The sequence below is a fragment of the Kroppenstedtia sanguinis genome, from assembly GCF_050433445.1.
GTDB lineage: Bacteria > Bacillota > Bacilli > Thermoactinomycetales > DSM-45169 > Kroppenstedtia > Kroppenstedtia sanguinis.
Genome location: NZ_JBNPXF010000004.1, coordinates 115,343 through 165,794, shown reverse-complemented (window position 1 = coordinate 165,794; position 50,452 = coordinate 115,343). Strand labels below are relative to the sequence as shown.

At 50.6% G+C, this 50,452-nt stretch carries 46 protein-coding genes and 1 riboswitch (1 of these 47 only partly in view); of the genes, 15 read left to right on the top strand and 31 right to left on the bottom strand.

Features of this window, described 5'->3' with window-relative positions; all coding sequences use genetic code 11:
• Positions 1 to 341: 341 nt before the first annotated feature.
• From gcvPB to gcvT, 3 genes are read right to left on the bottom strand one after another with little or no spacing between them, the layout of a single operon-like run.
• Positions 342 to 1,802 carry an aminomethyl-transferring glycine dehydrogenase subunit GcvPB gene (gene gcvPB, locus JOD24_RS04200; RefSeq protein ID WP_429246397.1) on the bottom strand — a complete coding sequence of 487 codons (1,461 nt, stop codon included), beginning with the start codon at positions 1,800 to 1,802 and terminating at the stop codon, positions 342 to 344.
• Positions 1,799 to 3,145: an aminomethyl-transferring glycine dehydrogenase subunit GcvPA gene (gcvPA, locus tag JOD24_RS04195; protein ID WP_429246396.1), complete on the bottom strand. Its 1,347-nt coding sequence runs from the start codon at positions 3,143 to 3,145 to the stop codon at positions 1,799 to 1,801. The genes gcvPB and gcvPA overlap by 4 nt, the downstream gene beginning before the upstream one ends.
• Positions 3,146 to 3,199: 54 nt before the next feature.
• A complete protein-coding gene (gene gcvT, locus JOD24_RS04190) occupies positions 3,200 to 4,297 on the bottom strand; it encodes a glycine cleavage system aminomethyltransferase GcvT (protein ID WP_452233321.1) in 1,098 nt (365 codons plus the stop codon).
• A 164-nt stretch (positions 4,298 to 4,461) separates the two neighbouring features.
• Positions 4,462 to 4,555, bottom strand: a riboswitch (glycine riboswitch).
• A 148-nt stretch (positions 4,556 to 4,703) separates the two neighbouring features.
• Here gcvT and JOD24_RS04185 point away from each other — a divergent pair.
• Positions 4,704 to 6,428 carry a DEAD/DEAH box helicase gene (locus JOD24_RS04185; RefSeq protein WP_429246395.1) on the top strand — a complete coding sequence of 575 codons (1,725 nt, stop codon included), beginning with the start codon at positions 4,704 to 4,706 and terminating at the stop codon, positions 6,426 to 6,428.
• Positions 6,409 to 7,242 carry a YqhG family protein gene (locus tag JOD24_RS04180; RefSeq protein WP_380163715.1) on the top strand — a complete coding sequence of 278 codons (834 nt, stop codon included), beginning with the start codon at positions 6,409 to 6,411 and terminating at the stop codon, positions 7,240 to 7,242. The genes JOD24_RS04185 and JOD24_RS04180 overlap by 20 nt, the downstream gene beginning before the upstream one ends.
• A 24-nt stretch (positions 7,243 to 7,266) precedes the next feature.
• Here JOD24_RS04180 and JOD24_RS04175 read toward each other — a convergent pair whose 3' ends face one another.
• Entirely contained in the window at positions 7,267 to 7,827 is a 561-nt protein-coding gene (locus JOD24_RS04175) for a GNAT family N-acetyltransferase (RefSeq protein ID WP_380163783.1), read from the bottom strand.
• A gap of 259 nt (positions 7,828 to 8,086) precedes the next feature.
• Between JOD24_RS04175 and JOD24_RS04170 the strand changes: the two genes are divergently transcribed.
• Positions 8,087 to 8,398, top strand: coding sequence for a hypothetical protein (locus JOD24_RS04170; protein ID WP_380163713.1), 312 nt, complete (start codon positions 8,087 to 8,089; stop codon positions 8,396 to 8,398).
• Between the two features lie 215 nt (positions 8,399 to 8,613).
• Here JOD24_RS04170 and JOD24_RS04165 read toward each other — a convergent pair whose 3' ends face one another.
• The 4 genes from JOD24_RS04165 to JOD24_RS04150 all read right to left on the bottom strand — a co-directional run bounded on the left by JOD24_RS04165 (position 8,614) and on the right by JOD24_RS04150 (position 13,234).
• A complete protein-coding gene (locus JOD24_RS04165; protein ID WP_380163711.1) occupies positions 8,614 to 9,051 on the bottom strand; it encodes a hypothetical protein in 438 nt (145 codons plus the stop codon).
• Between the two features lie 48 nt (positions 9,052 to 9,099).
• A complete protein-coding gene (locus JOD24_RS04160) occupies positions 9,100 to 10,404 on the bottom strand; it encodes an anti-phage deoxyguanosine triphosphatase (protein WP_429246394.1) in 1,305 nt (434 codons plus the stop codon).
• Between the two features lie 192 nt (positions 10,405 to 10,596).
• A complete protein-coding gene (locus tag JOD24_RS04155; RefSeq protein WP_429246393.1) occupies positions 10,597 to 12,099 on the bottom strand; it encodes a family 10 glycosylhydrolase in 1,503 nt (500 codons plus the stop codon).
• A gap of 175 nt (positions 12,100 to 12,274) precedes the next feature.
• The gene (locus JOD24_RS04150) at positions 12,275 to 13,234 is read right to left on the bottom strand and encodes a hypothetical protein (protein ID WP_429246392.1); all 960 of its coding nucleotides are present in this window, start codon (positions 13,232 to 13,234) and stop codon (positions 12,275 to 12,277) included.
• Positions 13,235 to 13,468: 234 nt separating this feature from the next.
• Between JOD24_RS04150 and crcB the strand changes: the two genes are divergently transcribed.
• The 3 genes from crcB (at position 13,469) to JOD24_RS04135 (ending at position 15,479) form a co-directional block, all read left to right on the top strand.
• Positions 13,469 to 13,849 (top strand): fluoride efflux transporter CrcB, encoded by a 381-nt coding sequence (crcB, locus tag JOD24_RS04145; protein ID WP_380163703.1) that lies wholly within the window; start codon positions 13,469 to 13,471, stop codon positions 13,847 to 13,849.
• Positions 13,843 to 14,199, top strand: a complete 357-nt coding sequence (locus tag JOD24_RS04140; RefSeq protein ID WP_429246391.1) for a fluoride efflux transporter FluC — start codon at positions 13,843 to 13,845, stop codon at positions 14,197 to 14,199. The genes crcB and JOD24_RS04140 overlap by 7 nt, the downstream gene beginning before the upstream one ends.
• A gap of 170 nt (positions 14,200 to 14,369) precedes the next feature.
• Positions 14,370 to 15,479: an AbrB family transcriptional regulator gene (locus JOD24_RS04135; RefSeq protein ID WP_429246390.1), complete on the top strand. Its 1,110-nt coding sequence runs from the start codon at positions 14,370 to 14,372 to the stop codon at positions 15,477 to 15,479.
• Between the two features lie 183 nt (positions 15,480 to 15,662).
• On the opposite strand, the gene JOD24_RS04130 is transcribed toward JOD24_RS04135, so the two are convergent.
• Complete coding sequence (locus tag JOD24_RS04130) at positions 15,663 to 16,667, bottom strand: PfkB family carbohydrate kinase (protein ID WP_429246389.1); 1,005 nt, start codon at positions 16,665 to 16,667, stop codon at positions 15,663 to 15,665.
• A gap of 3 nt (positions 16,668 to 16,670) precedes the next feature.
• Complete coding sequence (locus JOD24_RS04125) at positions 16,671 to 17,318, bottom strand: bifunctional 4-hydroxy-2-oxoglutarate aldolase/2-dehydro-3-deoxy-phosphogluconate aldolase (RefSeq protein ID WP_380163695.1); 648 nt, start codon at positions 17,316 to 17,318, stop codon at positions 16,671 to 16,673.
• Positions 17,319 to 17,728: 410 nt separating this feature from the next.
• On the opposite strand from JOD24_RS04125, the gene JOD24_RS04120 reads away from it, so the two are divergent.
• Complete coding sequence (locus JOD24_RS04120) at positions 17,729 to 18,436, top strand: GntR family transcriptional regulator (protein WP_380163693.1); 708 nt, start codon at positions 17,729 to 17,731, stop codon at positions 18,434 to 18,436.
• A 30-nt stretch (positions 18,437 to 18,466) separates the two neighbouring features.
• Here JOD24_RS04120 and JOD24_RS04115 read toward each other — a convergent pair whose 3' ends face one another.
• Positions 18,467 to 19,666 carry an enolase C-terminal domain-like protein gene (locus JOD24_RS04115; protein ID WP_380163691.1) on the bottom strand — a complete coding sequence of 400 codons (1,200 nt, stop codon included), beginning with the start codon at positions 19,664 to 19,666 and terminating at the stop codon, positions 18,467 to 18,469.
• Between the two features lie 277 nt (positions 19,667 to 19,943).
• Here JOD24_RS04115 and JOD24_RS04110 point away from each other — a divergent pair, with 277 nt between their 5' ends.
• Complete coding sequence (locus JOD24_RS04110) at positions 19,944 to 21,812, top strand: glucose PTS transporter subunit IIA (protein ID WP_429246388.1); 1,869 nt, start codon at positions 19,944 to 19,946, stop codon at positions 21,810 to 21,812.
• A 1,207-nt stretch (positions 21,813 to 23,019) separates the two neighbouring features.
• On the opposite strand, the gene ilvD is transcribed toward JOD24_RS04110, so the two are convergent.
• The 9 genes from ilvD to JOD24_RS04065 all read right to left on the bottom strand — a co-directional run bounded on the left by ilvD (position 23,020) and on the right by JOD24_RS04065 (position 32,550).
• Positions 23,020 to 24,690 carry a dihydroxy-acid dehydratase gene (gene ilvD, locus JOD24_RS04105; protein ID WP_380163781.1) on the bottom strand — a complete coding sequence of 557 codons (1,671 nt, stop codon included), beginning with the start codon at positions 24,688 to 24,690 and terminating at the stop codon, positions 23,020 to 23,022.
• 103 nt (positions 24,691 to 24,793) lie between these two features.
• Positions 24,794 to 25,474, bottom strand: a complete 681-nt coding sequence (locus tag JOD24_RS04100; protein WP_429246387.1) for a FadR/GntR family transcriptional regulator — start codon at positions 25,472 to 25,474, stop codon at positions 24,794 to 24,796.
• A gap of 87 nt (positions 25,475 to 25,561) precedes the next feature.
• Positions 25,562 to 26,068, bottom strand: coding sequence for a molybdopterin-guanine dinucleotide biosynthesis protein B (gene mobB, locus JOD24_RS04095; protein ID WP_429246386.1), 507 nt, complete (start codon positions 26,066 to 26,068; stop codon positions 25,562 to 25,564).
• 48 nt (positions 26,069 to 26,116) lie between these two features.
• Complete coding sequence (locus JOD24_RS04090; protein WP_380163683.1) at positions 26,117 to 26,269, bottom strand: hypothetical protein; 153 nt, start codon at positions 26,267 to 26,269, stop codon at positions 26,117 to 26,119.
• A 173-nt stretch (positions 26,270 to 26,442) separates the two neighbouring features.
• Positions 26,443 to 26,955 (bottom strand): adenine phosphoribosyltransferase, encoded by a 513-nt coding sequence (locus JOD24_RS04085; protein WP_380163681.1) that lies wholly within the window; start codon positions 26,953 to 26,955, stop codon positions 26,443 to 26,445.
• 13 nt (positions 26,956 to 26,968) lie between these two features.
• Positions 26,969 to 29,314: a single-stranded-DNA-specific exonuclease RecJ gene (recJ, locus tag JOD24_RS04080; RefSeq protein ID WP_380163679.1), complete on the bottom strand. Its 2,346-nt coding sequence runs from the start codon at positions 29,312 to 29,314 to the stop codon at positions 26,969 to 26,971.
• Positions 29,315 to 30,017: 703 nt separating this feature from the next.
• Positions 30,018 to 30,926 carry a protein translocase subunit SecF gene (gene secF, locus JOD24_RS04075; RefSeq protein ID WP_429246385.1) on the bottom strand — a complete coding sequence of 303 codons (909 nt, stop codon included), beginning with the start codon at positions 30,924 to 30,926 and terminating at the stop codon, positions 30,018 to 30,020.
• The gene (secD, locus tag JOD24_RS04070) at positions 30,916 to 32,157 is read right to left on the bottom strand and encodes a protein translocase subunit SecD (protein WP_429246384.1); all 1,242 of its coding nucleotides are present in this window, start codon (positions 32,155 to 32,157) and stop codon (positions 30,916 to 30,918) included. Before secD ends, secF begins: the two co-directional genes overlap by 11 nt.
• A 96-nt stretch (positions 32,158 to 32,253) precedes the next feature.
• The gene (locus tag JOD24_RS04065; protein ID WP_380163671.1) at positions 32,254 to 32,550 is read right to left on the bottom strand and encodes a post-transcriptional regulator; all 297 of its coding nucleotides are present in this window, start codon (positions 32,548 to 32,550) and stop codon (positions 32,254 to 32,256) included.
• A gap of 260 nt (positions 32,551 to 32,810) precedes the next feature.
• On the opposite strand from JOD24_RS04065, the gene spoVB reads away from it, so the two are divergent.
• Positions 32,811 to 34,394: a stage V sporulation protein B gene (spoVB, locus tag JOD24_RS04060; protein WP_380163669.1), complete on the top strand. Its 1,584-nt coding sequence runs from the start codon at positions 32,811 to 32,813 to the stop codon at positions 34,392 to 34,394.
• Positions 34,395 to 34,841: 447 nt separating this feature from the next.
• Here spoVB and JOD24_RS04055 read toward each other — a convergent pair whose 3' ends face one another.
• A complete protein-coding gene (locus tag JOD24_RS04055; protein WP_380163779.1) occupies positions 34,842 to 35,519 on the bottom strand; it encodes a DUF421 domain-containing protein in 678 nt (225 codons plus the stop codon).
• 144 nt (positions 35,520 to 35,663) lie between these two features.
• Between JOD24_RS04055 and JOD24_RS04050 the strand changes: the two genes are divergently transcribed.
• Positions 35,664 to 36,062, top strand: a complete 399-nt coding sequence (locus JOD24_RS04050) for a TIGR04086 family membrane protein (RefSeq protein ID WP_429246383.1) — start codon at positions 35,664 to 35,666, stop codon at positions 36,060 to 36,062.
• 132 nt (positions 36,063 to 36,194) lie between these two features.
• Here the strand turns inward: JOD24_RS04050 and yajC are convergent, their stop codons facing one another.
• The 7 genes from yajC to ruvC all read right to left on the bottom strand — a co-directional run bounded on the left by yajC (position 36,195) and on the right by ruvC (position 41,838).
• A complete protein-coding gene (gene yajC, locus JOD24_RS04045; RefSeq protein ID WP_380163667.1) occupies positions 36,195 to 36,515 on the bottom strand; it encodes a preprotein translocase subunit YajC in 321 nt (106 codons plus the stop codon).
• A 49-nt stretch (positions 36,516 to 36,564) separates the two neighbouring features.
• Positions 36,565 to 37,701, bottom strand: a complete 1,137-nt coding sequence (tgt, locus tag JOD24_RS04040) for a tRNA guanosine(34) transglycosylase Tgt (RefSeq protein ID WP_429246382.1) — start codon at positions 37,699 to 37,701, stop codon at positions 36,565 to 36,567.
• 75 nt (positions 37,702 to 37,776) lie between these two features.
• A complete protein-coding gene (gene queA, locus JOD24_RS04035; RefSeq protein ID WP_380163663.1) occupies positions 37,777 to 38,808 on the bottom strand; it encodes a tRNA preQ1(34) S-adenosylmethionine ribosyltransferase-isomerase QueA in 1,032 nt (343 codons plus the stop codon).
• 689 nt (positions 38,809 to 39,497) lie between these two features.
• Positions 39,498 to 39,716: a DUF2905 domain-containing protein gene (locus tag JOD24_RS04030; protein ID WP_380163661.1), complete on the bottom strand. Its 219-nt coding sequence runs from the start codon at positions 39,714 to 39,716 to the stop codon at positions 39,498 to 39,500.
• The gene (gene ruvB, locus JOD24_RS04025; protein WP_380163659.1) at positions 39,713 to 40,711 is read right to left on the bottom strand and encodes a Holliday junction branch migration DNA helicase RuvB; all 999 of its coding nucleotides are present in this window, start codon (positions 40,709 to 40,711) and stop codon (positions 39,713 to 39,715) included. Before ruvB ends, JOD24_RS04030 begins: the two co-directional genes overlap by 4 nt.
• A gap of 10 nt (positions 40,712 to 40,721) precedes the next feature.
• Complete coding sequence (ruvA, locus tag JOD24_RS04020; RefSeq protein WP_380163657.1) at positions 40,722 to 41,336, bottom strand: Holliday junction branch migration protein RuvA; 615 nt, start codon at positions 41,334 to 41,336, stop codon at positions 40,722 to 40,724.
• A 4-nt stretch (positions 41,337 to 41,340) separates the two neighbouring features.
• Positions 41,341 to 41,838: a crossover junction endodeoxyribonuclease RuvC gene (ruvC, locus tag JOD24_RS04015; RefSeq protein WP_380163655.1), complete on the bottom strand. Its 498-nt coding sequence runs from the start codon at positions 41,836 to 41,838 to the stop codon at positions 41,341 to 41,343.
• Between the two features lie 476 nt (positions 41,839 to 42,314).
• Between ruvC and JOD24_RS04010 the strand changes: the two genes are divergently transcribed.
• The gene (locus JOD24_RS04010; protein WP_380163653.1) at positions 42,315 to 42,782 is read left to right on the top strand and encodes a hypothetical protein; all 468 of its coding nucleotides are present in this window, start codon (positions 42,315 to 42,317) and stop codon (positions 42,780 to 42,782) included.
• 1,077 nt (positions 42,783 to 43,859) lie between these two features.
• On the opposite strand, the gene JOD24_RS04005 is transcribed toward JOD24_RS04010, so the two are convergent.
• Positions 43,860 to 44,405: a P-loop nucleotide/nucleoside kinase family protein gene (locus JOD24_RS04005; RefSeq protein WP_380163649.1), complete on the bottom strand. Its 546-nt coding sequence runs from the start codon at positions 44,403 to 44,405 to the stop codon at positions 43,860 to 43,862.
• A gap of 769 nt (positions 44,406 to 45,174) precedes the next feature.
• Between JOD24_RS04005 and JOD24_RS04000 the strand changes: the two genes are divergently transcribed.
• The 4 genes from JOD24_RS04000 to JOD24_RS03985 are packed head-to-tail and all read left to right on the top strand — an operon-like array spanning position 45,175 to position 49,116.
• Entirely contained in the window at positions 45,175 to 46,134 is a 960-nt protein-coding gene (locus tag JOD24_RS04000; protein ID WP_429246381.1) for a metal ABC transporter solute-binding protein, Zn/Mn family, read from the top strand.
• 23 nt (positions 46,135 to 46,157) lie between these two features.
• Positions 46,158 to 46,910 (top strand): metal ABC transporter ATP-binding protein, encoded by a 753-nt coding sequence (locus tag JOD24_RS03995; RefSeq protein ID WP_380163643.1) that lies wholly within the window; start codon positions 46,158 to 46,160, stop codon positions 46,908 to 46,910.
• A 5-nt stretch (positions 46,911 to 46,915) separates the two neighbouring features.
• Complete coding sequence (locus JOD24_RS03990) at positions 46,916 to 48,235, top strand: metal ABC transporter permease (RefSeq protein ID WP_380163641.1); 1,320 nt, start codon at positions 46,916 to 46,918, stop codon at positions 48,233 to 48,235.
• Complete coding sequence (locus JOD24_RS03985) at positions 48,232 to 49,116, top strand: metal ABC transporter permease (protein WP_380163639.1); 885 nt, start codon at positions 48,232 to 48,234, stop codon at positions 49,114 to 49,116. The genes JOD24_RS03990 and JOD24_RS03985 overlap by 4 nt, the downstream gene beginning before the upstream one ends.
• Before the next feature lie 159 nt (positions 49,117 to 49,275).
• Here JOD24_RS03985 and JOD24_RS03980 read toward each other — a convergent pair whose 3' ends face one another.
• Positions 49,276 to 50,019 (bottom strand): YebC/PmpR family DNA-binding transcriptional regulator, encoded by a 744-nt coding sequence (locus tag JOD24_RS03980; protein WP_380163637.1) that lies wholly within the window; start codon positions 50,017 to 50,019, stop codon positions 49,276 to 49,278.
• Positions 50,020 to 50,097: 78 nt separating this feature from the next.
• A protein-coding gene (locus JOD24_RS03975; protein WP_380163635.1) for a nitrilase-related carbon-nitrogen hydrolase crosses the window boundary here: on the bottom strand, positions 50,098 to 50,452 show its end. 482 nt of this gene lie beyond the right edge of the window; 355 of the gene's 837 nt are visible here — the last part of the coding sequence; the start codon falls outside the window, past its right edge; its stop codon occupies positions 50,098 to 50,100.

The window sequence follows — 50,452 nt, the reverse complement described above, 5'->3', positions numbered from 1 at the left end:
AAGTCTCGCCAAGGTCGCTTCCGCTCCCAGGTCTCGCTATGGCAGCACACGACTCCCTTCCGCTGCCCATTTTCTGGTTAATCAACAGCCCTGATAAAATATATATCGGAGGAGAGGTTGAATTCAAGGACGCTGACGAATGTGAACACGTGGAGTCGTGAACATCGACACCGAACCACGTGGAGCCATTTCCTCACCCGGGGAGTCTGGGATGAACAGTGGATGCAACATCACCTGAGTCAACGATCACTGCGTAAAACACGCCCGACAAACCGGTCATCCTCAAAATCCCTTTTCGAAGACGACGAATCCCCCACCATACCAGGTGGGGGATTCCTTCATCAATCTTCTTTTTGCCACCGTAATACCGGCTTGCGGGCGGCGGTAACTTCGTCCAAGCGCTTCACCGGAGTGTGGTGGGGAGCTTCTTGGACCTCCTCCGGATGTTCTTCCACTTCCTTGGCGATTTGAATCATCACATCGATGAAGTGATCCAGTGTCTCCTTGCTCTCTGTTTCCGTCGGTTCGATCATCATGCACTCCTCGACGATCAGGGGGAAGTAGACTGTCGGCGGATGGATTCCGAAGTCCAGCAGGCGCTTGGCCATGTCCAGAGTACGAACCCCTTGACTCTTCTGCCGGTTTCCTGACAGGACGAATTCGTGCTTGCACACCTGATTGAAGGGCACATCGAAATGAGATTGCAATCGCTTCATCAGGTAATTCGCATTCAGAACCGCATCTTCGGACACCTGCCTGAGGCCGTCAGGTCCCATGGTGCGGATGTAGGTATAAGCCCGCACCAGCATACCGAAATTGCCGTGGAATCCTTTGACTCGCCCGATCGAATGAGCAATATCATCATCGAAGTAGTAACCATTTCCTTCTTTCGCCACCAGTGGAGCCGGCAGGAAGGGAACCAAGACCTCCTTCACACCGACGGGACCCGATCCGGGACCTCCCCCGCCGTGGGGTGTGGTAAAGGTTTTATGCAAATTCAGGTGGACTACATCGAAGCCCATGTCCCCAGGGCGGGTTTTCCCCAGGATCGCGTTGGCATTGGCACCGTCGTAATAGAGCAAGCCCCCGGCTTCATGGACGATCTCGGCGATCTCCTTGATCTCCTTTTCAAACAGTCCCAGTGTGTTGGGGTTGGTCAACATCAAGGCGGCGGTATCCTCTCCCACCACTTGCTTCAGATCCTCTACACTGACCAGACCCTTCTCATCGGACTTCACTGTCACCGCTTCAAACCCGGCCACGCTGGCGCTGGCCGGATTGGTCCCATGAGCGGAGTCGGGAACGATCACTTTGTTCCGGCTCCCCTCCCCCCGGAGTTCATGGTAGGACTTGATCATCATCAGCCCGGTCCACTCCCCCTGGGCACCGGCAGCGGGTTGCAGGGTGACTCGGTCCATCCCGGTGATTTCCGCCAAATCCTCCTGCAATTCATACAGCAATTGCAAGGCCCCCTGAACCGTGTCCTCCCCTTGATAGGGGTGGATCTGAGCGAATCCCGGATAGCGAGCCACATCTTCATGGATTTTCGGATTGTACTTCATCGTACAGGAACCCAGAGGATAAAATCCATTGTCGATCCCATGGTTGCGGCGGGACAGCTCGGTATAGTGGCGGATCAGATCTAACTCGGAGACTTCCGGCAGTTCCGCCGGAGTTTCCCGAAGCATGCTCTCGGGAATCCACTCCGATACCTCTGCAGCGGGAACATCCGACGGGGGAAGACTGTACGCCCTCCGGCCTGGCTTACTCATCTCAAAGATCAATGCTTTCTCCTCGCTCATGACAATCCCTCCAATACGCCGACCAACTGATCGATCTCCTCTTTGGTGCGCATATCGGTCACCGCGATCAGCATCGATCCCGCCCACTCCGGATAGTGACGGCCCAGATCGAAACCGCCGATGATCCCTTCCTTGAAGAGTGCCTGGTTTACCTCAGCCACCGGTCGATTCAGCTGTAGAGCAAACTCATTGAAAAAGGGCTGGTCAAAGAGCGGCTCCACCTGATTCAGTCGACTCAACTGTTCCTGGGCATAGTGAGCCTTATCCAGGTTGAGTTTGGCCAGTTGTTGCAAGCCCACCTTGCCGAGAGCGGTCATCCAGACCGCAGACGCCAGGGCATTCAAAGCCTGATTGGAACAGATGTTGGATGTCGCTTTCTCCCGACGGATGTGCTGTTCGCGGGCCTGCAAGGTCAGCACAAACCCTCGGACTCCCTCCTCATCTGTCGTCTGGCCAACGATCCGGCCCGGCACCTTTCGCATCAGCTTTTTGGTGACAGCAAAAAATCCACAATGGGGGCCACCGAATTGGACAGGAATTCCCATCGGTTGCGCATCTCCCACCACGATATCCGCCCCGAATTCCCCTGGCGGTTTTAAAAGACCGAGGGAGACCGGATTGGCACTGACGATCAATAATCCTTTATGCCGATGGGCAATCGGTTCCACCGCAGCCAGATCTTCCAGATTTCCGAAGAAGTTGGGGGATTGGATAATCACCGCCGCCGTCTCCCCATCGGAGGACGTTTTCAACTTCTCCAGATCTGTCACTCCGTCCTTGCAGGGAATCTCCACCACCTCCAGGCCGAGACCCTCGGCCTGGGTTCTCAAAATGGCTCGGGCTTCCAGATGAACTCCCTGAGAGATCAGCACCTTCGACTTTCTGGAAACGGCGGAAGCCACCCCGGCCGCCTCTGCCAGAGCGGTAGGTCCATCATACATGGAAGAGTTAGCCACATCCATTCCCGTCAACTCACAGATCATCGACTGAAATTCAAAAATCGCCTGCAGTTCGCCCTGACTGATCTCCGGTTGATAGGGGGTGTAAGCAGTGTAAAATTCAGAACGGGAAATCACATGGTTGACCACGCTAGGGATGTAATGCTCGTAAGCCCCTGCCCCCAGGAACGAAGCGTATTGATCAAAAGAAGCGTTTTTCCCTGCCAACCGCTTCATATGTCGGGTCAGAACCGGTTCCGCCATGGGCTCCGGTATGTTGAGACGTCCCTGGAACCGAATGTTCCTGGGGATATCTTGGAAGAGGTCTTCCACAGAATCGATCCCGAGAGTTTCCAACATCTCTCGGCGATCTGCCTCCGTAGTGGGCAAGTATCGAAAGTTCACTCCAGATTCCTCCTCTGGCATTGTTCCGACCCCGTGTCTACCTCGATCCGGCGGTCACTGTTTCGGACGTTGATAAAAAGGGGTTTTGATAATTTTTGCCGGGATTCTTTTTCCCCGGATCTCCACATCCACTTCTCGGTCCAACTCTGCGTGTTCCGCCTGGATCAGTGCCAGACCCACATTCTTTTTCAACGTGGGAGATTGGGTACCCGAGGTGACTTCACCCACCTCTTCTTCCCCAACATACACCGGATAATGGGAGCGGGGGATTCCTCTGCCTACCATCTCCAGTCCGACCAATTTCCGGGGAGGTCCTTCTTTCTTTTGTTTGGCCAGCACTTCGTGGCCGACAAATTCCCCTTTGTCCGGCTTCACTGCAAATCCGATCCCCGCCTCTATGGGCGAGATGCTGGCAGAAAGTTCGTTTCCATAGAGAGGAAGCCGAGCTTCAAAGCGAAGGGTATCCCTGGCACCGAGACCACAGGGAATCACTCCCCGTTCCTTACCTTCTTCCAAAATCCGCTGCCATAGGGTCGGAGCATCCGCTGCCGGAAGATAGATCTCAAAACCATCCTCTCCAGTGTACCCTGTACGGGAGACCAACCCTTTCACCTCTCCGAGAGAAACCGCTTCCTGAAAAGCGAAGGGCCTGATTTGCGACAGATCCGTCTGTGTCAATCCCTGAAGCACTTCTTCCGCCAAAGGCCCCTGCAACGCCAGTAACCCCGTCTCCGCGGAAAGGTTCTTGACCGTTACATCTCCTTGAAGCTGTTTTTCGATCCACTCCACATCTTTGTCGATGTTGGCGGCATTCAGGACCAAAAAGTACCGCCCTTCCCCTTTCCGGTAGATCAGGAGGTCGTCCACCGTCCCCCCATCGGGATAGCACATGGCCGTATATTGGATCCGGCCGTCCACCAGTTTGGAGACATCGTTGGTCATCAGTTTTTGCAGCAAGTCCAGAGCACCTGCTCCTTCCACCTCCACCTCTCCCATATGGGAGACATCAAAGAGACCGGCTCGGGTGCGAACTGCTTCATGCTCCGCCTTGATTCCCGAAAATTGCACCGGCATCTCCCATCCGCCAAAGGGGACCAGCTTGGCCTCCTCCTTGTAAAGAGGGTATAACGATGTCCGTTTCAGTTGTGTCACTCTCATCCCACCTCCGTTGCCCCGCAAGATACGGGTGACATAAAAACCCTTCACTGTGATGAATCCCCCGATCCGTTTTCCCTGTCCGGTTACCTGAGAGTTTGGCCCGATACATCGGGTTTTGCCCCTTGGGTGGCCGCTGAGGGCTCTTTCCAGGGAACGTCTGGCGGGCCTCCTTTTGCCTGAGAGATTCACCGGTGTACCCCCCCGGTTTGCTCCTTCGGCGCCACGGATCTAGGTCTCTCCTCCCGCCTTCAACCGCTCCGGAAACAGGTCCATTCCCCTTCATTGTGCCACATTCAGCCCCCTATTTCGAGACCTTTACCATTTTACATAAGAGAGGGTCTTTCCTCTCATACTAATTTGGAAGAAAGGACCGGGTTTTATGAAACGGAGGTGTGAATCTATGGAATCAGTTCCGATCCGGATGGACCGTCGGTGGCTGAATGATTTTTTGCAAAGGGTGGAAACAGACAGCAGTTGGTCCACTTGGAAACGATTCCAGCTGGCTTTGGAAGCCGCGGAAGCTCAACGGATTCCCGATTTTGACTCTCTGCGGAGCCTGGGGCTCCTGCAAGGCGTGACTCCCCTGCCTCATCAGGTGGAAACCGCCCGTCGCGTATTGGGGGAAATGCGCGGACGTGCCATCCTGGCAGATGAAGTCGGCCTAGGGAAAACAATTGAGGCCGGCTTGATTCTAAAAGAGTACCTGGTGCGAGGCTTAGTGAAGAACGCCCTAATCCTAGTCCCTTCCTCCTTGGTCTTGCAATGGACCCGGGAATTGAATCAGAAGTTCCAGATTCCCGCCACCGCCCAGAAAAAAGAGTGGATGTGGGACAAATATGATATCCTGGTCGCCTCGATTGATACCGCCAAACGGGATCCTCATCGCGCCAAGGTGTTAGGACGTCACTATGATATGTTGATCATTGACGAAGCTCACAAACTGAAAAATCGACGTACGAAAAACTGGCAATTCGTCAATGAAATCCGAAAGAAGTACGCACTCCTTCTCACTGCCACTCCGGTTCAAAATGACCTGTATGAACTGTATAATCTGGTCACCCTGTTAAAACCGGGGCATCTGGGTCAACAACAGGCTTTCAGCACTCAATATGTGGCCGGTAAGCGGAAGCCGAAGAACGAGGAGAAGCTACGGGAAGAGGTTCAACAGCTCATGATCCGAAACAAACGGAGTGACGGCCATATCGCCTTCACCAGACGAAATGTGAAGACCGTCTCCATCACCCTTTCCCCTGCCGAGCGGGAACTGTATGAAGGAATCACCCACTTTGTGAGGGAGCAATACCGGGAACAGGACGGGCCTATCAAAAGCCTGCTCTCCCTGATCACCCTGCAACGAGAAGTTTGCAGTAGCCGGGACGCCGCTTTCCTCACCCTATTCAAACTCCTAAAAAAGGGGGTGGGTTCAGATCTGGAACTGCCACCGAATGTATATCGTCTAGTGGAGTTGCTCCGCAGCGTCAAACAACAATCCAAGGTGGAGAAAGCGGTGGAATTGATCCGTTCTACCGAGGAGAAAACGATTCTTTTCACCGAATACCGGGCCACCCAGGATCTGATCCTGCGCTCCCTCGCCGCTGAGGGAATCATTGCGGTTCCCTATCGGGGCGGATTTGCTCGCAATAAAAAAGATTGGATGATGGAGCTTTTTCGCACCCGAGCCCGAGTAATGGTGGCGACAGAAGCCGGCGGTGAAGGAATCAACCTCCAATTTTGCAATCATATTATCAACTACGATCTCCCTTGGAACCCGATGCGAGTAGAACAACGGATCGGGCGAGTCCATCGTCTAGGGCAGGAAAAGGATGTGACCATCTATAATTTTGCCACCCAGGATACCATTGAAGAGCATATTTTATGGCTTCTCCACGAAAAGATCAACATGTTCCGCATGGTGATCGGAGACATGGAAACCATCCTAACGGAATGGGGATCCGGGGAAGAGATGGAGAAGAGCGTCATGAAGATCCTGCTGGAATCCGAGGATGACCAAGAGATTCGACAGCGCCTCTCCGCCCTGGGAGATACATTTGAGAAAGCCCGGCAGAAGATGACGGCCAAAAAAGTACAAACCGAGGTGATCCTGGATGGAACCCACTCAAGTTGAATCTTTTGCTGAACGATACCTGGACGCCTTCGACTGCCGCATCCTGGAAAAAGCCCCTAATCAAATCCAGGTGGAACTCTCTGTGGAGGCGGATCAGGACCTGGTTCACCGCCCCTTCTACTGGATGTATGTAGAGAAGATGGGACTTTCACCCCAGCCGAGCACCTTGACCTGGATATTTGATGGAACTGACGCCCCTCAGGGAGTCCGGGCCGAGTTGTTGAGCTACGGTTCTCCCCGGTTCAACCAGATGCTCGCCTCCGCACAAAAAAACGGACGATTTGTCCGTTTATATGAGGAGACCCCTCGTCCGGTGCGCAACGGGCTCGGTTCCAAGCCCTACGATCCCTGGCTGGGAGTCAACTACCACGTATCCTATATCTGTGATATGAAAAAAGATGAAATTCTGCATCTGGGGATCCATCTGCGAACTGGAGAGGTGGCTAAAGATTTTTATCCCCGGATCCAGCACCGCAATTGGTCTCCTCGTCTGCCCTCCCATCGCCATATACTCCCGCCCCTTTTTCCCCTGGCAGAGGCTGTGGGTGAACTGGAATACCACTTGCAGGGATATATTGAACAGCAAGACCTGTCTTGGGCCCGGAAGTCCATGGAGCGAATGGAGCAAGAGCTGGAACAACTCCACTCCTATTATCCCGAGGAGTGGCGAATGAGTGATGCTCTCCATGCGGAGAAGAGACAGCGACTCCGGGAAACCGTCTGGCAGTATCACCCCCGAGTCGAAGTGGAAGTGATTAACGCCGGACTCTTTTACCTCGATTCGCCACCAGAGAGTGCGGAGGAATCTGATTGAAAGAAGATAAGTCCGGTAAGGCATTCAGCCAGCCGGACAGATTTGCTTGCGGTGCTCCCCGTTCAAAATGGAAAAGATCCAGTGATCTTCCCAGCGGCCATTGATCTCCACGTTTTTTCGAGCCAGACCTTCCTTTTGAAAACCCGCTTTTTCCAGAACCCGCATTGAACCCGGATTTTTTGGCATCACCCCGGCTTCAATCCGGTGCAGATTCAACTCATCAAAAGCATATGTGACAGCCAACCGGATCGCTTCCGTCATATATCCTTTCCCGTTATGCCCTTCATCCAAAAGATAACCCAGCAAGCAACTCTGCAAGTTGGAGCGATGAATATCGGTAAGAGCGATCTCCCCGATCAATTCACCTGTTTTCCTGAGAAAAATCCCAAAGGAATAAGAAGCATCCTCTTCCCGCAACTTCTGTTGCTGCCGAATCGCTTCCTTCCGTGCATCGAGAGTGTAAAAAGAATCTTCCCGGGTGACGGAGTAGCGCTCAAAAAATAAGCGATTTCTCAGGTGAAGACTTAAAGATAATTCCGCCTCCGACTCCTTCAAAAAACGGAGTTCAATCCGATCGCTTGCCATCCCCAAGGATCCTCACCCTTTCAACTTCATGGTATATGTTTGTTATCAATCTATCACAGCCACGGCTCCTGCCACAATAAAAATAAGGCCACCCACAAACAAGCGGCCGGGGCCAAATCCATTCAGCGGACGCTACGAGAGTGAAGCACACTGTATAAAGAGGGTAACCTGTCGGCGGCTTGTCACTGCCTGGGGTTTTGTCTTAGTATGAAGGTGGATACACCTGTGGAGGAGAGTATATCAGGAAGGAGCCACCCACATGCGGAAACTGGATATCCAAATTGATATCGCCCAAGAGTATGAGGGCAAGAACAAAGAAGAGTTTCAACGGGACCTTCGCCGGGTGTTGGAAAAATACTTTGAACTGAACTCCATCCATATCCGTAAGGAAATACATACGGTCGAAGTCGACCGTCTCAATCTAACGCCTGACACAACGGACACGCCCAGAGATGAATGGCAGGATATTCTGGACATCGAGCGGCAACCGCTGGTAACCGAATTTGGATCCACGGATGAGGAAGAGTCGGAATATCCTGCCCGCCCTCAAACCAAACCTTCTTATTATTGAACCGTGATCCGGTGATTGCACCTTTTTCCTGGACAAAAGCGGCTCGGTTATTGAAACGAGCACTGATTTGTACATCATGAACGCCCCCGACCGGAACATCCCTGTCGGGGGCGTTTACTGCGCTTCATACCATCATGAAAGATTTACAGCCTTTGCCGAAAGATCCAATGGTCATGGAAGAAAGATACGATCCGAGCCGACTGACTCTCCGCCGATTAAGCCCCAGGAAAGCCTAAAAGAGTGGCCCTCCCCTTTTCCAGCCACCGGGAAACTGTCTGCCCCACTCTTCCAAAGAACTCTCTCCCAAGGGATCCATGTGTTTCTGTGGGGATTACCCGAATCAGACGAACCATCTGGCCCACCATGCAACGCCCTACCAGATTCGGATCCGCCTCCACCTCCACACTCACCCGCAAACCCTCTCGCCGCAAGGGAAGAAGGGAGGCCTGGTCCCCCACCAGTTCATAGCGTTTTCCCTGATCTGATTCCAACACCCAGCAACCACCTTGGATTTGGATCAAATGCATAGTTCCGGTCAATTCCATCCGCGTCGGCTCCGCCCCAGTTGCCACTGGGGACAGACCCCCTGTCATCAGCCAGACTCCTACCCATACTCCTACCCATAGGGCTTGTCCCATCCGGATCATGCTCATATGGATTCCTCCCTTTCCTAGTTTGTATAAAGAGAGGAATAAATATGATCAGAGCTCCCGACCAGACCCGTACAACCGGCGGTACATGCGCTCGGCAAAGGGATCCGTCATTCCTGCGATGTAATCGCAAACGATCCTCGCCCGCTGATCCGGTGCGAGTTCCAAGCTTTTGCGATCGTTTTCTGGAAGCAATTTTTCTTCATCCATCATCGCATCAAACAGCAACCGGACGATCCGCTCTCCCTTGAATGCCAGGGCTTGAACTTCAGGGGAATCGATCACCCGTTTCCTGACCATTTCCTTCAGTGCCCCATTCAATTGCTCCAACCCTTTGGGGAGAACCACCCGATAATGAAAACGAGGGGAACACCTCGAATCCCCTTGTTTCACCAGATCTGTATGGTTGACAAAGGCGGAGATCAGATTGGCCACCATCTGCTTCAGTCTGTATTTGAAGTCCTCTTGCCGAGGATGGAGACTCAGGGCCAGGGCTCTGGCCTGCTGCAACTCCTCGTATGATGAAGACGGAGCCACCTCCTCCAAGATTTCCTGCAGCTCCTCCACCTCCACCAAGCGAAAACTGACAGCATCCTCCAAATCATGAGTGGCATATGCAATATCATCAGCCAGATCGATCAGAGAACACTCCAAAGACTTGCGACAGGTCCGGGGGAAAGGGAAAGCTTCAGGTTCTGTTTCCATAAAAAACCGGATTTCCTCTTCTGTAAAGGGGTCCAGCACCCAATGGAATGCTTCCTGATCATCCGCATAGATACTCGCCTTTGGGGGGAAATCCGTCGTATAGGAGTTCGCATCCCGCAAAGCTTTATCCAGCAGAATGGGATATTTCATGACGGAGAGCAATAAGGCCCGAGTCAGGTTCAACCCCTCCCCTTTCTTTCCCTCCAATCGGGTCAGGATGCGGAACGTCTGAGCGTTTCCTTCAAATCCCCCCTCCTTCAACATGCATCGGTGCAGGGCCCGCTCCCCTTCATGGCCAAAGGGAGGATGGCCCAGATCGTGAGCCAAGGCGGCAGCTTCCACCAGCGAGATGTCGATCTTCCTCTCCTCCGGAAGCCAAGGGGAGCGGAGATTGAGGGAAAGTGCGATTCCCCGGGCAATCTGGGCTACCTCCATCGAATGAGTTAAACGGGTTCGGTGAAAATCCCCACGGTCGGTACCGAGCACTTGCTTTTTTGATTGCAACCGCCGGAAGGCGGCACTGTGGACAATCCGTCCGTGATCCCGTTCAAAGGGATCTCGCAAATCCCGTTCCGAACGGGGGCGATGTGCCATCCGACGTTCTCGGTCCTCTTTGCGGTAGAATCCATTCTCTTCTTTGTTGAACCACATCTGAATCCACCTCCCGCTCTTAGAATTTCCACTTGGAGAGCTCGGATCCTTTTTTCAGGCCTTAATCATCCATACAAATGATCTCCCATTTCGATGGCTACTTTCTGAAACCCAAGATAATCCATGTAGAATCCCTTCCCTTTAATCATACTTCAAGATCCTGAGTGTAGCGATTCCGAAGGAAGCCCCCTCTCATTTCAGTTGTACCTTCACCTCCGTCACCCTTCCCGCAGTCACACGGACGGTTTGCAGGCGATTGGAGCTGGATAATCGATCCGATTTGAGGATGTATAGACCTGGGGACAGTTCTGTCTTCCCGAAAAAGCCGTTGCCGTCGGTTAGGAGTGTGTGAATCCGCTTTCCCTGGCGGAGTCGAAGAGTCAGTCCATCTGGCGAGTTTCCTTTACTGTCAAGAACTTGTCCCATCAGTGCACCCTTTTGCGGACGGGTTTTCCAGGGCATCTTCGGCGGGAGAGCAGGCTCTGCGAATACCGGCTTTCCATGGGAAGTCGCCTTGGTGAGAGCTGTCAAGAATTCCTCACGGGAAGCCTCGTCTTTGTTGGTTTCGGCATAACTGTAAAGACTAACCCCAACAAGGTGATTCCCCGCCGCAGAAGGGGTCTGAGCCCGGCTGATCTGGGAGAGGCTACCAGAGATGGAGTTGAGGTAGATACCCGGTCCGGCGGCGATCTGTCGGTTATACTGGTGATCTTTTTCCCAATCGACCCAGAGATGGTACCACTCTCTCTGCTCCTCCTCATGTTCCCTGTCATAGTTCATCGGTAACACCAGATCCAGGATCCCCTCGGAAAGCCAGCCATCCCAGTTTTGCATCACTTGGTTGTAAGGGGCGGATTGTTTATATTCTGCTAAGGTCTGTGGACCTTTCCCCCAGGCGATCACCGCCGCCGATACTTTCAGATCCGGACGGATGGCGATCGATTTCAGATAAACCTTCCGTAAGAGATGATCTACCTGTTTCCGACGCCACTCTTTCCACCTTGCATCCTCAGGATGAGGCTTTTCCTCCAACCCTGTCTGTTTCTGATAACGCTCCAGACTGACCGGATTGTATCCCCATTCCTCCCCCATATACCGGACCAAATCCAGATGGATACCATCCACAGGGTACTGTTTCGCCACATGAATATATTGATCCACGGTGTAATCGAGAGCATCGGGATGGCCCGGATCCAACAAATAATTGGCTCCAGAGCGGTTCTCCCCGTCATAACTGTCCATCAGCCAATAATCCCGTCCCTTTGCTCCGGGACCATGCCGATTAAACACGTGATCCGGAGATTGCGGTGGAGTTGCAGAATTCCAAATGGACAGTGTGGTCAACCAAGCATGCACTTCGATGCGAGGTGTCCCGCTGTGAGCCTGCTTCAAAAGATAATCCAGCGCATCAAAGTCCGCTTGCAAAGCCGGGTCTTCCGTGCGAGGTTCCAAAGCCTTGTTGAAATAAGCATCCCCTCGGCGGCGCACTTGCACCATCACGGCATTGGCTTGGGACCGTCTGACATCTCTCAACAATTGATCCACCTGTTCCGGAGATTTAAACCCATCATGAAAGGCATCCACCCAAAAAGCGCGGAATTCCCGTTTCGGCTCCACTGCACCCACCGGCACAGGGCCTCCCGCAAACAACGATAATACTCCCGGCATCGTCAACCCTGCCACCCATCGCTTCATTTTTCTCCTCCTCAACCCCATGATCTGGACTGGACCCGCACCTGGAGGGTCTCGTCTCGCACTCTCATTCTATCTTGTATGTATTGCGAGATTTGTAGAAATCTGACTTCAGGGAAAAATAGAATAAAAAGAGAACCGTCTGTGACCGACAGACGGTTCTTCTTAGACAACAATTTTACCAAGTACTCACCGGCTCCAGACAATGGGCGAGCTGTTCCACGTTGGTAGAAAACCTCTCCTCCGAAGTCGGCGCCTGCCCTGCTGAAACAGGTGCCTCCCCCAAAATGGTGGCGGTGGGCATGATGATCTGTCTTTGCTTCATCCAAACCTGTGGTGCATAAAAGCTATAGCGCCGACCGGCCATCTCTTCCCCGTATACCACCCGCCCCGTGCCGGGCCGAACTAAGTGAATACTGATGCCGAGGGTATCCTGCCTGCCCCGTTCAAATACCAGATCAAATCCCGTTTCCAGATGGACATCCCTGTCAAGCTGGCTAAGGGCCTGCTGGCAAAAAGGATGAACCGTCCGTTCCTGATACAGAGTCAATGCCTCTCGACACTCCCGAAATTGCGAAGACGGATCCGGCAGAACGGGAAGCGCCGCCGGCCAATCGAAAGACTTCTCTTCCCTTTGGATCTCCTCCAGACTGAATACTCCTGCTAGTTGTCCAACCCAGCGTTCTTTCACGAAGCGGCCTTGTTCCTCTGTGGCGACGGCCACCACTGGGATCCCGCCCAGGTCGAGTGCCGACTCAATCGCCTCCATACCCAGGGAGTCTACCTTGGAACCCCGCTGGGAGCCATAATAGATCAATACCTTTTCTCCCCGCCGCATCTTCGCTCTTTCAAAAGCTTGCCGAGGGGAGAGAATTCCGCGTTTACCCATAAACGTAAAGTGAACCCCCTCCAAGGAACCGCGAAAGGTGAGACTCCCTCCTGGCGCCAGCAGTTGAAAGTAACGTGGAAACACCTGCTCTCCTCCCTCACAGATCAGGGAAGTCGGGAGGTTTCCCTGTTGGCGGCGATAATCGCGAATCCACCGATGCCCCATCTGTTCCCACCGTCTCCACTGGGACGGATCTCCCGGCACTTTGGTAAACACTCCCCGATAACGATCCATCTCCCGCACCTCCATCCGATCCCACTCCCTCTCATGGTTAAGTTGTAGTATAACAGATATCCCATTATCACCTTTGTTATATAATACATCCCCTTCGATCAGATGACAAGGTTTTTTTCCGCAAATTCTAAAAACAGGAGAATGTATAGATGATCTGGGCTTGCCCAAGGGAGTTCCTCTCCTCTAAACTAAAAAAGTCCCGGTTTGTACACCGGAACTTGAAACTTGCTATGACGAAGGAGAAATCACATGCAAATCCTTGCTGTGGGAATAGGCGGTGTGTTGGGAGCCCTCCTCCGCTATGGGCTGGGTCTCGCCCTTGCGTCGCCGGAGGGCAGTTTTCCTGTGGGGACCCTGACTGCCAACTGGATCGGCTGTCTGGCTCTGGGATGGTTTCACAGCCGTTTTTCAAAAATTTTTCTCTCTCCCGCACTCCGAGGAGGTATCACTACCGGTTTGATCGGTTCCTTCACCACATTCTCCACCTTCAGCATGGAAACCCAGCAACTGTTGCAGTCCGGGCAGATAGGAACTGCCTGTCTTTACCTATTGGCCAGCCTATGGGGCGGGCTTTTCCTCCTCTACATCGGGGTACGCCTCGCAAAAAGAAAGGGGAGACGGGCATGCTAACATCATGTTTATGGGTGGCGGCGGGAGGCGGATTGGGAGCGATCGCCCGCTATCTTCTCAGCCCTTGGAACCGAGGAAAATTCCTCCCTTGGGGCACCTTGGCCGCCAACCTATCGGGATCCTTCCTGTTGGGCTGGATCTCAGCAGCCGGCTGGGGTCCCCATGCTCTTTTATTTACCGGGACCGGCTTTATGGGCGCCTACACCACCTTTTCCACCCTACATTGGGAGTCTTGGCAGATGGTTCAGGAACAAGGTATCTCCCGGGCAGTGATCTATTTAGGGACCACTTATACTCTGGGGATCCTGGGAGCTTTTGCTGGAACCGTTGTGGGTGCAGGGGTCTCATAGAGAGTCGACCCTTTATAGTTACCCTCTAGAAGCGTTGTGATACCCTGCGTTTGCGAACGGTTTTTCACAACGCTTCCAGAGATCCTATATCATTCTCCCTCCGAAAGTTTCGTCATTCTAAATACTTGTCAATAGAAGCGATTTGCTTTAAGTTGGAATGAAGTTTATGTATGAGCAAGAAGGTGACATCCATCAGCAAAGAATACAGACGCGATCTCCTCCCCTGGCTACGGACGTTTCTATTGGCCGTGACCGGGGGCACACTTTTTGCTTGGATACAGATTCCCCTCCCATGGGTTCTCGGACCGATGGTGATGATCCTCCTCTGGTCCAAAACCATGCGCTTCCCTCTCCACTGGTCAGGTAGATGGAGGAATGCAGGCTTGCTTGCCATCGGGTACACCTTGGGAACCTCCTTTACACAGGAAACGATGTGGGATATGGTAACCCATTTACCGCTCATGTTGTTGGTTACGATCATCACCATCGGTTGTGGTGCGGGAATCGCCTGGCTGGTTTCCCGTTGGACCGATCTCAACTACCGGACGACCCTCACCGCCAATATCCCAGGGGGGCTGTCGCAAATGGTAGCACTAGGGGAAGAGATGCCGGGGATCGACATCACGGTGGTCACTCTGTTTCAGGTGACACGCCTACTGATTGTTGTATTTATTGTTCCTTTTCTCATCAAGTGGCTCCCGGAAGAGAATGTGACTGGAATCCTGCCAGGCACAGCAGGACAGACCCCCACACTTGCGGATGAGTTGCTGTTTGGATTGGCCGCCCTCTTAGCAGCTGGGGCCGCCTGGAAACTGAAGTTTCCCACGCCCTTCCTGATGGGGCCGGTCCTGGCAGTCGCCTTGCTACAGGTGCTGGGCTTTGAGGCACCTGCTCTTCCGCCTCTTTTAATCCATCTTGGCCAAATGTTTATGGGCGCCCACCTCGGCTTGATGATCCGGCCGGAACAGCTGACGCAACAGCGAAGGGTGCCTCTGCTGTCTCTCTTTACCGCCCTTGTCCTGATCGTGATCACTTTTGGAATCAGCTGTTTATTCACCCTGTGGAGTTCAACGACCCTGACCACATCCTTTCTGAGTCTGGCGCCTGGAGGAATGGCTGAAATGGGTGTGGTTGCTCAGGATATCGGAGCGGATTTGGCCATCGTTACCGGGTTCCAGATGTTCCGGGTCTTTTTCATCCTGATCTTTGTCCCCCCTTTCCTGCGCTGGTTATTCAAAAAATCATCCGCGGATGATTCCCCAGCCCCCCACGAAAGATAGGTCAGGCGCACTCCTGAACACGCACACCCAGCTTGATTTTGCCAGAATATCTGATAAGAAAGCCATTTCAAGTGGAAACCCCAGCCTTAAAAAAAGGCTGGGGTTTCCACGTTTTCCAGGCAGCCCGATGCTTTTTTATGCAACAAAAAACAAGCTGAGGTTCACAGAACCCAAGCTTGTTTCCTATCGATTTATCCTTCCTGACCCCATAGCCATAAAAGCTTCCACATCCGCTATCCGAAACGGGTTACAATCGCCAAGAACAGTGTGTTTCAGCGCCGATGCTGCCGTGGCAAATTCCACCCGAGTCTGTGCATCAGTCCCTTCCAAAATCCCATGCAAAATACCTGCAGAAAACGCATCCCCGCCACCGACTCGATCTACAATCGGGTCCATTTCATGGGCGCGGGATTCATAATACTGTCCATCCATCCACAAAGTTCCGACCAGAGTATGGGCACTGGCGGAATGAATCGTTCTTTGGGTTGAATAAAACAGTTGGATATTCGGATAAACCCCTTGCATCTGTTGGTAGTAATCCGTCAGTTCATGTCCATCTCCTTGATACTCTTCCCTTCCTAGTAAATATAAGGCATCCATTTTCCCTGCCGAACAATAATCCACATAGGGCAGGATTCTATGGATCGTTTCTCCTGCTTCTTTTGGGCTCCAAAGTTTTCCACGATAATTTATATCAAAACTGATTTTTACCCCATGATTTTTAGCCGTTTGCATCAATTGCATCAATAGAGCTTCCCAATGTTCGGATAAGGCGAGGGTGATGCCTGATAGGTGGAGAAGATCCGCCTCTTCAAATAACCTCTCCAGGTCCCATTCCAGGAGCGTCATTTCTGTAAAGCTGGAATGAGCCCGATCATAAATGATACGGGCAGCCCGTTCTCCGACGCCAGCCTCCACATAATAGGTTCCCAGACGTTCCCCGCCAAACAGGAGATGCTCAGTGGAGACGCCATAACTGTCCAAATGCCGTTTGACTGCCCATCCGAGGGCATTCCCAGGGACTTTACTGGCAAAATCGACTTCATGACCCCAGTTGGCCAGGGAGATCCCTACATTGGCTTCTGCCCCTCCATAATGAGCTTGAAATTGATGGGCTCCCGTCAAAGGGACCCCAGTTTCAGTGGACAATCGCAACATCACTTCACCCAAAGTAACAACTTTCCCCATCATTTAAGCTCCTTTGATGGCCTCAAATTTTTTGGTATATTGGTGAGCGATTGCAGTCACCTGATCAAAATCCCCCGTTTTTGCAGGGGCTAGCAGATTTCCACCCACGCCAACAGTAACCGCTCCCGCTTGGAACCAGTCCTCCATGTTTTCCAGACTGACACCACCTGTAGGCATGATGTTCAAGTGAGGCAGCGGTCCTTTCAAAGCCTTGACAATACTTGGTCCAAAAGCACTTCCTGGGAACAATTTGATAATATCCACACCGCTCTTCAATGCCCTTTGCATCTCCGTGAGGGTCATGCAACCCGGCAAATACGGAATTTGATACAGATGACAGATTTCCGCTGTGTCCGGATCGAAGCTCGGACTGACGATAAACTGAGCCCCTGCCAGGATGGCTAACCGGGCAGTAACTGCATCTAAAACCGTCCCAGCTCCAATCACGATTTCCGGTTGATGATGGTAGGTTTCCACCAACTCACGAATCGCTTCATCTGCTTGGGGAACTGTAAAAGTCAGTTCAATTCCTTTGATTCCCCCTTTTTGGATCGCATGGCTGGCTTGAAGGGCTTCTTCCTTCCCCTCGCCACGAACTACTGCGATGACACCGGCTTGTACGAAGCGATTCAAAATAGTTACTCGTTTCATGTGTGAACCTCCCCTTCTATTTTTAACCATACTTTAGATTGGATTGACAATTTAAAGGTGGAAAATATACTTAAAATCAGAACTGTGGGTTCACCCAGAGCTGTTGATTAACCAGAAAACGGGTGAAGGAAACAAAATTGAACCTTCGCTTTTCCCATTGCCACCCATCACAAAATATCGCTTGAGGGGACCGGGATGGTGGGACGGCTACGATCTCTTGCAAAGAACGCATAGCGAGACCCGGGAGCGGAAAGCGACCCTGGCGAGACTTGTGCCCTATGGGTGCAAAGGTTCTTCACCGTCCCACCATCCTGACCTGATTTCCTACCTAAAATAGGGCGAATCAACACGCCTGGGGTTCACCAAAAATAGGAGATAAAACTAAGCCAAAGAGAGGAGGAACTTATTTTATGAAAAAAACTGAGTTTATCATTCAAGACTTGTTGAGCAAGATTTACCAAAAACAGTATCCCAGCGGCAAACTACCGGATCAGCGTACCCTAGCACAGATGTATCAAGTGTCCCGCTATACTATTCAAGAAGCAATCAAAAACTTAGGAGAGATCGGGGTCATTCAGATTATTCAAGGTTCTGGAATGTACATTTCCGAAAATCTGCAGAAAAACCCCTTAATCTTTAACTCACTTACGCGGACACCTTATGAACGCATCTCCTCCAAAATGATTTCCATTTCCAAGGAAGATTCCACATCTAAAGATATGCAAATCTTTCAGCTACAGCAACCGGAAGAAATCTGGATGTTCCAACGTGTACGGATTGTCGATTATAAAATCGAACAAATCGAGGTATCAAAACTTCCGGTTTCACTTTTCCCAAGTCTGACCAAAGAGCATGTGGAAGATTCCATTCAAAAATATGTGCAAAACTGTGGCTATACGATTTCTCATTATATCACCAGTTATACGCCCACATCTGTAAGCAAGGAACAAGCACAACTGCTGATGTGCAAAAAAGGAACACCTGCCATGAAGATTACCAACCGCTGTCTGCTAGATGATGGTAAAGTGTACGAGTACAGTGAGTTAACTGCCATTGATTATACTTGCACATATATCACGCCATTTAACAAAGATTCACACCAAGCAAGACAAAGCTAATTGAGCCATCATTAGCTTTGTCTTTTCATTTTACGGGGTGATCAAAGTACCATCAGGAATGCGGCTTTGTGTCCATTCATGAGGACGATATTTCACAGGAAATTCATGGGCCAATTCTTCCAGAAAGTCTACGCCAATCCCCGGTCGATCTATGGGATAAAAATACCCTTTCACCGGAGCGGGAATGTTTTTAAATATCTTCTGGGTATTCTCGGGTACGTCCATATGTTCTTGAATCGCCGCGTTATGCAAATGGATATTCAAATGTGTATTCACCGCTAATCCGATCGGAGTGATGTCTGACGGTGTGTGCCAAGCCATCCGCACCCCCATCGCGTCACAAAAATGAGCCAATTTAAGTGCAGGTGTAATTCCACCGATCTGAGAAACGTGGGCACGCATAAAATCTAGTCGCCGTTGAGCGACTAATTCCTTCCATTCCATCGGATTATTAAACAATTCGCCTGTAGCGATCGGGGTAGAAGTTTGACTACGGATTTGTGCCAGCCATTCATTTTGATCCGGAGGTAGGACATCCTCCAAAAAGAATAAGTTAAACCTCTCTGCTCTTTTCGTAAATTGTACGGCTTGATTGGGAAATAGGCGCTCATGAACATCATGAAGAATTTGGAATTTATATCCATATTTATGATTAATGGACTCAAACATTTTTAATGTGGTGTTCATATATTCATTGGGATCGAAATAAGTCCCTTCCAGCGGCTGGTCAAGGTCTACCGATTCCATCGCGTTACCGCCATAAAAACCCAATTGACAACGAATATATCGATAACCTTCGGCCAGGAATTTATCAATTTCTTTGTATAGCGTCTCCAGATCACGAGCGACCGCATGGGTGTATGCGGGAATGGCGGTGCGGGCTTTTCCCCCCAGCAATTGATATAACGGCATATCTGCCAACTTCCCTTTGATATCCCACAACGCCATATCCACACCTGAAATAGCGTTATTAGTAACAGGTCCGTTTCTCCAATAGGAATTCACAGACATCATGTGCCATAAATCTTCAATTTGATTGGCATCCCGACCCACAAGCAAAGGTTTCAAGTATTCATCCACCATACATTTAACAGCTAGTGGTCGAAATTGAAAAGTAGCACATCCTAAACCAGAAACACCTTGATCGGTTTCAACTTTTACAACAACCAGGTTGTGGCGATCGGGTTTGATGGCAAAACATTTGATATCAGTGATGATTGTGGGTGTCATGGATTCATCATCCTTATTTCCTTGTTTTAAATATGTTTCACAGCTATTGAAACACGTTCAAATGATCCCCGTCAATTTGGACTAATCATGGGCTGCTATTTCTCTAAAAAGCAGTCCAATATATAGAGACGAACCAGAGAAAACGTTGATTTATCAAGACATTCCTATCGAACCCAAGGACTTTAGGACTGATTTTCAAAATAAGGGTAATCTGCTAAGATTCATACTGTAAACGGTCACATGGTCGGGTGTGAAAAAGCAGAAGGGATGAAACGATATGAACCACGAAGAGGTCGCAAAGGAGGTTATTGCGAATATTGGCGGCAAAGAAAATGTCAACAACGCATGGCATTGTATGACCCGTCTTCGCTTTAATCTCAAAGATAAAGACAAAGTCAATGATGAACAGCTAAATAAAATCCCTGGGATTGTAGGAGTCACATATCAGAGCGATCAACTTCAAATCATCATTGGAACTCATGTATCCGATTACTTTACACCCTTATCCAAATTACTGGGACTTGAAAACAGCGAAAATACCCAACAAGAAAAAGGCGAGAAAAAAGGCCTCATTTCGCTGTTTATGGATACAGTCTCAGGTGTATTCGGACCGATTGTTCCTGCGATCGCAGGGGCAGGGATGATCAAAGGATTAATGGCGGGTTTGGTAGCTCTGAATCTCATTTCAGATAAAACACCTACGTTTCAAGTGATCGATATGCTGGCCAGTGGCGTATTTACATTCTTACCCTTTTTCGTGGCGGCCTCTGCTGCTAAAATCTTTAAAACTAATCAATACTTAGCTATTGCCATTGCAGCCACCATACAATTTCCGACGATGACCGCTGCAGCGGAAGCTGGAGATCTTTCTCAGTTCTTATTATTTGGATTTCTGCCCGTTCCGGTCTTCAATTATGCAGGGACCGTGATTCCGATTATCTTCGCGGTTCTGGCTTTAAGCTATATTCAACGTGGTGTCGATCGATGTTTGCCTAAAACCTTGAGAACCGTCTTTACACCCACTTTTTCACTGTTTATCGCCGGATTATTAACCCTAGTAGTGATTGGACCCATTGGCATTCACTTAGGGAACCTATTGGCAGCTGGCGTCAGTTGGCTGTTTACCATCTCACCTATTTTAGCGGGAGTCATCGTGGGTGCCATTCGTCCCATTGCCATCTTGACGGGTTTGCACCACGCCATGACACCGATTGCATTGCAAAACTTTGCTAATCAAGGCTATGACATGTTAATGCCCATGATGTTTATGGCCAACATGGCGATTGCCGGTGCAACCGCTGCAATCTATACGAAAGTCGTTTCAAAAGAGGAGAAATCTATTGTTGTTTCTTCTGCTTTATCTGGATTATTGGGAATTACTGAACCTGCTCTGTTCGGGGTTTTAACAAAGTACAAAAAAGCATTTATCGCAGCCACGATCGGCAGTTCTGTTGCCTCTGCTTTTATCAGCTTCTTTGGCGTCCGGATCTATGGCTACATTCTCTCAAGTATTTTTAGCTTACCCGCCTATATCGGTCAATACTTCATCTTTGCCGTACTCGGTATCCTTATTTCTATCATCCTCTCCTTTGCCTTGACATATATGATGGTTCCCAAGCCCAAACAGGAAGAGGACTCTCAAGAGAAGGGATCTCAAGAAAAAGAAATGGCTGATGAAGTCGCATTACATTCTGTAACAACGGGTGTTGGTCTGCCTCTTGAAGATGTGGCTGATCAGGTATTTTCAACCAAATTAATCGGTGATGGATACGCGATGAAATCAAATACCGGAGAGATCTATTCTCCAGTGAGCGGTACCGTCACCACTGTCTTTCCCACCAAACATGCAATCGGGATCTCTACCGAAAACGGCATTGAAATTCTGGTCCATATGGGAATTGACACCGTCAGCTTGGATGGTCAGGGATTCGATATCTTTGTAAAAGAAGGAGAGCATGTAACCCCGCAAAGGAAGATCGCTCACATGGATTTAGCCGCATTGGAACATGCGAAAAAAGATCCGACGATCGTTGTGGTTATTACCAATATGGACAAGATTGCGCGATTCTCCGACGAAAAGCCCTTAGAAGGAAATCAGCAACCGGAAACTATTCTAAAAAAAGCGATCTTGTCTTCACGCCCTTGATTTGTATTCCCACCCAAGGCTGTTGATGAACCATCAAGTGGATGATGGGAAGAAGGAAAGGATCCTTTTCTTCTTCCCATTGCCCCCATCGTAAAGTATTGCTTGAGGGGACGGGGATGGTGGGACGGCTACAATTTCTTGCAAAGAACGCAAAGGCTCTTCACCAGCCCACCATCCCCACCTTATTCCCTACCTAAAATAGGACTAATCAATACGCCTGATCCCCATCAACGAAGCCAATCCCCGTCTTATGAACTGAGACGGGGATTGGCTCTTCTGATCCGGATTTTCTCCTGTCAATGGCTACTCCTCATGCTCCCCGCCAGGATGAGAAGCATCAGGTGTGTTAATGATCCATATTACAGGCGGGGAGTCGTGTTCACCCACGCAACCATCCCATCCCACAAAGAAGTAGAAGTGGAGACGGACCGCACCGAATCTGACCCTTGGGCAGGGGCAAGGTCTGAAGGTCTGCAACACCAGGAGGAAAGTTACCCCTAGATCAGGGCTGTTGATTAACCAGAAAATGGGCAGCGGAAGGGAGTCGTGTGCTGCCATAGCGAGACCTGGGAGCGGAAGCGACCTTGGCGAGACTTGTACCCTATGGGTGCAAAGCGACCTTTGCGCCACAGGCACTACAATCCAAAGGAGCTGAAGCCCTGGAATAAAGGTAGCCATCCTACCCAGCGGAGAATCTAGAGGGAGGGCGTTTAGGGGCAACCTCTTCCCTGTGTTGCTTCCGTAAGGCTTTGCCCCTGCCCGATCGGAAGATTTGGAGCGGCCAGTTTTCACTTCCTTGCCGGATGGCAACGCTCGCGTGGGTGAACACGATCTCCCCACCCAAAATATGGCTAATCAACACGCCTGCCCCTAGATACATGCTAATTCACATCTATTGGACGATCAGGATAAGATTTCGCATTCCGGCGTCAAAGTTCTACGATCCAAAATCGCTCCAAGTGAACCCCCACCCTCCCTGTGCCCACTTTTTTACCCTATTTAGGCGTCCTCTCGCAATCTCCGTTGAGCAGGATGCCAACGTCCACCTCTATTCCAGGGCTTCAGCCCCTCGACATTGTAGTGCCTGGGTGCAACCTCTATTCCAGGGCTTCAGCCCATCAGATTGTAGTGCCTGGGTGCATAAGGTTGCTTTGGCAACACATAACTCCCTATTTTCCGGAAATCAACAGCCCTGCCCCTGGTTGTACTATATGCTCATTACGCCACCCTTGGAAGCATTGGTTACAAGTTTGGAATATCTCGACAGCCAACCCGTCTTAATTTTGGGCTCAAAGGGTTTTAAGCTTTGACGTCGTTCATCCAATTCTTCCTCAGAAACTTTTAGATGAATGCTGCGACTGGGCAAGTCGATTTCAATGACATCCCCATCTTCAACCAATGCAATAGGACCCCCTTCAGCCGCTTCCGGTGAAATATGGCCGATGGAAATGCCACGAGACGCGCCGCTAAAACGTCCATCTGTAACGAGCGCAACTTTTGTTCCCAGTCCACGACCCATGATGGCCGACGTGGGTGCAAGCATCTCTGGCATACCCGGCCCCCCTTTGGGTCCTTCATAGCGGATGACGACCACATGACCTTCTTGTACGATTCCGTCATCTATGGCTTTTTGCGCTTCATCTTGTGAATCAAAGACGATCGCTTCACCTGTAAATGTTTGAATAGAGGGATCTACCGCACCTACTTTGATAACCGATCCCTCTGGAGCGATGTTACCGTAAAGTACAGATAAGCCTCCCACCGGACTGTATGGGTTGTCTTTTGTACGGATAACTTCTGGATTTGTGATTTCATGTCCTTTTACCAGTTCACCCATGGTTTGACCCGTCACCGTCATCCGCTCCGGATGAATGGCTCCGGGGATTTTCGTTAACTCATGAATAATAGCTTCTACCCCACCGGCTTGATTGATATCGTCCATGGAAAAATCCGATGCGGGCATAATTTTCGCCAGGTATGGAACCCTCGCGGCAACTTTGTTAATATCCTCCAAATTGTAATCAATGCCCGCTTCATTCGCGATCGCCAGTGTGTGCAGCACCGTATTCGTAGATCCACCCATTGCCATATCCAGTGCAAATGCATCATCGATCGCTTCTTTCGTGATGATGTCACGTGGCTTAATATCTTCTTTAATCATGCGCACTAAATGTTTGGCCGCTTCGCGGATTAATTCCTTGCGCTCTTCGCTGGTGGCAACAATAGTCCCATTACCAGGAAGTGCGACACCTAGCATTTCCATCAAACAGTTCATGGAATTTGCCGTAAACATCCCTGAACAGGAGCCACAGGTTGGACAAGCATTCATTTCAATATCTAATAACTCATTGGCGGACATTTGGCCTGATTTATGCGCTCCGACACCTTCAAATACAGAGGTTAAGGAAAGCTGTTTCCCCATTGAACTGGTACCTGCCTCCATAGGCCCGCCGGAAACAAAAACGGATGGAACATTGGTACGAGCGGCAGCCATGAGCATACCTGGTGTAATTTTGTCACAATTCGGAATGTAAAAGACGCCGTCAAACCAATGCGCATTAATTACCGTCTCAGCCGAGTCTGCAATCAGTTCACGACTGGGTAAGGAATAACGCATCCCAATATGTCCCATAGCAATGCCATCGTCAACACCTATGGTATTAAATTCGAAGGGAATACCACCTGCTTCAACAATCGCTTCTTTCACGACGTCGGCAAACTCCCGCAAATGAACATGGCCGGGAATAATATCGATGTATGAGTTGCAAACACCGATAAATGGTTTTTCCAAATCTTTCAGTGTGACTTGCCCCGTTGCATATAAAAGACTCCGGTGAGGGGCACGGTCGACACCAATTTTGATCATATCACTTCTCATCTGATCACACACCTTTATTTTTAAAGTCATCTTATACCCCTCGTTGTCTGCTGTCAACATCGTTGTTGGACATATGATTTTTCCTCCACAGTCGATGTGCCCCTTAATCTATTCCCAAGTCTTTCAAAGCATGTAATATATGAATTCTCATCGCACTTCTAGCTCCTTCGGGATTGCGAGCTTCCATAAATCCCATAATCATCTGATGGTCATGGATCGTATCTTTGACTACAAATTCATTTTTTTGCGATAACATCACCCCTTGATTAATCGCCTCAAAAATAACTGGCATCAGCTGATCCATAAATTCATTATGGGTTGCCTTGGCGATCGATTTATGGAATTTCTGTTCTACGTCGGTTCTATCCTGATTTAACTTAATTTTCTGCTCGATTTGCTCTCCATAAGCAAAAATACGTTTCAACTCCGAATCACTCGCCCGGATCGTGGCATAAAAGGCAGCTTCCGGCTCAAATATTAAGCGCATTTCATACAAATCTCTCACATTGATCTTTGCACTGGACAGACCATGAAATAATTGCGCTTGATTTCTCAAATCGACGTCTTTTTTAACAAAGGTTCCCTTTCCTCGTTGGATTTCGAGTATGTCATGGGTGACTAAGATGCGAATAGCTTCACGCAGAGTTGTTCTGCTAATATTCAGCTCCTCTGATAACTCCACTTCATTCGGAAGTTTATCACCTGGCAAGAACCTTTTTTCAATGGTAATCATCGACAAAATCTCTTCTGCAATACGATCGGAAAGTCTCTTGACTCGATTCATAGATCTACTCAGTCCTTATTTTCTTTTTACAGTTGCACATGGCGCTTCGTGGTTCTTGCGCGCCCGGATTATTCCATCCGTCTGGCTCTAGCGAGTGTCCTGGAGCACCCTCTCTTTCAATAGGTGAACAATCCCCTCGATATCCTCCCGCTGATAGACTGGAAGGGACCCCGGCGTCAAGGGATGGGAAGAGACGACTCCCCACACATTGGACAACTCCTTCAACTGGGAAAGGTGGGCCGATTCCCTTAGCATGACCAACTTGGGATAGGGAGCCCTTTTAAATCCCTCCACCAGCACTAGATCCAGCCCCCGAAACAGAGGCAGAAGCTCTGCCAGGCCCAAGGAACGGGGAATAATGAGAGCGGTCTGGTTGGCAGCCGTGATTGCCACTGGGTCGGCCCCCGCCTCCCGATGATACCAGGAGTCCTTGCCCCGTTGATCCATTTCCAACTCCCCTGCATGGTGCTTGATGGTCCCCACCCGCCACCCTTCCTGTGTCAGATGCCGGACCAGTCGGGAAAGCAATGTTGTTTTACCCGTATCGGAATAGCCAACGATCTGGACGACAGGCGGAATCGATCCGATGGTCACAAGAGCCCCTCCTTATGCTTCATCTGTCATAGTCAACCGCTCAACCCATTACAGACCGTTGATCCAACCGAGACGAACCATCGCCACATAGGCGATCACAATCAGACACCAGATTCCTAATCCGATCAGCCCCTGTTTAATTGCTGGTTCTTCCTCGTTTTCCACATCTTCCGGAATAAACTCTTCTTTCCGCCTCTTCAATATTCTCCCCTCACGATCATAAATGGTAAACTTCTCAGGGAAAAGAAGGGAAACAAAACCATCGGCTCATAACAAAATTCTGCTTCAACATAAATTCCTCCTTCCAAGTTTGCAGATCCTTCCGAAACAAATCCAGAAAAAACCCCTGCTTCACCATCGCAGGGGAGTTGGCCTTAATATTGAATCAGACTGAAAACATCTACACCTGGCAACTTTTCCCGACCCTTCAAGTAGGTCAACTCCATCACAAAAGCGGCTCCGACTACCTCCGCCTGCAGGCGGTGAACCAGATTCAACGTGGCGTTGACAGTCCCACCCGTAGCTAGCAGATCATCTACAATCAATACCCGCTGTCCCGGCTTAATGGCATCTTTGTGAATCGCCAATTGATCCTTTCCATATTCCAGACTGTAATTCGTCTCTACGGTTTCCGCTGGCAGTTTTCCCGACTTCCGGACAGGAATAAATCCGACGCCCAATGCATAAGCCAGTGGGGTACCCACAACAAATCCCCGGGCCTCTGGTCCAACCACCAAGTCCACTTTTCGATCCTGAAGCGAGTCTGCCATAGCATCGATTGCAGCCCGAAAGGCTTTTCCGTCTTTTAAAAGAGTGGTGATATCTTTAAAATGAACCCCCGGTTGTGGAAAATCCTCAATCACCCGGATTTTTTCTTTGAAATCCATCATCGGTTCCTCCTCATTTGCGATCAGTTGAAAGCACTGAAGCGACCCATTGACAAAGGTCGCGGTAGGATGAATAGACGAGAGCGTCTTGCACTTTTTCCCGTTCCAACTGTTCCCGATAGAGACGGGATTGAGTGAGGGGACGTTTGGGTGGCTGAGGGATCAGCTCCAGCTGATCACCGGAAACCCGCACAAACCCCAGCTCACCAAAGACTTTCAGCATAAAACCGATCCAACGACCGGACAATCCCGTCATCCGGGACAACGCATTCAATTCAGACGGGAGCCTGAAGTGCTTCCTTCGCATGAGGGAGACATACAGCACTTTAAACTGTTCCCAATCCGGTGTCCGGGTCAAACTTCCTTCTAGTTCGATATCCCCAAAAGCAAAGTACACACGTTCCAAACTGGTGAAAGAGCACAATAACTTTTCCAAAACGGAAACATCTGGCGGAAGGTCCGCCAGAACCAACTGCCGAGCCTCAGTCGGCAGTTGGATTTTCCCCTGGGAGACCTCCTCCCAGGTAAGGGTTTGAGCCCTGAGCTCAGTGATCCACTCCTTCTCAGCCCTTGACTGGCGGATCATAAACAAAGAAGCTTCCCTTTCCGCCAACTGCCGAAAGCGGTCAGATAAATCCCCGTTGCTACGCCAGTCAAATACCTGTAAATGAGGCACGCGCAGATCCCGGATCAGAAATTGGGGACTGCGGCGATGATTCCATTCGTTCACAGACAATTCGCCCAGGAGCTCCGGTCGAGCTGAGGGAGCAATCTCTGCAGCCATCTCTCCCATTCGGAAGCCGACGGCTTCCAGAGAATCCCCCTCTACCTGAAGTACCATCTTGAGATGATTTTTTTCCCGACCCATCACCTGCAGTCGGGACAGACCTGCCCCCCGCAGTTGAAACCGTGGAGTTGGATTTCCCATTCCACAGGGTTCCAACCGTTTCAGCTCTTCGATCAATTCCAAGCTTATTTCTTCAATCGAGAGATCCGCCTCAACGCGGGAGAGTGGTATATAATCTTCCTCCCGCAACCATTCCCCTGCGATCTGATCCAGCCGACGATGGAACTCCTCAATCTTTTCCTGGGGAAGCGACATCCCTGCCGCCATCTCGTGCCCACCGTACTGAGGTAAAAGATCCCCACAGGTCGTCAACGCCCGATACAGATCCAGACCTGCAATGCTACGGGCAGATCCTTTGGCCATGCCAGTCTCCTCATCGATCCCCAACACAATAGTCGGCCGGTAGTATTTTTCCACCAGGCGGGAGGCAACAATACCGATCACCCCGACATTCCAGCCCGGTGCGGCCACCACGATGAATCGGCGGTGCTTCTTGGGAGCTGATTCCACTTCTGCACATGCTTCGGCGGCGATCTCCTCCACCAATTTTTGTCGTTTTCGGTTCATCCCATCTAACTCTTCCGCCAGCACGCGAGCTTCTTCCAGATCCTCCGTCAACAATAGTTCTACGGCGGTTGCCGCAGTATCTAAGCGCCCCCCAGCATTGATGCGGGGACCGAGGGAAAAACCGACATGGCCCGCCGTGACCTCTCCTTGGATCCCCGCTACATCCATCAAGGCCGAAAGGCCGAGATTGTGTCTGCGGTTGATCTCTTTCAGCCCCAGAGCCGCGACGATCCGGTTTTCATCCATCAGGGGAACCAAGTCGGCAATCGTGCCCAGGGCCACCAGATCCAATAACTCTTCCGGGACACGGTCCAGCAAGGCATGGGCCAGTTTAAACGCTACCCCCACCCCGGCCAACATCTCATCGGGGTAGGAACAACCCGGTTTTTTCGGATTGATCACCGCCAATCCCTCAGGCAGAACTGCCGGCGGTTCGTGATGATCGGTGATGATCAAATCCAGATCCAACTCTTTTGCAATCTTTGCTTCCTTGACAGCACTAATCCCCGTATCGACAGTAATCACTAACTGCACTCCGGCCTCTTTTGCCTGTCGGAGAGCGTTTTCGTTTAATCCATATCCTTCAGTGAAACGGTTAGGTATGTAATAGTTCACGTCAGCATCCAGACCTCGGAATACTTTCATCAACAGGCTGGTACTGCTGACACCGTCCGCATCATAATCTCCATAAACCAAGATCTTCTCCTGTCGGTCCAAGGCAGTGCGGATGCGATTCACCGCCTCCTGGATCCCGTCCATCAAAAAAGGGCTATAAAGTTCCGACAGACTCACCTGCAGAAAACGACGAGCTTGTTCCGGGTTCGATATCCCGCGGTGGATCAGGAGGCGGGCAGTCAAAGGATGAATTTTCAATTCCCCAGCCAGTTTCCGCACCTGTGACTCTTCGGCCTCAAGGAGTTGCCAACGGGTCTTGGATTGTAACATGAAGCGTCACCTCGCTTGCCGTTTATCATTATAGCACACCTGAACACCGGTACCTGTGAATGTTTTCTCTATGGGTTGTACGGGTGATATGAACCATCACAGTCAAAAAGATCCCATGAGGTCGCTTCACCTCTTTTCCCACTAGGCCAGGCGGTTGGATAAACCAGAAAGTGGACAGCGGAAGGGTCCTATGCTGTCTAAGGGGTCTGCCAGCAAAGCCCGACTGTGAGCATCCCCGATTTGTCTCCCTCCAACACCGCCAGCCGGATTTCCCAGGTCCCGGTCTCCGCCTGCAGGTCGACATCCTTTATCTCTCCTCAAAAAAATAAACCGCGGGGATCTCCCGCGGCCTCCACTGATACCATTTTGATTCAGGAAAGCAGGGCTGTTGATTAACCAGAAAATGGGCGGCGGAAGGGAGTCGTGTGCTGCCAAAGCGACCTTTGCACCACAGGCACTACAATCTCGATGAGCTGAAGCTCTAGATGAAGGTAGCCATCCTACCCAGCGGAGAATCTGGAGGGAGGGCGTTTAGGGGCAACCTCTTCCCTGTGTTGCTTCCGTAAGGCTTTGCCCCTGCCCGATGGTCAGATTTGGAGCGGCCAGTTTTCACTTCCTTGCCGGATGGCAACGGTCGCGTGGGTGAACACGATCTCCCCACCCAAAATAGGGCTAATCAACACGCCTGTCAAGAAAGATGTTTTTATTCCGCTGTTTGCGCCTTCAGCCTCGATTTCTCCATAGATTTCCACTTCCAACCGATCCAAATTTGGCTGGCGATGCAAATAGAGGAATAAGCGCCGAAAATCAACCCGATCAAAAGCGCAAGGGAGAAATAGCGGATACTTTCCCCTCCCAACAAAAACAATAACAAAGCGGCAAAGACGACGGTCAAAGAGGTGTTGATCGAACGGACCAAGGTTTGTTGAATACTTTCGTTTACCGTTTTACTAAAGTCTTCCCAGGTTTTCGGCTTTTCTAGATCCATATTTTCCCGGATCCGATCAAAGATCACAATGGTGTCATTGATCGTATAACCGACAATGGTCAAGATAGCAGCGATATACACCAAGTCTACTTCCCATTGAAAAATGGAAAAAAAGCCAGTCACCACTAAAACATTGTGAATCAAAGCTAGGACCGCCGGCACCGCCATCCGGTACTCAAACCGGAACGACACATAAAGGATCATCCCCAGAAATGCGATCAGAAGGGCGATGATAGCATTTTTGACCAACTCGCGGCCGACGATCGGATCCACCTTCTGCTCGTTCACATCGACTTGATCTCCATAACTGGAACGGAATTCTTCCCGGATCTTGCCAACATCTTGATGATCCAACACCTGATTGGTTTGGAAGATAAGCCACTCGTTCTTATCCCCAGCCTTACTGGCGTCAGGACTTGGATAGCCCAACTTCTTCAGGTGTCCCTTCGCCTCTTCCAAATCGTACGACTGGTTGATCTTGATATCTACTCGAGTCCCACTGACAAAGTCCACTCCCAGATTGAGACCCTGGAACAGAAGGGACAGGATGCCCAGGATCAGAATAACTCCCGAGAAGATGAAGAACCCTCTTCTATGACCAACAAAATCCAATTTAAAGTTCACCGATCTCACCTTCCTTCACACCGAACCATTTGGGATGCCGAAACATGTTGGATTTCACCAGCAGGTTCAGCAGAATCCGGGAGAAGCCCACTGCTGTCAAGAAGCTGACTATAATCCCGGTAATCAGGGAGACGGAAAAGCCCCGCACAGCTGAAGTTCCGAAATAGAACAGGACAGCCGCCGCGATCACAGTCGTAATATTAGCGTCAAAAATCGTGAGGAAGGAACGGCGGGAACCATACTTAAACGCCGATGGAACACTCTTTCCATGACGTATCTCATCTTTGATCCGCTCATACATCAGGATATTGGCATCCACTGCCATCCCGATACCCAGAATAAAAGCGGCGATCCCCGGCAGGGTGAGAGTAACATGTAACAGAGAGAAGATCAGCAACACCAGATACCCGTAACTGATCAGAGTAACCACCGCCACCAGACCAGGCAACCGATAATAACCGATCATGAAGATGAAAATAATCAGGAGAGCATAGAAGCTAGCTTCCAAACTCTTCATCAAAGATTCCTTCCCCAAGGTGGAATCCACGGCAAAACTCTGCTTTTCTTTCAGGTGGACTGGCAGCGCACCTGCATTGAGCAGATCGGCCAACTCTTTGGCCTCTTCCGTGGTGAAATTGCCGCTGATCTGGGCATTTCCACCAGGGATCACCTCGTTAATCACCGGGGCTGAAAGCTGTTCCTTATCCAAGTAAATCGGCATCGGTTGCCCCACATATTCCTTAGTGTATTTCGCAAATAATTTGGGGTCTTTAAATTTCACGCTGACGACCGGCTGACCGTTCTCATTATAATCTTGTGTCGCTCCGCCTTCTTTCAGATCCGTCCCCCGCATCAGTACCGTTTTTTTATCTGGGGCACGGAAAGTGAGGACGGCAGGTTTGCCCAGGATCTCCCGGGCTTTGTCCGGGTCTGTCACCCCGGCCAGCTGCACCCGCAGCCGGTCATTCCCTTCCACGGTGATCTGCGGTTCCGATACACCGAGAACATCAATACGCCGACTGAGCGCCTGTGCGGCATCACTCATCGTGGATGCCGAAATTTCCTGTCCTTTTTCCAAAGGTTTGGCTTCATACAGGACCTCGAAACCACCCTGCAAATCCAAACCCAGGGTGATGCGGTTAGCCACTTGTTTCCCAGTTAAGGCCACGATGACCAACATGGCAACCACCAAGAGGGAAAAAATTATTACCTTCCCCTTGCGAACCCTCATGCTGACGCTCCTCCTTCTTCTTTGAAAGACCATCCCTATTATCCCAAGCCGGGACAGGCATGTCAATTTATGGAGATGAACAAAAAACCGAGCGTGTTATTTTCCGCTCGGGTTTTTGTAGACACTGACCATCAGCCAGTTCATGAATCGCGTTGCCTTCAACGACAGAATATCGTTGACCAAACGGTTCAGCCGGGGCCAACCCCTGCGATAACTCTCCGAGACGCAGGCCCAGACCTGCTCACCCGTCACATCTTCATAGCCGAAATAACGGAATTCCTCCGCTTTGCTGTTACACAAATCTTCAATGCACTTCATCAGTTCTTCTTCACTCAGCAATTCCACCGATTGCCTTTGCCGCCGGCTGACCGGCTTCAAGTTCTGTCTTGCCACGCCCTCTTCCTCCTTTCGGCGCGCGGCCCGAATGACAAACAACCGGCTGTTCCGGGCTTGTCCGTTGCTGCCCGTACCCCTTTTTGACCGCCGCAAATATTTTATCCTTTTCTCATTATAGAGTTGCGATCGCTTCCCGGCAAGAGAGACCGGGGTACCCTTTCACTCAGAAATTGAAACAAGTCCCTACCTGTATCAGTCATGATCACCCAAGACAAGGGCATAAGCTTGTATCAATCAACCTGCGAAGAAAGAGGGGCATGGTTTTGACCAAGCAAACCTTTTTACATGGAACCCTCATCCTGGTCGGTGCCGGTTTTATCACAAAGATCTTGGGATTTGTCTACCGAATCGCTCTCTCCCGTATGATCGGAGACGAAGGGGTAGGCCTCTTCCAAATGGCTTTTCCCATCCTGTTATTCATCATTGTGATCACTACCGGTGGGATTCCGGTGGCCATCTCCAAATTGGTTTCTGAGGCTGAGGCAAAAAAAGATGAACAACGGATCCGCTCCATCCTAGTAGTCGCCATTCTGTTTGTCAGCTTCACCAGCATTTTATTCACCATCCTGATCCTGCTGGCCGCACCGACCATCGCCGATACTCTCCTGACCGATCGACGGGCGGTATATTCCTTGATGGGTATTGCTCCGGTCATCCCGATCGTGGCGGTCTCCTCGATCTTCCGGGGATATTTTCAGGGACGGCAACACATGAGTCCCTACGCTTTCTCCCAGATCGTCGAACAGGTCGTACGCATCTTCTCCGTCCTGCTGCTCGCCCAGTATCTGCTCTCCAAGGGAGTGGAGTATGCGGCAGCAGGAGCGATGATGGGGGTCGTCATCGGCGAATTTGCCGGGATGCTCTTTTTGTTCCGTTCCTACAAGAAGGATCCCAAGCGACCGCCGATCCGGTTCCATCCGCGAGAAGCACTCAATCTGAAACGGTGGAGTCGATTTCGTGAAACCACCCTCCGGCTGATGCGGATTGCAATTCCGGTAACTGCCAGTCGCATGGTCGGCTCACTCTCTTACGCGGTGGAGCCCATCGTCGTCTCCCAAAGCCTGGCTATCGCTGGGATCACCGTGGCTGCTTCCACCGCTATGTACGGGCAACTGGAAGGAATGGCGATCCCGCTCCTGTTTCTTCCGGGATTTATCACTCACGCCTTGTCCGTCTCCCTGGTTCCAGCCATTTCGGAAGCGATAGCCAAAGGGCAACCACGAATGGTGGAACATCGTCTCAACCAAGCACTGCGGCTGGCTCTGGTCGTAGGCGCCCCCTGCGCAGCCATCCTCTTCATTCTGGCGACCCCCCTCACCGATCTTTTGTACAACAACGTAGAAGTGGCCCGGCTGTTGCAAATCCTAGCTCCCTTCGCCGTCTTTCAATATATCCAGGGCCCTCTCTCCGCAGCCTTGCAGGGAATGGACAAGGCAAAAGATTCCATGCGAAATTCAATCTTCGGATCCGTGGTGAAAATAGCCCTCATTTTTTTTCTGGGCTCTCAGCCTTCCCTGGGGATCGACGGCGTGGTGATCGCTATCAACTGCGGGATCGTGATCGTTACGGTCCTCCATTTTATCAGCGTATTGCGGTATGTTCCCTTCACGTTAATGGCGGGAGACCTGTTCAAGTTGGGCTTGACCGTTGTGGCGATGTCTTTTGTTACCCACAGTGTATTGCAAAAAACCGGCGGGCAGTCGGGGAACCTCCTGCTCTCTTTGGGGGCGGGACTGGCCGTTTACGCCGGCGGGTTGATCCTCTTTTCCTTAGTACGGCGGGAGGATTTTCTGCGAATCCCCTACATTGGAAAATGGATCTCCTCCATCCTGCCCCGTTAGAGCGTGTCTGATCAATCTCTGGATCGAACCGGTCGGGATCTTGAATTGACAGACACCCTAGAAACATTGTGAAAAAAACGTTCAGGTTTTACATGGAGCATCTTTGGCTCGTCAGAATATGAATGCCGAAATGTGAAACCATCCCAACTCCAAGAGTGTTAATTACATCAGGGCTGTTGATTAACCATAAAGTGGATGCGAAAACGAAACGACCCTTTCGCTCGCTCTTTCCATTGCCCCCCCATCTTAAAAATATCGCTTGAGGGGACGGGGAGGGTGGGACAGCTACGATCTCTTGCAAAGAACGCATAGCGAGACCCGGGAGCGGAAAGCGACCCTGGCGAGACTTGTGCCCTATGGGTGCAAAGGCTCTTCACCCTCCCACCATCCCTGCCTGATTTCCTACCTAAAATAGGGCTAATCAACACGCCTAAAATCACAAAGCTTCTAATCATCCTTACGGGAATCCACGTATAGCTTCCCCTTGTCATCGATACTGACAAAGAAAACCTTGTTCAGGTCTTTATGACCATAGCGCTGCAATTGATCCCGTAGCCATTCCTCATCCAGCCCGAGTCGTTTCAGTGAATCCTGTTGAATTTTACTGTCGATCACTAGGGAGACAGGAAGTCTGGAGATACGACGGGTAGGTAAGAGATCTTCTTTCAGCAAAGGTTTTTTCCCCTCTTTCGGGAAAACCGTCAGCTTTCCCGTCGTCTCCAGGATTGCAAATTCCACATCAGCCACATCGGCCACTTTGTGTTCCCGGAGTTGCAATAAAAGATCGTCCATATTGTAGCGATGCTTTTTCATCTCATCTTCATCAATCTTTCCGTTCTTGATGATAAAAGTGGGTCTCCCATCGACAAAGTCCCGAATGGTAGTGCTTCTCAAAGACAGCCAGGAAAACAGAATCTGGGCGATCATCATCACCACGATGGGAAGCAATCCATTTATGAAAGGCATTTCGGTATTTTCAATGGAGATCACCGCAAAGTCGGCAATCATGATCGAGACGACCAAATCAAATACGGAAAGTTTTCCAATCTCCCGTTTTCCCATCAACCGCATGATCAGGAGTACAAACAGATAAATAAAAAACGAACGAAACAACATCGTCATCATTTCTTGCACAGCCAACCCCCCTCCAAATCTATTCTCCTCTGAAGGTGGGATTTTATTTATATGATTCCTCCACATTGCAGTGCCACGGAATATATGGTGAGAAAAGCTCATACCCATGTACAAACACTGCCGGGAGGTGCACCGATGAAACAGTCCAGCATGGACAAATCAACTCGTCCCCTTTTGCGTTCCCCTCTTCTCACCGGAATTACAGTGGTTCTGGGAACTGTATTGGCCGGGTCCTTGATCCTTGCGATCTTACTCCGCTTCTCCACTTTAGCCGAGACAAATCTGCCTTACTTCACCTATGGGATCAATGGAGTGGCACTTATATCCGGGGGATGGTTAGCCGGAAGACGGGCGGGGTATAAAGGATGGCTATATGGAGGAATCACTGGAATTTTGTATGTCCTCATCGTGCTGATCGTCGGCTTTTTGGCATTTGACGCCAGTATGCGGGTCCAACCTTTTCTGTTCACTGTCTGCGCCACAGGTTTAAGTACTTTGGGGGGCATCTTCGGTGTCAACACCCGAAAGCCTTAACCCTTGACAGGAATTCCGTTGCAACCACAATTCTATAGTAAATCACAGACCCATCCTTTACACACCGGTATCAAACAAAAACAGGGACGAACCGATCCGGTTCGTCCCTGAATCCTCTGGATTCCACTTCAATCAATCTTCTTCTTTTTTCTCATCCTTCTCTTCTTTTTCTTCCTTCTCTTCCTTTTCGTTATCCGTGTTATCCACCGCATTGATGGCAGAACGCTCAAAGACCAATCGGCTGTTTTCGTTCACCTTCAGAGTGACACGATCTTCTGTCAGATCGGTGATCGTTCCATGTAGTCCTCCGATGGTGACAATCTTGTCTCCCTTTTTGAGGGAGGACAACATCGCGTCCCGCTCCTTCTTATGTTTCTGTTGCGGACGGATCAACAGAAAATAAAAAACAGCGATAATCAGGATCAATGGTAAAAATTGACCTAAAGCTTGCATATCGAATCCTCCTGTCATAGATTAATGTTTATTTCCAGGCAGAAGCCGGTTAAAAGTTTCTCATGGGTTGGGTGGATCCGTAATACTTTTCAAAGAAACGATCCTTGAAATCCAACAAACGGTCTTCCCGGATCGCTTGCCGCATCTTTTCCATCAACTTTAAGAGAAAGTGGAGGTTGTGGTATGTCGTCAGACGCAATCCAAACGTCTCCTCCGCTTTAATCAGATGCCGCAGATAGGCCCGAGAGTAATTCCGACAAGTGTAGCAATCACATTCCGGGTCCAAGGGGGAAAAGTCACGGGCATACTTGGCATTTCGGACAACCACTCGCCCTTGACTCGTCATCGTGGTCCCATTGCGAGCAATCCGGGTGGGTAGAACGCAGTCAAACATATCCACCCCGCGAACCGCTCCCTCCACCAGGGCATCTGGAGAACCCACCCCCATCAAATATCGGGGCTTTTCCTTGGGCATCAGCGGCGTGGTCCATTCCAGAGCTTCATACATCATCTCCTTTGGTTCCCCGACGCTGAGTCCACCGATAGCATAACCTGGCAAGTCCACCGATGTGATCTGACGGGCGCTCTCTTGTCGAAGATCCTGGTACATTCCCCCTTGAATAATGCCAAAGAGGGCTTGCTCTTCCTTCCGCCGATGGGCAGTTGCACAACGCTGCAACCAACGGTAGGTACGATCCATAGAGTTTTTCACGTACTCCCGATCCGCCGGATAAGGAGGACATTCGTCGAAAGCCATGATAATATCGGCACCCAGAGCATTTTGTATCTCCATCGACTTCTCCGGACTGAGAAAGAGCGGCTCTCCGTTCAGATGGGAACGGAAGGAGACTCCTTCTTCGGTGATTTCCCGAAGATTACTGAGACTGAATACCTGAAATCCCCCACTGTCAGTCAAAATCGCCCGATCCCAATTCATAAACCGATGAAGCCCGCCGGCTTCCCGGACCACATCGTGACCGGGTCGCAGAAAAAGGTGATAAGTGTTGGACAGGATGATCCCGCTACCCATCTGTGTTAACTCTTCAGGGCTCATCGTTTTAACGGTAGCCAAGGTTCCTACCGGCATAAAAGCCGGCGTGTCCACCGTTCCGTGAGGAGTATGTAACCGCCCGAGGCGGGCGCCAGACTGTTTACACGTCTTGATCAATTCATATCGCAGAGCCAATGGGTCTCCCCCTACTTTTTTATTATACCTTAATACTCGCTTAAGATAAACGGCTTTACCTGTTTCTCATATACTTCACAATATCAACATGGCATCGCCAAAACTGAAAAAGCGGTACTTCTCCCGGACAGCCCTCTGGTAAGCTTGAAGCATCAGTTCCCGGGATGCAAAGGCACTCACCAACATCAGCAACGTCGATTTGGGGAGATGAAAATTGGTCAACAGGGCATCCGTCACCCGGAAAGGGAATCCCGGATAGATGAAGATATCCGTCCAACCTCTAGCCGCCCGAATCTCTCCCTGGTCCCGGGCTACCGTCTCCAACGTTCGCACCGAAGTCGTGCCTACAGCCACCACCCGGTTTCCCTTGGCTTGGGCGAGACGAATCTGTTCTGCCGCCTCCTCGGATACCTCGTAAAACTCGGCATGCATCTGATGTGCCTCCACACTCTCCGCCGTCACCGGACGGAAGGTGCCCAAGCCTACATGCAACGTGATGGTGACGATCTGGACGCCCTTGTCCTTCGCATGCTGTAGAAGATCCTCCGTAAAATGAAGCCCTGCGGTAGGAGCCGCTGCAGAGCCTAGAGCCCTGGAGTAGACGGTCTGATATCGTTCCGGCTCATCCAGCCGCCTGTGGATATAAGGAGGAAGCGGCATTTCTCCCAACCTTTCCAACAATGACTCCAGGTCTTGTCCCGAATATCGAAGCTGAAATACCCGTCCTCCTGCAGCATCTGTCACTTCTTGGGCTACTGCTTGCAGCTGCCCATCCCCAAAGCGGATCACAGTGCCTTCCTTCACCCGTTTGGCCGGTTTGACCAAGGCTTCCCAACGATCCCCACCTAGAGGGTTGAGTAACAACAGCTCGATCCGGGCCCCGGTTTCCTCCTTTTCCCCCACGAGACGCGCCGGCCGTACCCGAGTATCGTTCAGAACTAACACATCCCCTGGGTGAAGATATTCGAGAAGATCCGGAAACCGGCGATGCTCCGTGGTCTGCTCCTCCCGGTTGACCACCATCAACCGGGAACCACTCCGCTTTTGTGCCGGCTCCTGAGCGATTAATTCCTCAGGAAGTTCAAAATCAAATTGCGAAACATCCATCGCAAACCAAACTCCTATCTCTGAAGGTATCAGACTGCGTAACAAACATTTATGTACATCTCTTCATGCAACTTTCCCCTGAGAAGCGTTGTGATTACCTGCCTTTGCAGACAGTTGGGATGGGGTTTCACATTTCGGCACCTAAATTCTGACGAGCCAAAGATATTCCTGTGAAACCCAACGCTCTGGCGTGTTGATTATCCATATTTCGGACGAAAATAAGGTCGGGGTGGTGGGAGGTGAAGAGCCTTTGCACCCATAGGGCACAAGTCTCGCCAGGGTCGCTTTCCGCTCCCGGGTCTCGCTATGCGTTCTTTGCAAGAGATCGTAGCCGTCCCACCCTCCCCGTCCCCTCAAGCGATATTTTACGATGGAGGGCAATGGAAAGAGCGAGCGAAAGGGTCGTTTCGTTTTCGCATCCATTTTATGGTTAATAAACAGCCCTGCCCAACTCTCCCTGTGACGACTTTTTCACAACACTTTTAGAATCATGGTGAATAAGTGCTGGCATAGTTCTGTCACACCCTCATCCTCCCTGCCCCATCATTCATCTATCATAATAAGATCGTAACAAATAAGTAAAGGATACTCCCTTTCGCCCCATTCCTTTGGCTGATTCACCCCTCTTCTGTGACTGGGCCAGGAGGAACCCCGGAAATTTTTCAGAGTAAAGAAAAAATGCCTGCTCCCTATCGGAACAGGCGAAACAAATAAAGCAACAGGGAAAGTACCACACTGATCAGGATGCTGGTCACCACAGGAAAGTAAAATTTGAAGTTCTCTTTTTCAATCACGATATCCCCCGGGAGACGTCCCAAGTTGAAAAAGCGGCCACCAAAATGCCACAACAGACCAAAGGATACCAAAAGGATGCCAAAGAAAATCAGCATTTTCGGAATCGGATTCATGACGGCAACTCCACCCCAAAGTGTTGATAACAGCGGGGAGTGAGCATCCGTCCACGAGGAGTACGCTGCAAAAATCCGATCTGCATCAAATACGGCTCATACACATCCTCCACCGTATGAGCCTCCTCCCCGATCGTGGCTGCAATCGTCTCCAGCCCGACAGGCCCTCCCCGAAAATGGGTCAGGATCGTTTTCAACAACTTATGATCCACTTCATCCAATCCCAGTCTGTCCACCTGAATCCGATCCAATGCATCCTGAGCCGCTTCCTTAGTGATCACCCCGTCACCCTGAACTTGAACAAAATCCCGCACCCGCTTCAGCAGACGATTGGACACCCGCGGCGTGCCCCGGGAACGGCAGGCGATCTCCTCTGCCCCCGCTTCCCGAATCGAAACCCCCAAAAGATCCGCCGCCCGCATCACAATCAGGGTCAGCTCCTCCTGGGTATAGTATTCCAACCGACTGACCACGCCAAACCGATCCCGCAACGGGGAGGAAAGAGAACCGGCTCGGGTGGTGGCTCCCACCAGAGTGAAGGGAGGAAGATCCAAACGAACCGAGCGGGCGCTAGGCCCTTTTCCGATCACGATATCCAAGGCAAAGTCTTCCATCGCCGGATAGAGAACTTCCTCTACACTGCGGTTGAGCCGATGAATTTCATCGATAAATAAGAGATCGCTCTCCTGCAGATTGGTCAGGATCGCTGCCAGATCCCCGGGACGTTCGATGGCCGGCCCGGAAGTGGTCCGGACCTGGACCCCCATTTCATTGGCGATGATATGAGAAAGGGTGGTTTTTCCCAAACCCGGTGGTCCGTACAACAACACATGGTCCAGAGGATCCCTACGCATCTTGGCCGCTTCTATGTACACCTTCAGGTTCTCTTTCACCCGTGTCTGTCCGATGTAATCATCCAGGTAACGGGGACGCAAGCTGAATTCCATCGGTTCATCTTCCGTTGAAAAATGGGAAGAAATCATCCGCTCTTCCATCCCGTCCCCCCTATTCCTTCATGGAAAATTGCAATGCACGGCGAATCCATTGATCCAATCCCGGTTCTTCCTCGCCAAAATCTTTCCTGGCTATCGCCACGGCCTGAGAAGCTTCTTCTTCATTATATCCCAGGGCTTGCAGAGCTTCAATCGCCTCCAAAGATCCGGCTCGCGCCACCTGCCTAGAGGTGTCGACTCGGACAGCGGAAACAAAGCTTTCATTGAGGCCTGATTTTTTCAATTTATCCTTCAGATCCAACACGATCCGCTGGGCTGTTTTCTTCCCTACCCCCGGCAATTTGGTGAGAAAACGGAGATCTTCCTGCTCTACTGCCTCCACCAGGCGCCCCGGATTCCCGGCGCCTGTCACCGCCAGCGCTACTTTGGGTCCGATCCCGGAGACTTCCAAAAGGAGGCGGAACAGATCCCGTACCTGTCGTTCGCGAAAGCCGTACAGTGTATGGGCATCCTCCCGGATCACTTGATGGGTGTACACCGTCACCTCTTCCCCCTCTTCCCATTCCAGAGGATGGACACAAAAGAGCAGATACCCCACCCCTCCGGTTTCCACCACGATCGTTTCCGCCGTTCGATAAGCTACGATTCCCCGGATAAACTCGATCATCCCTTCACCTCCCCTTCCCAAGCCGACGGGGCAAGGTATTGGAATGAGCCTCACAGATGGCTACTCCCAGTGCATCCGCCACATCATCAGGCTTCGGGATTCCCGGCAAATTCAAAAGCATTCGAACCATCTCCTGAATCTGTCGCTTTTGCGCTTGACCATAACCGACCACTGCCATTTTCACCTGTAAGGGAGTGTACTCTGTGATGACGGCTCCCGCCTCCTCCGCCCCCAGCATTAACACGCCTCGCGCCTGCCCGACAGTGAAGGCCGTGGTCACATTCCGATTGAAAAACAACTTCTCAATCGCCACCACATCAGGGCGGTACTTTTGATACAGTTCAGTCACTTCATCATAAATCTGTTTCAGCCGGGTCCCTGTCGACAATCCTGCCTCGGTCTCGATACTACCGTAGTCGACGGCTTTCAATCGATTTCCCCGCTGATCGATCACACCATAACCTACAATGGCGATCCCCGGATCAATCCCTATAATGCGCACACCTGCACCTCCCAGGGGGTCGAACCCACGTTTGCCATCAGCAGATGATTATACCATACTTTTTGCAGTCGCGAGGATGGGAGGCTTGTATGATTTTCCTTTTTCCAGCACATGACTAAGGTTGAAGTAGCGACCCTCTCTGAACTCTTGCCCCAAAGCGCAGAGCACCCAGGCGAGACATGCGGAGGCAAATTCAATCCTCCCTCTCTGCCCTTCTGCGATTTTCCACCCTCATTCGTACAGGGCTAGGCTGTTGATTGGCCATATTTTTGTGGGTAACCAGAGTCGAGATGGTAGGGCGGCGGAGATCCTTTGCGCTCTTTGCAAGATCCTAGCCGTCTCACCCTCCCCCCACAAGCCATATTCTCGCTTGGGGGCAAGTAGGGTGGCGAAGGTCTGCCCCATATTCCGGGTAATCAACAGACCTGCGTACAGGGGACTTGATCACAACTCTTTCAGTCGGGAGTGCCAAAAGGATGAAAAAATACGGGATCCTGTTTCTCACCCTCCTGCTCGGCTTCGCCTCAGGAGGATGCGGTAATCATCTGTCCGGTCCGGAGAAGACTGCGGTCCGATTCTACAAAGAAGTCTGGGTGGAAGGCGACCTCAACCACTCCTCTCGTCTGCTGGCCCATCCACGCAACCGGAAGGAACTAGGTTGGCGGGTGGAACAAACCCGGTCTTCCAAACAGAAAAACCCACCCATCCTGATCACTGTTTCTCCCAGCGATTCGCAAATGATGTCCAAAACCATCTGGATTCACCGTCCATCGGACAAACGAGACTTCCGGGTCAAACTCCGCCGGACCGCCCGGGGCTGGAAAGTGGTCAACTTTCAGCAAAACTACGACAACCGCCGAGGCGGCTATATCGGGAATGATGCCTTTCAACGCTATGTCCGGGAATATCCGGGAATGAAATGGAAACGAGTGGAAAGTCCATGAGCCGTCAATGTCATGATTCTAACAAACAGCCGACGATGTGAGAACGTCGGCTGTTTGTTTTCACCAAGGGTGGAAACCAAGACTATAAAACACAATCACCAAATGATCAGACGGAAAGCCCAATAAAATCCTTATCGATTCATCAAGAATGCAACTAAAAATATAAAAGCGGTCAGGCGTGTTGATTAGCCGTATTTTAGGCAGGAACTAAGGTCGGGATAGCGGGATGGTGAAGAGCCTTTGCGCTCTTTGCAAAGAGATCGTAGCCGTCCCCCCCATCCCCGTCCCCTCAAGCAATATTTCATGATGGGGAAATGGGAAGAGCGAAAGATCGATTTAGTTCCCTCCACCCATTTACTGGTTAATCAACAGCCCTGAAAAGCGGTAACTTTCCTTTGCTAATATATCTGATATTACACAAATACTTAGTTTTTTTCACTCGCGAGTGTTCCTAGATGGTTACAAATAAAGCAATACATGCTAAAAAAATCGAAGATTCCTATATTGCAGAGAACGCTGGAAAAACAAACCCCATTGTTGAAGGTTTTTGTATTCCTTGTGTTTAAAATACACCCGCTTGTCCTATAAAAGGTTACTTTTTATATTGACTCTCAGGCGTGTTGGTTATCCATATTTTGGGTGGGGAGATCGTGTTCACCCACGCGACCGTTGCCATCCAGCAAGGAAGTGAAAACTGGCCGCTCCAAATCTGACCATCGGGCAAGGGCAAAGCCTTACGGAAGAGAATGATGCCCCTAAACCCCCTCTCGTAAGACTTCTCCGCTGGGCAGGATGGCTTCTTTAATCTAGAGCTTCAGCTCCTTTGGATTGTAGTGCCTATGGTGCTACCTTTATTCCAGGGCTTCAGCCCATCGAGATTGTAGTGCCTGTGGCGCATCCTTAATTTCAAATTGTAGTGCCCATGGCGCATCCTTAATTTCAAATTGTAGTGCCCATGGCGCATCCTTAATTTCAAATTGTAGTGCCCATGGCGCATCCCTCATTTCAAATTGTAGTGCCTGTGGCGCAAAGGTCGCTTTGGCAGCACACGACTCCCTTCCACCGCCCATTTGCTGGTTAATCAACAGCCCTGATTGACTCTATAAGTACTTCCCCCTCACATGAAGGCACTTCGAAACCGTTTAGATAAGATCTTAAAGTATCTTCGGTAATTGGAAAAGCTGCATTTGCATCAAATCTTTTACTCCGTACATCCAACCGTTTGCGAATAATTTCAGGACTAACTTTCAAATAAATAAGTTTCCACTCACCACCAGCTTCTTCAATTAGCTGTTTGTATCCATCTCGTTTGGCTTTTTGCCAAAAACTAAAATCAATAACAACCTTTCGTTTATCCTGAATTAGACATATCAATTGATTACGAAGCCTTCTTTCAGCTTCGATTTGATAATCGCCATATTTCTCAACAGGATAGTCTATTCCATAACGTCCATTAACCTTCCAAATCTCTTCATCAATTGAAAGACGTACAAACCCTTCTTTTTCCAATCGTTGTGCGAATGTCGTCTTCCCTGAACCTGCTACACCACACATCATAATAATTAATGGATTTGAAGTAATTTGTCTCAATATTTCCTTTACATTTTCTTCAAAATTCGACAATGCTATCACTCCTTAATAATTTCACCTTTTTCTTCTATATAATCGGGTTCTTGTTCCTCTAAAGAATCAAAATCAATATCATTCACAAGTCCATCATCTTTTATCATGAACAACAACAATTTATTGTTATATCTGAACTCAGGCGTGTTGATTAGTCATATTTTGGGTGGGGAGATCGTGTTCTACCACACTCCGGTTGCCATCCGGCAAGGAAGTGAAAACTGGCCGCTCCAAATCTTCCGATCGGGCAGGGGCAAAGCCTTACGGAAGCAACACAGGGAAGATGTTGCCCCTAAACGCCCTCCCTCCAGATTCTCCGCTGGGTAGGATGGCAAAGGTCGCTTTGGCAGCACACGACTCCCTTCCGCTGCCCATTTTCCGGTTAATCAACAGCTCTGACTTCTTAAATCAAATCTACTATATTTTCATAGGTTAAATTATTATTTGGTTTAGCTTCCGAATTTCCACATACTACTAGAACGTAAACCGAAAACCTGCCGTAGGGAATTTCTGCGGCTATTTTTAAGTTCACCTATGGAAAACCTATTCCCCGGCTTTTGGCACAGTCCTTTACTTTTCCGTCCTCCCTTTTCAACATCAGATCAGTGGGAATCCACTTTTCTGTTGACTTTTTTTCCAGAGTGGGCGTACAATGAAAATAACCATTTTGCATTAGGCCAACATTTGTTTCTCAAACAAACAATTTACACCGATAGAAAGAAAGATAGTCCGAGCCACATATCGCCGGAATGAAAAAGGGGAGAGTGAGATGTCTTTTCAAAAAAGGGGAGCGATCCAGTACCCGCGGATGAAAGTTTTTATCTCCATCCTATTGATTGCTTCGCTGTTGATTCTGTCGGCTTGCGGATCCGGGGGAGATACTGCTGTCCCCCAGGACCGTCCCATCGAGGTGACCGCCACCACAGGTATGGTTGCTGACATCGTCAAAAATGTCGGAGGGGATCGGGTCCACGTCTCCGCACTGATGGGACCTGGCGTCGACCCCCATCTGTATAAGGCGTCCCAGGGGGACATCGGAAGGCTGGCTAAAGCTCATATGATTTTTTACAGTGGAATTCATTTGGAAGGAAAAATGACAGAGATCTTGTCCAAGCTCAGTCAAGAAAAGCCGGTCATTCCCGTGGCTGACGCGATCGAAAAGAAGAAGTTGATGAAAACCGGCGACAACCAATATGATCCCCATGTCTGGTTTGATGTGCAACTCTGGATGGAAGCGGTCAAGTCCGTGGACCGGGAACTATCCAAAGCAGACCCCCAGCATAAGGACGACTATCACCGACGAGCACAAAAGTATCTCGCACAATTGGAAGAGCTGGATCAGTACGCCCGGGAGCAAATCAAAAGCATTCCCCAGGAGCGCCGGGTGATGGTTACCGCTCATGACGCCTTCGGCTATTTCGGACGCGCCTATGATATTGAGGTAGTCGGGCTCCAGGGAATCAGCACCGCTTCAGAGTACGGTCTGAAAGATGTTCGACGGATCGTCAACCTCCTGGCGGATCGTAAAATCAAGGCTGTCTTTATGGAATCCAGCGTGCCCAAACGTTCCATTCAGGCCGTTGTGGAAGGCACCAAGAAAAAAGGACACACCATTGACATTGGCGGGGAGCTATTCTCCGATGCGATGGGAGAAGATGGTACGAAAGAAGGCACTTACATCGGCATGGTCCGATATAATGTGGACACCATTGTATCCGCGTTGAAATAAATTTTCCAGGGGAGGGAATCCTTATGCAACCGTCACACGCCCCCGTCTCTGTACGGGATCTGTCTGTCGCTTATGACCGAAAACCTGTCCTCCGGGACATTCAGTTTCAGGCACCAGAAGGAAAACTGATCGGAATTATCGGCCCTAACGGCGCCGGGAAATCGACCTTGATCAAAGCCATCCTGGGTCTCTTGCCTCTGACTGGCGGAGAAGTGGAAATTTACGGAAAACCATATAAAGAACAACGCTCCATCGTGGGATACGTTCCCCAACGAGAATCAGTGGACTGGGACTTTCCCACCAACGCTTTAGATGTGGTTCTGATGGGCAGTTATGGAAAATTGGGTTGGTTTAGACGCCCTAAAAGGGAAAACCGGGAGTTTGCGTTGGAATGTTTGGATAAGGTGGGGATGGCCGATTTCGCCAAGCGACAAATCAGCCAACTCTCCGGCGGCCAGCAACAGCGAGTCTTTTTGGCTCGCTCTCTGGCCCAGGATGCCCGAGTCTATTTCATGGATGAGCCCTTTGTCGGTGTGGACGCAGCGACGGAGAAAGCCATCGTCAATATCCTCAATGAATTGAAGGGGCAGAAGAAAACGGTCCTCGTTGTTCATCATGATCTGCAGACCGTACAAGAGTACTTCGACTGGCTCTTGATGCTCAATATGAGACAGATTGCCATGGGACCGACTCCGGAGATCTTTACGGTGGAAAACCTGCAGAAAACTTATGGCGGTCGGCTGACAGTGCTTCCGGAAGTATTGGCTGCGAGGTGAAAGTCATGACTGAAATAGAGAACTTCTTGGCCGATCCCAATACGATTTGGGTCCTGGTGGGAACGATTTTGCTGGGGCTGTCCAGTGGAGTCGTTGGTTCCTTCGCATATCTTAGAAAACGCGGATTGATGGGGGATGTCCTCTCTCACGCCGCTCTTCCCGGTATTTGTCTAGCCTTCCTATTGACTGGGTCCAAAAATCCCTTTTTCTTTCTGATTGGTGCCACTGTCACAGGAATTCTCGCCTCCTTGGCGATCAACGCGATCACCCGTTTCTCCCGGATCAAGGAAGATACCGCCCTAGGATTAACCTTGTCCGTCTTTTTCGGCATCGGAATTGTTTTCCTGACTCATATCCAACACAGTGACCAGGGAAATCAGTCGGGACTGGATAAATTCCTGTTTGGACAGTCCGCCTCCCTGGTCGGGGAAGATGTATGGGTGATGGGGGGAGTCGCTCTCTCATTGCTCCTGTTGTCCCTCCTCTTTTTCAAGGAGTTCAAGATCCTCTGTTTTGATCCTGGATTTGGTAGAAGTTTAGGCTTTCCTACCGGGATTCTGGATACGATCCTGATGATTATGCTGGTGGTGGCTGTGGTGATCGGACTGCAAGCCGCCGGGGTCGTCCTGGTGGTCGCTCTCATCGTCACTCCCGCAGCAGCCGCCCGCTATTGGACGGAACGACTCGATGTGATGCTGGTCCTTTCTGCTATTCTCGGCGGCTTGTCCGGTGCCCTGGGGACCGTGCTGAGCTCCCTTTCATTTCATCTCCCCACCGGACCGCTGATTGTCGTTGCCGCTACCATCATCTTTGTGATCTCGATGGTTTTCTCCCCTCGTCGGGGATTGCTCGCGAAGGCGATTCGACTGACACGGGCCCGGAAGCAGTTGGCGCGAGAGCGCGTGCTACAGGTTCTCTATGAACGTCGGGAGCAGGGAGATTTTAGTGATGTGGAAACCCATACCCTCTTGCTCAACAATCCGATGCCCCCTCGCAGACTGAGAGCCGCCCTCCGTTATCTTCAAAAGAAACAGTGGGTTCAACTAAACCCCACCCAGGGGCGTCTCTACATTCAATTGACAGAGGAAGGGGCGGTGCAAGCCTATCAAACCGTCCTCCGCCATCGGATGACCGAGGTTTGGATCATGCACGAAAGTGAAATCGGAGGAAGCATTCGGGATCGAGAGGATGGAATGGTGGCCGACAATATCCCGCCGGCCTTATTTGCCCCACTTTGGGACCTGCTCCAGCGTCATGGCATGGAACCGAAATGGAACCCAGAATCCGGGGCTTCCCCTCTCAGGGAAGGAGGAATCTCTTCATGAGCATGGGATGGACGATTATGTTGACAGGAGCGATGGTGGCAGCCTCCTGCGGATTTTTGGGATGTTTCCTGATTCTGCGGCGTATGGCCATGCTAGGGGATGCGATCAGTCACGCTGTCCTTCCAGGGATCGTCATCGCTTTCCTTGTTAGTGGTAGCCGAGATTCCCTTCCCATGTTGCTCGGAGCTGCTGCCTTGGGTCTGCTCTGTACATTTTTGATTCAGAGTCTACGCTCCCGGGGTGTGCAAAATGATGCCGCAATCAGTGTCACTTTCACTTTTCTGTTCGCCGTTGGCATCATTTTGGTCTCTCTGTTCACCCGCCAGGTGGATCTGGACCTGGATTGTGTCCTCTACGGGGAGATTGCCTATGTCCCCTGGGACACACTTACCTTCTTCGGTACCAACATCGGTCCGAAAGCCCTTTGGGGTGTAGGCATCTCCTTCCTGCTCAGCCTGATCGTGGTGGGCCTATTGTTCAAGGAGTTCAAGATCGTCTCCTTCGACCCACAGATGGCTGCTGCTCTGGGAATTCCTGTCTTGTTGATCCACTATCTGCTGATGGGATTGGTCTCCATCACTACAGTGGCTTCCTTTGAAAGCGTCGGTGCCATTCTGGTGGTGGCAATGCTGATCGTTCCCTCCGCGACCGCCTATCTGCTGACGGATCGGCTGGAACGAATGTTACTGATCAGTGTGGTGGTTGGAGTGCTCAGCTCCATTCTCGGCTACGGATTTGCCCTTCTATTTGATGCTTCCATCGCTGGCTCAATGACCGTAGCCGCTGGCGGCTTGTTCACCCTCGCCTTCCTCTTCTCCCCGCTCCACGGAGTCGTGACACGCTGGGTGATCCGTCGGCGCCTGCGCACTGCCACGGAGTAAACAAAAAAATTAACTCTGATTCAAGATGAAGAGAGCCCCCAGATCCGGGCTCCTTCCAGAGTTAAATGAACGAAATCTAAAACCCGCCAAAAACCTTGAAAAATCACGGTTTTTGGCGGGTTTTTCATCTGATTTAAACATATTGGATCAGGAGGCAACTCATTCGTTCTCTGATTCGTCGTCATTGATCTCTACATTGGCATAGACATTCTGAACATCGTCGTGATCTTCCAGCGCTTCGAGCAATTGAAGCATGGCGGTCACCTGGTCTCCAGTTAATGTCACTGTGTTTTGGGGGACCATCGTCACTTCTGCTGTGGAAAATTGGAATCCTTCCCCCTCTAAGGAATCCTTCACCTCTTCAAACTGGTCCGGAGAAGTGGTAATCTCAAAGGTATCCTCTGAGGCTTCAAAATCCTCCGCACCGGCTTCCAACGCCTGCAACATGACTTCATCCTCATCCTGCCCAGAGCGCTCCATTTGAAGTAGCCCTTTTTTATCAAACATCCAGGCTACACAACCGGCCTCTCCCATACTTCCTCCCCGTTTGGAGAAGATGTGCCGCACATCTGCCGCCGTTCGGTTGCGGTTATCGGTCAAGGCTTCCACCATCACCGCCGCTCCCCCCGGACCGTAGCCTTCATAGTTGACAGCCTCGTAATTGCTTCCGCCTTCCGCACCGGTCCCCCGTTTAATCGCCCGTTCAATATTGTCATTGGGCATGTTTTGAGAGCGGGCTTTGGCGATCGCCATGCGCAGTCGTTGATTTTGATCGGGGTCCTCCCCCCCTTCTTTTGCCGCCACGGAGATCTCTCGAGCCAGTTTGGCGAAGAGCTTCCCCCGCAGGGCATCTTGGCGCCCTTTACGATGTTGAATGTTTTTCCACTTGGAATGACCAGCCATTCCGATCACCTCTTTATCAAGATCCGGATAGATGGTTGAAAAAAGTCCTGTGAAAAGAGGAGTCATCCTAAGGGACAGTCATCTCCGCAGTTCACGAATCCGTTCCAATTCCCTCAAAGTCAGATTCAAGTCTTCGTCCCGCAAAGCTGAAGGCATTCGCCAGCGAGCCTGCCGAAGGGTACCAGGGTCGATCTCCACAGTGAACAGACCTGCATCTAGCAAGGGGGCTTCCTCCACCCGATCTCCGAAAGGATCGAATACCGCGGAGTTGCCAAAAAAACGGACCCCCTCTTCCACACCCGCCCGGTTGACAAATACCGTATATACACAGTTCAACATGGAATGAGTCGACAACATCCGATGCCAAGGTTCGCGGGAAATCTCTGCTCCCCCTTCCTTCACCGGCCCGTTGGCCATAACCAAGAGGAACTTG

Bases quoted from the DNA above. Each gene is read 5' to 3' on its own strand.
- JOD24_RS04100 (WP_429246387.1), bottom strand. From the start codon at position 25,474: ATGAATCGAGTCAAGAGACTTTCCGATCGTATTGCAGAAGAGATTTTG.
- JOD24_RS04000 (WP_429246381.1), top strand. From the start codon at position 45,175: ATGTCTTTTCAAAAAAGGGGAGCGATCCAGTACCCGCGGATGAAAGTT.
- gcvPB (WP_429246397.1), bottom strand. From the start codon at position 1,802: ATGAGCGAGGAGAAAGCATTGATCTTTGAGATGAGTAAGCCAGGCCGG.
- ilvD (WP_380163781.1), bottom strand. From the start codon at position 24,690: ATGAGAAGTGATATGATCAAAATTGGTGTCGACCGTGCCCCTCACCGG.
- JOD24_RS04150 (WP_429246392.1), bottom strand. From the start codon at position 13,234: ATGGAGGTGCGGGAGATGGATCGTTATCGGGGAGTGTTTACCAAAGTG.
- ruvA (WP_380163657.1), bottom strand. From the start codon at position 41,336: ATGATCGAGTTTATCCGGGGAATCGTAGCTTATCGAACGGCGGAAACG.
- spoVB (WP_380163669.1), top strand. From the start codon at position 32,811: ATGGTTTTGACCAAGCAAACCTTTTTACATGGAACCCTCATCCTGGTC.
- JOD24_RS04085 (WP_380163681.1), bottom strand. From the start codon at position 26,955: ATGGATTTCAAAGAAAAAATCCGGGTGATTGAGGATTTTCCACAACCG.
- yajC (WP_380163667.1), bottom strand. From the start codon at position 36,515: ATGCAAGCTTTAGGTCAATTTTTACCATTGATCCTGATTATCGCTGTT.
- JOD24_RS04055 (WP_380163779.1), bottom strand. From the start codon at position 35,519: ATGATGACGATGTTGTTTCGTTCGTTTTTTATTTATCTGTTTGTACTC.
- JOD24_RS03980 (WP_380163637.1), bottom strand. From the start codon at position 50,019: ATGGCTGGTCATTCCAAGTGGAAAAACATTCAACATCGTAAAGGGCGC.
- JOD24_RS04120 (WP_380163693.1), top strand. From the start codon at position 17,729: ATGAAAAAAACTGAGTTTATCATTCAAGACTTGTTGAGCAAGATTTAC.
- JOD24_RS03990 (WP_380163641.1), top strand. From the start codon at position 46,916: ATGACTGAAATAGAGAACTTCTTGGCCGATCCCAATACGATTTGGGTC.
- JOD24_RS04175 (WP_380163783.1), bottom strand. From the start codon at position 7,827: ATGGCAAGCGATCGGATTGAACTCCGTTTTTTGAAGGAGTCGGAGGCG.
- JOD24_RS04170 (WP_380163713.1), top strand. From the start codon at position 8,087: ATGCGGAAACTGGATATCCAAATTGATATCGCCCAAGAGTATGAGGGC.
- JOD24_RS04185 (WP_429246395.1), top strand. From the start codon at position 4,704: ATGGAATCAGTTCCGATCCGGATGGACCGTCGGTGGCTGAATGATTTT.
- recJ (WP_380163679.1), bottom strand. From the start codon at position 29,314: ATGTTACAATCCAAGACCCGTTGGCAACTCCTTGAGGCCGAAGAGTCA.
- JOD24_RS04160 (WP_429246394.1), bottom strand. From the start codon at position 10,404: ATGTGGTTCAACAAAGAAGAGAATGGATTCTACCGCAAAGAGGACCGA.
- JOD24_RS04010 (WP_380163653.1), top strand. From the start codon at position 42,315: ATGAAAAAATACGGGATCCTGTTTCTCACCCTCCTGCTCGGCTTCGCC.
- JOD24_RS04140 (WP_429246391.1), top strand. From the start codon at position 13,843: ATGCTAACATCATGTTTATGGGTGGCGGCGGGAGGCGGATTGGGAGCG.
- queA (WP_380163663.1), bottom strand. From the start codon at position 38,808: ATGGATGTTTCGCAATTTGATTTTGAACTTCCTGAGGAATTAATCGCT.
- JOD24_RS04110 (WP_429246388.1), top strand. From the start codon at position 19,944: ATGAACCACGAAGAGGTCGCAAAGGAGGTTATTGCGAATATTGGCGGC.
- JOD24_RS04050 (WP_429246383.1), top strand. From the start codon at position 35,664: ATGAAACAGTCCAGCATGGACAAATCAACTCGTCCCCTTTTGCGTTCC.
- secD (WP_429246384.1), bottom strand. From the start codon at position 32,157: ATGAGGGTTCGCAAGGGGAAGGTAATAATTTTTTCCCTCTTGGTGGTT.
- JOD24_RS04130 (WP_429246389.1), bottom strand. From the start codon at position 16,667: ATGGGGAAAGTTGTTACTTTGGGTGAAGTGATGTTGCGATTGTCCACT.
- JOD24_RS04125 (WP_380163695.1), bottom strand. From the start codon at position 17,318: ATGAAACGAGTAACTATTTTGAATCGCTTCGTACAAGCCGGTGTCATC.
- JOD24_RS04165 (WP_380163711.1), bottom strand. From the start codon at position 9,051: ATGAGCATGATCCGGATGGGACAAGCCCTATGGGTAGGAGTATGGGTA.
- JOD24_RS04030 (WP_380163661.1), bottom strand. From the start codon at position 39,716: ATGAATCCGATTCCGAAAATGCTGATTTTCTTTGGCATCCTTTTGGTA.
- ruvB (WP_380163659.1), bottom strand. From the start codon at position 40,711: ATGGAAGAGCGGATGATTTCTTCCCATTTTTCAACGGAAGATGAACCG.
- JOD24_RS03995 (WP_380163643.1), top strand. From the start codon at position 46,158: ATGCAACCGTCACACGCCCCCGTCTCTGTACGGGATCTGTCTGTCGCT.
- crcB (WP_380163703.1), top strand. From the start codon at position 13,469: ATGCAAATCCTTGCTGTGGGAATAGGCGGTGTGTTGGGAGCCCTCCTC.
- JOD24_RS04155 (WP_429246393.1), bottom strand. From the start codon at position 12,099: ATGAAGCGATGGGTGGCAGGGTTGACGATGCCGGGAGTATTATCGTTG.
- JOD24_RS04115 (WP_380163691.1), bottom strand. From the start codon at position 19,666: ATGACACCCACAATCATCACTGATATCAAATGTTTTGCCATCAAACCC.
- JOD24_RS03985 (WP_380163639.1), top strand. From the start codon at position 48,232: ATGAGCATGGGATGGACGATTATGTTGACAGGAGCGATGGTGGCAGCC.
- JOD24_RS04135 (WP_429246390.1), top strand. From the start codon at position 14,370: ATGAGCAAGAAGGTGACATCCATCAGCAAAGAATACAGACGCGATCTC.
- JOD24_RS04180 (WP_380163715.1), top strand. From the start codon at position 6,409: ATGGAACCCACTCAAGTTGAATCTTTTGCTGAACGATACCTGGACGCC.